55 protein-coding genes (1 of these 55 running past the window's edge) are annotated in these 57,671 nt (G+C 40.9%); 33 read left to right on the forward strand and 22 right to left on the reverse strand.

What is annotated here, in order from left to right:
* A partial coding sequence (locus LC586_RS10915) for a WCX domain-containing protein (RefSeq protein ID WP_229484564.1) occupies positions 1–489 on the forward strand: 489 nt, incomplete at its 5' end.
* A gap of 349 nt (positions 490–838) precedes the next feature.
* Here the strand turns inward: LC586_RS10915 and LC586_RS10920 are convergent.
* From LC586_RS10920 to LC586_RS10975, 13 genes are all read right to left on the reverse strand, one after another.
* Positions 839–1,753 carry a S1/P1 nuclease gene (locus LC586_RS10920; protein ID WP_229484565.1) on the reverse strand — a complete coding sequence of 305 codons (915 nt, stop codon included), beginning with the start codon at positions 1,751–1,753 and terminating at the stop codon, positions 839–841.
* 364 nt (positions 1,754–2,117) lie between these two features.
* Positions 2,118–2,906, reverse strand: a complete 789-nt coding sequence (locus LC586_RS10925) for a hypothetical protein (RefSeq protein WP_229484566.1) — start codon at positions 2,904–2,906, stop codon at positions 2,118–2,120.
* 199 nt (positions 2,907–3,105) lie between these two features.
* Positions 3,106–5,364 (reverse strand): anti-phage 6A-MBL system cap2_3 protein, encoded by a 2,259-nt coding sequence (gene cap2-3 / locus LC586_RS10930; protein ID WP_229484567.1) that lies wholly within the window; start codon positions 5,362–5,364, stop codon positions 3,106–3,108.
* Positions 5,365–6,504 carry an anti-phage 6A-MBL system MBL-fold protein gene (gene mblB, locus LC586_RS10935; protein ID WP_229484568.1) on the reverse strand — a complete coding sequence of 380 codons (1,140 nt, stop codon included), beginning with the start codon at positions 6,502–6,504 and terminating at the stop codon, positions 5,365–5,367.
* A 113-nt stretch (positions 6,505–6,617) separates the two neighbouring features.
* The gene (locus LC586_RS10940) at positions 6,618–7,223 is read right to left on the reverse strand and encodes a hypothetical protein (RefSeq protein ID WP_229484569.1); all 606 of its coding nucleotides are present in this window, start codon (positions 7,221–7,223) and stop codon (positions 6,618–6,620) included.
* A gap of 78 nt (positions 7,224–7,301) precedes the next feature.
* Positions 7,302–8,159: an ATP-binding protein gene (locus LC586_RS10945; protein WP_229484570.1), complete on the reverse strand. Its 858-nt coding sequence runs from the start codon at positions 8,157–8,159 to the stop codon at positions 7,302–7,304.
* Between the two features lie 53 nt (positions 8,160–8,212).
* Positions 8,213–8,857, reverse strand: a complete 645-nt coding sequence (locus LC586_RS10950) for an Eco29kI family restriction endonuclease (protein ID WP_229484571.1) — start codon at positions 8,855–8,857, stop codon at positions 8,213–8,215.
* A 384-nt stretch (positions 8,858–9,241) separates the two neighbouring features.
* Positions 9,242–9,616, reverse strand: coding sequence for a hypothetical protein (locus LC586_RS10955; protein ID WP_229484572.1), 375 nt, complete (start codon positions 9,614–9,616; stop codon positions 9,242–9,244).
* A gap of 290 nt (positions 9,617–9,906) precedes the next feature.
* Positions 9,907–11,097 carry a DNA cytosine methyltransferase gene (locus LC586_RS10960; RefSeq protein ID WP_229484573.1) on the reverse strand — a complete coding sequence of 397 codons (1,191 nt, stop codon included), beginning with the start codon at positions 11,095–11,097 and terminating at the stop codon, positions 9,907–9,909.
* Positions 11,098–11,320: 223 nt separating this feature from the next.
* The gene (locus LC586_RS41855; protein WP_369010519.1) at positions 11,321–11,626 is read right to left on the reverse strand and encodes a DUF3155 domain-containing protein; all 306 of its coding nucleotides are present in this window, start codon (positions 11,624–11,626) and stop codon (positions 11,321–11,323) included.
* Positions 11,595–11,927, reverse strand: coding sequence for a GIY-YIG nuclease family protein (locus tag LC586_RS10965; RefSeq protein ID WP_229484574.1), 333 nt, complete (start codon positions 11,925–11,927; stop codon positions 11,595–11,597). The genes LC586_RS41855 and LC586_RS10965 overlap by 32 nt, the downstream gene beginning before the upstream one ends.
* 54 nt (positions 11,928–11,981) lie before the next feature.
* Entirely contained in the window at positions 11,982–13,097 is a 1,116-nt protein-coding gene (locus tag LC586_RS10970) for an Alr2735 family protein (RefSeq protein WP_229484575.1), read from the reverse strand.
* 72 nt (positions 13,098–13,169) lie between these two features.
* Positions 13,170–13,760: a hypothetical protein gene (locus tag LC586_RS10975; RefSeq protein ID WP_229484666.1), complete on the reverse strand. Its 591-nt coding sequence runs from the start codon at positions 13,758–13,760 to the stop codon at positions 13,170–13,172.
* 233 nt (positions 13,761–13,993) lie between these two features.
* Between LC586_RS10975 and LC586_RS10980 the strand changes: the two genes are divergently transcribed.
* The 5 genes from LC586_RS10980 to LC586_RS11000 all read left to right on the forward strand — a co-directional run bounded on the left by LC586_RS10980 (position 13,994) and on the right by LC586_RS11000 (position 17,464).
* Positions 13,994–14,983: a hypothetical protein gene (locus tag LC586_RS10980; RefSeq protein WP_229484576.1), complete on the forward strand. Its 990-nt coding sequence runs from the start codon at positions 13,994–13,996 to the stop codon at positions 14,981–14,983.
* Between the two features lie 20 nt (positions 14,984–15,003).
* Positions 15,004–15,798, forward strand: a complete 795-nt coding sequence (locus LC586_RS10985) for a hypothetical protein (protein ID WP_229484577.1) — start codon at positions 15,004–15,006, stop codon at positions 15,796–15,798.
* Positions 15,799–15,812: 14 nt separating this feature from the next.
* Entirely contained in the window at positions 15,813–16,664 is an 852-nt protein-coding gene (locus LC586_RS10990) for a hypothetical protein (RefSeq protein WP_229484578.1), read from the forward strand.
* A 102-nt stretch (positions 16,665–16,766) separates the two neighbouring features.
* Complete coding sequence (locus LC586_RS10995) at positions 16,767–17,102, forward strand: DUF5674 family protein (RefSeq protein ID WP_229484579.1); 336 nt, start codon at positions 16,767–16,769, stop codon at positions 17,100–17,102.
* Positions 17,102–17,464, forward strand: a complete 363-nt coding sequence (locus tag LC586_RS11000) for a hypothetical protein (protein WP_229484580.1) — start codon at positions 17,102–17,104, stop codon at positions 17,462–17,464. Before LC586_RS10995 ends, LC586_RS11000 begins: the two co-directional genes overlap by 1 nt.
* 285 nt (positions 17,465–17,749) lie before the next feature.
* On the opposite strand, the gene LC586_RS11005 is transcribed toward LC586_RS11000, so the two are convergent.
* The 3 genes from LC586_RS11005 to LC586_RS11015 all read right to left on the reverse strand — a co-directional run bounded on the left by LC586_RS11005 (position 17,750) and on the right by LC586_RS11015 (position 23,132).
* Positions 17,750–21,424 carry a galactose oxidase early set domain-containing protein gene (locus LC586_RS11005; protein ID WP_229484581.1) on the reverse strand — a complete coding sequence of 1,225 codons (3,675 nt, stop codon included), beginning with the start codon at positions 21,422–21,424 and terminating at the stop codon, positions 17,750–17,752.
* A 337-nt stretch (positions 21,425–21,761) separates the two neighbouring features.
* The gene (locus LC586_RS11010) at positions 21,762–22,157 is read right to left on the reverse strand and encodes a DUF6632 domain-containing protein (RefSeq protein ID WP_306423242.1); all 396 of its coding nucleotides are present in this window, start codon (positions 22,155–22,157) and stop codon (positions 21,762–21,764) included.
* A gap of 369 nt (positions 22,158–22,526) precedes the next feature.
* Positions 22,527–23,132, reverse strand: coding sequence for a DEAD/DEAH box helicase (locus tag LC586_RS11015; protein ID WP_229484583.1), 606 nt, complete (start codon positions 23,130–23,132; stop codon positions 22,527–22,529).
* A gap of 289 nt (positions 23,133–23,421) precedes the next feature.
* Between LC586_RS11015 and LC586_RS11020 the strand changes: the two genes are divergently transcribed.
* The 16 genes from LC586_RS11020 to LC586_RS11095 all read left to right on the forward strand — a co-directional run bounded on the left by LC586_RS11020 (position 23,422) and on the right by LC586_RS11095 (position 35,763).
* Positions 23,422–24,285, forward strand: a complete 864-nt coding sequence (locus LC586_RS11020) for a GIY-YIG nuclease family protein (protein WP_229484584.1) — start codon at positions 23,422–23,424, stop codon at positions 24,283–24,285.
* A 714-nt stretch (positions 24,286–24,999) separates the two neighbouring features.
* Positions 25,000–25,398, forward strand: a complete 399-nt coding sequence (locus LC586_RS11025) for a hypothetical protein (protein WP_229484585.1) — start codon at positions 25,000–25,002, stop codon at positions 25,396–25,398.
* Between the two features lie 22 nt (positions 25,399–25,420).
* On the forward strand, positions 25,421–25,972 hold the full coding sequence (locus LC586_RS11030) for a hypothetical protein (RefSeq protein ID WP_229484667.1): 552 nt from the start codon (positions 25,421–25,423) through the stop codon (positions 25,970–25,972).
* 8 nt (positions 25,973–25,980) lie between these two features.
* Positions 25,981–26,241 (forward strand): hypothetical protein, encoded by a 261-nt coding sequence (locus LC586_RS11035; RefSeq protein WP_229484586.1) that lies wholly within the window; start codon positions 25,981–25,983, stop codon positions 26,239–26,241.
* Positions 26,242–26,301: 60 nt separating this feature from the next.
* A complete protein-coding gene (locus LC586_RS11040) occupies positions 26,302–26,520 on the forward strand; it encodes a hypothetical protein (RefSeq protein WP_229484587.1) in 219 nt (72 codons plus the stop codon).
* Between the two features lie 10 nt (positions 26,521–26,530).
* A complete protein-coding gene (locus LC586_RS11045; protein ID WP_229484668.1) occupies positions 26,531–27,373 on the forward strand; it encodes a phage terminase large subunit family protein in 843 nt (280 codons plus the stop codon).
* A gap of 4 nt (positions 27,374–27,377) precedes the next feature.
* Complete coding sequence (locus LC586_RS11050; RefSeq protein ID WP_229484588.1) at positions 27,378–27,947, forward strand: hypothetical protein; 570 nt, start codon at positions 27,378–27,380, stop codon at positions 27,945–27,947.
* Positions 27,948–27,969: 22 nt separating this feature from the next.
* Positions 27,970–28,458, forward strand: a complete 489-nt coding sequence (locus LC586_RS11055; RefSeq protein WP_229484589.1) for a hypothetical protein — start codon at positions 27,970–27,972, stop codon at positions 28,456–28,458.
* Positions 28,458–28,799, forward strand: coding sequence for a hypothetical protein (locus LC586_RS11060; RefSeq protein ID WP_229484590.1), 342 nt, complete (start codon positions 28,458–28,460; stop codon positions 28,797–28,799). The genes LC586_RS11055 and LC586_RS11060 overlap by 1 nt, the downstream gene beginning before the upstream one ends.
* 4 nt (positions 28,800–28,803) lie before the next feature.
* Positions 28,804–29,454 (forward strand): M23 family metallopeptidase, encoded by a 651-nt coding sequence (locus LC586_RS11065; protein ID WP_229484591.1) that lies wholly within the window; start codon positions 28,804–28,806, stop codon positions 29,452–29,454.
* 26 nt (positions 29,455–29,480) lie between these two features.
* Positions 29,481–30,293 (forward strand): glycoside hydrolase family 24 protein, encoded by an 813-nt coding sequence (locus LC586_RS11070; RefSeq protein ID WP_229484669.1) that lies wholly within the window; start codon positions 29,481–29,483, stop codon positions 30,291–30,293.
* Positions 30,294–30,318: 25 nt separating this feature from the next.
* Entirely contained in the window at positions 30,319–32,487 is a 2,169-nt protein-coding gene (locus tag LC586_RS11075; protein WP_229484592.1) for a DNA translocase FtsK, read from the forward strand.
* A complete protein-coding gene (locus LC586_RS11080) occupies positions 32,477–32,935 on the forward strand; it encodes a RusA family crossover junction endodeoxyribonuclease (RefSeq protein WP_229484593.1) in 459 nt (152 codons plus the stop codon). Before LC586_RS11075 ends, LC586_RS11080 begins: the two co-directional genes overlap by 11 nt.
* Before the next feature lie 34 nt (positions 32,936–32,969).
* Complete coding sequence (locus LC586_RS11085; protein WP_229484594.1) at positions 32,970–33,449, forward strand: ATP-binding protein; 480 nt, start codon at positions 32,970–32,972, stop codon at positions 33,447–33,449.
* A 270-nt stretch (positions 33,450–33,719) separates the two neighbouring features.
* A complete protein-coding gene (locus LC586_RS11090; RefSeq protein WP_229484595.1) occupies positions 33,720–34,985 on the forward strand; it encodes a hypothetical protein in 1,266 nt (421 codons plus the stop codon).
* 271 nt (positions 34,986–35,256) lie between these two features.
* Positions 35,257–35,763: a hypothetical protein gene (locus tag LC586_RS11095; RefSeq protein ID WP_229484596.1), complete on the forward strand. Its 507-nt coding sequence runs from the start codon at positions 35,257–35,259 to the stop codon at positions 35,761–35,763.
* A gap of 82 nt (positions 35,764–35,845) precedes the next feature.
* Here LC586_RS11095 and LC586_RS11100 read toward each other — a convergent pair whose 3' ends face one another.
* Positions 35,846–36,301: a helix-turn-helix domain-containing protein gene (locus tag LC586_RS11100; RefSeq protein WP_229484597.1), complete on the reverse strand. Its 456-nt coding sequence runs from the start codon at positions 36,299–36,301 to the stop codon at positions 35,846–35,848.
* A gap of 519 nt (positions 36,302–36,820) precedes the next feature.
* On the opposite strand from LC586_RS11100, the gene LC586_RS11105 reads away from it, so the two are divergent.
* The 8 genes from LC586_RS11105 to LC586_RS11140 all read left to right on the forward strand — a co-directional run bounded on the left by LC586_RS11105 (position 36,821) and on the right by LC586_RS11140 (position 46,443).
* On the forward strand, positions 36,821–38,005 hold the full coding sequence (locus LC586_RS11105; RefSeq protein WP_229484598.1) for a ParB N-terminal domain-containing protein: 1,185 nt from the start codon (positions 36,821–36,823) through the stop codon (positions 38,003–38,005).
* A gap of 559 nt (positions 38,006–38,564) precedes the next feature.
* Complete coding sequence (locus tag LC586_RS11110; protein WP_229484599.1) at positions 38,565–40,790, forward strand: hypothetical protein; 2,226 nt, start codon at positions 38,565–38,567, stop codon at positions 40,788–40,790.
* Positions 40,791–41,090: 300 nt separating this feature from the next.
* Complete coding sequence (locus LC586_RS11115) at positions 41,091–43,352, forward strand: heavy metal translocating P-type ATPase (protein WP_229484600.1); 2,262 nt, start codon at positions 41,091–41,093, stop codon at positions 43,350–43,352.
* A gap of 11 nt (positions 43,353–43,363) precedes the next feature.
* The gene (locus LC586_RS11120; protein WP_229484601.1) at positions 43,364–44,269 is read left to right on the forward strand and encodes a cupredoxin domain-containing protein; all 906 of its coding nucleotides are present in this window, start codon (positions 43,364–43,366) and stop codon (positions 44,267–44,269) included.
* A 109-nt stretch (positions 44,270–44,378) separates the two neighbouring features.
* On the forward strand, positions 44,379–44,792 hold the full coding sequence (locus LC586_RS11125; RefSeq protein ID WP_229484602.1) for a heavy metal-responsive transcriptional regulator: 414 nt from the start codon (positions 44,379–44,381) through the stop codon (positions 44,790–44,792).
* A gap of 233 nt (positions 44,793–45,025) precedes the next feature.
* Positions 45,026–45,220, forward strand: a complete 195-nt coding sequence (locus LC586_RS11130; protein ID WP_069069475.1) for a heavy-metal-associated domain-containing protein — start codon at positions 45,026–45,028, stop codon at positions 45,218–45,220.
* Between the two features lie 106 nt (positions 45,221–45,326).
* Positions 45,327–45,521 (forward strand): hypothetical protein, encoded by a 195-nt coding sequence (locus LC586_RS11135; protein ID WP_229484603.1) that lies wholly within the window; start codon positions 45,327–45,329, stop codon positions 45,519–45,521.
* Positions 45,522–45,564: 43 nt separating this feature from the next.
* The gene (locus LC586_RS11140; protein ID WP_229484604.1) at positions 45,565–46,443 is read left to right on the forward strand and encodes a DUF8832 domain-containing protein; all 879 of its coding nucleotides are present in this window, start codon (positions 45,565–45,567) and stop codon (positions 46,441–46,443) included.
* Positions 46,444–46,873: 430 nt separating this feature from the next.
* Here LC586_RS11140 and rppB read toward each other — a convergent pair whose 3' ends face one another.
* Positions 46,874–48,307, reverse strand: coding sequence for a two-component system sensor histidine kinase RppB (rppB, locus tag LC586_RS11145; RefSeq protein WP_229484605.1), 1,434 nt, complete (start codon positions 48,305–48,307; stop codon positions 46,874–46,876).
* The gene (gene rppA / locus LC586_RS11150; RefSeq protein WP_229484606.1) at positions 48,294–49,046 is read right to left on the reverse strand and encodes a two-component system response regulator RppA; all 753 of its coding nucleotides are present in this window, start codon (positions 49,044–49,046) and stop codon (positions 48,294–48,296) included. Before rppA ends, rppB begins: the two co-directional genes overlap by 14 nt.
* A 197-nt stretch (positions 49,047–49,243) precedes the next feature.
* Here rppA and LC586_RS11155 point away from each other — a divergent pair, with 197 nt between their 5' ends.
* The 3 genes from LC586_RS11155 to LC586_RS11165 all read left to right on the forward strand — a co-directional run bounded on the left by LC586_RS11155 (position 49,244) and on the right by LC586_RS11165 (position 53,946).
* A complete protein-coding gene (locus tag LC586_RS11155) occupies positions 49,244–50,482 on the forward strand; it encodes an ISAs1 family transposase (RefSeq protein WP_438822887.1) in 1,239 nt (412 codons plus the stop codon).
* A gap of 1,011 nt (positions 50,483–51,493) precedes the next feature.
* Positions 51,494–52,588 (forward strand): cysteine synthase family protein, encoded by a 1,095-nt coding sequence (locus LC586_RS11160; RefSeq protein ID WP_229484607.1) that lies wholly within the window; start codon positions 51,494–51,496, stop codon positions 52,586–52,588.
* Between the two features lie 29 nt (positions 52,589–52,617).
* Entirely contained in the window at positions 52,618–53,946 is a 1,329-nt protein-coding gene (locus LC586_RS11165) for a hypothetical protein (RefSeq protein WP_229484608.1), read from the forward strand.
* 824 nt (positions 53,947–54,770) lie between these two features.
* On the opposite strand, the gene LC586_RS11170 is transcribed toward LC586_RS11165, so the two are convergent.
* From LC586_RS11170 to LC586_RS11180, 3 genes are all read right to left on the reverse strand, one after another.
* Positions 54,771–56,408: an iron uptake porin gene (locus LC586_RS11170; protein ID WP_229484609.1), complete on the reverse strand. Its 1,638-nt coding sequence runs from the start codon at positions 56,406–56,408 to the stop codon at positions 54,771–54,773.
* 255 nt (positions 56,409–56,663) lie between these two features.
* On the reverse strand, positions 56,664–57,149 hold the full coding sequence (locus LC586_RS11175; protein ID WP_229484610.1) for a DUF2808 domain-containing protein: 486 nt from the start codon (positions 57,147–57,149) through the stop codon (positions 56,664–56,666).
* 107 nt (positions 57,150–57,256) lie between these two features.
* On the reverse strand, positions 57,257–57,671 hold the 3' portion of the coding sequence (locus LC586_RS11180) for a DUF2808 domain-containing protein (RefSeq protein WP_229484611.1). The gene runs 71 nt beyond the window's last position; 415 of the gene's 486 nt are visible here — the last part of the coding sequence; its start codon lies off the right edge, out of view — the gene reads right to left on this strand; the stop codon is at positions 57,257–57,259.

Below are 57,671 nucleotides of genomic sequence, written 5' to 3' on the forward strand. Positions count from 1 at the left end.
TATCTATTGCATGAAGATTGTCAGAATGGACATTTAGCTATCTCAAGGTTGGATAGGTTTACCGAACACTTTAAGTTGCTTGACTCTAAAGGACGGGATTCAACAGAACAATGGCAAAGCCTCCAAGCCGCACATCAACTACTGGAGAATGGCTGGGGATTATATTTAGGTAAACAAGAGGAACAAAGTTTAGAGCGACAGGGAAAATTAGATTTTGTTAAAGTAACCGTGCGCTTCTTTCCTGATGTTATGGTGTTTATTCAAGAAGGCGAAAAACGCCATAAAAGCCAGAAAATTTCTTTTGGAGCGAAAACTCCAGATGGAAAACCAAGCTACCTAGATTACAGACTCAAACTTCCATTGCGATCGCTGACGGAATTTAGCCGTTGGGTTTATCGCTTTATGGGTAGCGCCCAATTCCTTACACCGAAGGAATTGGTGGAAAAACACCAGCAACTTGCTCAAGAGTTGCTTGCTCGTTATCTTTGAACTATTGGCATCTCCTTTCTTTTCTAGCCCTAATTCATAAATGCTTGACTAGCACGAACTAAATATTCATGCTCTGGGTTTAAAGATAAATTAGGCATTAAGAACCTTGGATTTTTGAAGGCTTATCCGTATTTGAACCAAATTCAACTTCTGGCTTGGAAAACTAGTCTTCATTAGAATCCATTTCTTCAGCTCCTGTGTCACCTCTTCAGCCAAATAAGTTTGATTTCACGGGTATTGAAGAGCCAGCAACACTAAGCAACAAGCTGGTGCGATTGCGCTTAGGCAGCTTTCTTCATCACACTTTCAACAAATCGCTAGGGGTGTTTTCTAGCAGTTTGAATCAGCTTTAACGCTCTGCGAACAACTTATTAAGCAAATCAGCTAAACGATAGCCCGCTAGACTCATCTGACGTTCTGCAATTGGTTTGTTACTAGCAGCATAATTTGATGGTAAAAGCTTTCCATCATTTTTATCAGTGCTGCCAGACAGTCTTCCATTTAGATACGCTTGTTGCTTAGCCAGATTAAAACTTTCTACTTTTGCCCAGTTATCAAATTGAGTTTCTGCTAATTTTGGTATTTTACGACGTTGATAAGTATTTCTTAGCCTTATTGCTGTGTTGCGAACTGTTTGAAAATTTTCTGATCCAAGAATCAGTCCATCCCAAAACTTGTGCAAACTTATTGTTTGACTGTCTTGATTGACTCGAATGTAGAAAAGGTTTCCACCACTATCACCTTCAGGATACTGACTCGTTATTAATTTAGTCGTATGCAATGGCTGATGCACATCTCCTACTAAATGAAATAGCCAGCATATTGCAACTGCTTTTTCACTGTTACTGGCATTACTTTGAACAATACTAATATTTTTTTTAAAAGCATACAAAATATTTTCTTCACCTGCTTTCTCAGTTGCAGTTAAATTTGAAGAACTACCAGGCTCGTAAGGAAAGTTGATGTAGTGCCACGTCTGGTGATTAAATTTTTGGTTATCACGAGCATCATCAGGCCATCGTGCAGCCCACATAAATAAATACAAATTTTCATTTTGAGAAGGAATACTAGATTTTTTTAGAGAATTCCACTGCTGTTCAAACTTAGAAAATTCAGGATGTTCTCTCAAAATGGCAACAATTCTATCAATCGTCTGCTGATTGCTTTGCTTGAGTTCACTGTAGGCGATCGCTCCTGAAACCATATGTCCAGCCTTATTCCAAGCATAAGCTGGTTGTTGGCACAGAAACATTGCCGATAACATCGTAACGAAAGATAATTTAAGTAAAAAATTTAACCTATGCATGGAATTTTTTTATAAAAGTACAGATAGAGTATAATTTATAATCAGCAGCTTCTAAAAATTTGACTTGACGTTGCCAACAGTACAAGATTAACCAATTCTCACTTTCACGATTTACGCATCAAGTCGAATAATTAAGGGGAAAGTACATAATTTTTAAACATTTTAATACAGTAAAATCACAGTCTTGTTTGAGTTTTAAGTAGGTAGGCGTAATTAAACATAAGATCAAACCTCACCCTCAATCCCTATCTTTAGTAAAGAGAGGGAAGCCGGAGGCAGGGTGAGGTTTGATATTTAATTTGACCCACTTACTTAGGAGAGATTAGGGTAGATTCTCACAAGATTCAAATAGTCTAGCAGCGTATACATCAGCTGCACTCTTTACCCAATTAGAATTTATCCATAAAAGCCAAGCAATAAGTAAAATTATATCTATTGCTAGGTAAGTGAGTGTAGTAGAAGGGCTATTGGATAAATGGAAGCTTTTCTGTATTAAGATTTGTTTATCTGTTTGAAATTCTACAAAAATACTAAATAATCCCATACTAAAGGCGCACTGAACTCCAAGCAAAAGCGCACCCAAGGATGAAGTAATTATTCCAATGATTTTTATTCCTAATAAATTTCGTCGAAAACCATAATTGCAGTTTTCTTCATATAACAAGGAAAACTTGCTGTGATCGCGTGTCTTAGCTATCAAAAACCGAACACAGGTATCATAAACTTGATCTGCTAGTTCCGGCTCTGCTAATTCTTCACTTTGGCTTGGTAAAGTTTGCCCTGTTAAATTATGCAGTTTGCTATGCAAACGAGCTAACTCTACTTTGTTTTGAACATTGCGATGTCGTAGCAAACATGTTGTAGGCTTACCACCCCAAGCATTATACAATTCGTCTTCTTTAGCTTTGCCCATATCACGGGCAAATTGTGCTAATAACCTTAGCACCCCAAACCAAGTTAGCAAACTAATTACTCCTCCCCAAGACCAAACTTGATCTGGAAATACTGCAAGAGCAACTAATGCAATTGGTAATCCCGCAAGCAATGCAGGCGTTAACCGAGCTTTGCGATTATAATCATCAAAATTTTTTTCTATAAAATCTAATACCATGTATTTGTTCCTACGTTATTTTACTCTTGAAACCCAAATATTTTGCTCCAAAAACCTAATTTTTTAAAGCAACTGGCTTAATCTTTATTAAAATTATGAGGCATTAACACTGTTGCTATTTGACTCGACAGGTTCCTATAAAAAGCAATATTCAATTAATTAGGATGTAGGAGAAACTAGCATATTTAGTTTGAATGGTTCAGCAATTATACTCCTTTCCTATTGACCAAGTTTCTTGGTTGTCACCAACAATGAGCATGAGCGCTGGAAGTCCTTCATGTTTGAGTATCTCAACAAGATAGACTAAAAGTTTGATGTCGTCACTGCTTGGCTTTGTCGAAATTTCTGGTGGGTGCGAATGCCATTCACCAATATAAGACACAATATTGGCTGTCCTTGTCTGTGCAGAGTTAATTTGTTCTTCTAATTTTTGAACTCCGCGTGTAAATCCACTTGGATCGGCTATACTGTCTGTGGGAGCAGGAAGAACATCGACAACAAAAATTGTTTGTAACTTTTGGTCTACGTAGCCAAGCAGAACACCACCAGTCTCGTTTGGGAGATTAGCTGACCGAAACTGCCTAACCTTCTCCCGTAAATTAACGTTCCAAATTATTTTCCAGTAATCAACTGAAATAGCTAAAGGTGCTGCAACAGATACTTTGTCGGCACTGATAACTCCTAGTTGTGGCTCAACGTGCCATACCAGAATTACAGCATCAGATTGCCCCTGTCTAAGCCTGATTTGTCTTGCGAGGGTTGCAGCGTGAACCTGAAGTAAATCTGTCGGTATTACTTTCGATACATCACGACATCCTGCACCAACCCAGAGGTGTCCTTGATGCCCATTAAGATGTTGCTCACCCCAAGTATTATTCAAGATTGCTCCGTAATATTGGGCTTCTAGTACATCTACTCGGATATCGCGTTGTGAATCTTCAAGAAGTAAGACAGATCCATATCCGGAAGGAGTTAGGAAAACTGATGCAGCTCGTTTGAGTTGAGCGATCGCCAATTCGCGCGGTACTGCGAGTGTCGTTGTTGCATCGATTACTATGTCTGCTGTCTCAACAGATGTTTTCAACTGAACATTTGACCAGTTAGTTACACTGTCAACAATGGCGAAAGCCTTTGCATAGCCATGAAAATAGATTTCTTCCACCATCTGTTTTACGGCATTTGCTTTGAACTGACCAACCTGAAAATGTTTAGTAGTATGTCGGGCTAAATTGTGTGGTTTGATGTAATCAGGGTCAACAAATCTCCATGTTCCCCATGCCTCGCGATACCATATATCGGCAAGAACACTACCTAATGCCCCAACACCTGCAAGCACACCAGAGAATTCAGCAGTATCTGTAGTAATGCCCGAAGCTTGTCGTGCAGATGCATTAGTTAAAGAAAATGTAACTTCGAGGGGTGCAACATCAATAGAGCGCCAATCGTTAAACGAACTTGCAATCTCAACTAATGAAGGTATTTTGTAATATTTACCATCCCTGCCATCAGTTAATACACCACACGCTTCACCCAATTGCCCAAGATTAACATTAAGGTAAAAGGCCTTGTACTCGTTCCGCTCTACACTAGTGCTGTCATTTCGTTGAATGGGTATTTGAAGAATGAGGAGTGTCTGATTGTTAGCTTTTTTGGAAACTCCTTCTGCACCCACCATGCGCTCAATCTCTGTAGAAAGTGAATCAAATAGAGTTGCTCCCCGTGCTGCAAATTGTGCGTCAAGAGTTCCTAAATCGTATGGAAAGTATTCAATAGCACCATGAGTTACTGGCTGAAGTGCAAGAGTTATACATATTAATTCTAGTTGGTCATTTTTCCGTTGAGAAGTCTGCAAAAAGTATCCCAAAAGAACTCTATCTTCCACTCGTTCTACGGTTAGAAAAAGGTTATTTTGTTGGATTTTTTCATCAAAATCTGGTGGTAAAATAATTTCAAAAGGGCTACGGAAGTAAAACTGTTCAACGGCCTGGTCTTCACGGTGCAGTGTACCTTTAGCAGTTTCGGCAAGCCACCAAAGTACTCGATTCAAATGGCTTTGAGGAGTCCAAGAACGCTCAATTACTTCCCACGGTTCAAAATACAGACAGAGTGAAGCAGGTTCGCCCTTATTTACATAATTCTGGTGCGGCGTTGCAGGAAAATTTTGTCGTAAAGCTCGCACGTCAGGCATTTTAGTCTCTTCAGAATAAAAGATTAACCCTATTCGCTCTCGATAGAGGATACCAATTTCATTTCTAGTTGGAACACCATCATTAGTGCAATCAACAACGAGCATTTCTGCAATTCGTTGTCCTTCTCGAACAATGCATCTTAACTCTATAAGCTCAAAGAATTTGTGTGTAGAACAAGCTCTAAACACACGGCGTGAGATTGGGATTGTCAAAGCAGCTTCGGATATCTGGGCAATAGGCTCACCAAAGTCGATGTATTTATTTGACATCTAGCCTGCCCTCGGTGCTGGAGAAGACACAATGATATTAACTCCATAGCTTGTAGAAGGATTCAAATTTACTCCTCCACTAGTAATTTGGAATTCTAAAGGTTGGGGTTTTTGAAGGTTTGGCTCCTCCATAGTCACTATAAATCTTCGTCCACCAATCTGTTTCAAATAACGCTCGTAGCAATTTTTGGCCTGAATATGAGGTGGTTGTTTCTGTTCATAGGCTTCTCTATTATTTTTTATTGGTTTACTTGAACTCACCAGATAAGCTTCTCGCTGTCCATACAGAAGAAGTTCTTCTACTAAAGGAACGGGAATTGTCTCCTTCTCGCCTTTCTCTGGATTGAGTGCGTGATGACTACAATGATGAGGAATGTTAAATAGATTCCATTTCAATCGATCTTCGTTGTTATGCAGTTTAGTGATATACACAATGTCTTCTAGTACGTTAGAAGTTGAGTCTCCTACAGCCAGATAGTTAGTTTGGACACCTGCAACTTCAAAGCGAACTTGGAAAATAAGTGATGCATCATTGCGTAAGTCGTCACCCTGATCAACGTGTTTAATAAATGGGGAATGGCAAAAGAACTCAACTCCGTCACTCGCAAGTGAAAAGCCCGGAACTGGCTTCCCAGCATCAGTTATGAGGTGGCGACGCGACTCAAGTGTCAGCCCTTTTTTCTCAAGCCAAGTTTTGAGCATTTCTGGCTTAGAAAAGACCCGGATGCCTTTGCCCTCAAGAAGGCGATATTGAGCTTCTTGTCGCCAAATAACAAATTCTGCTTTTGCTGTCCATTGAGCCATTGTAGACGGTTCCAGAACCATCGCAGCTGGAACCCATAACTCATTGATTTTAATTCGTCCGTTGCCTTGGTATTTGGTATTGTGCAACAATTCAAAGAATTCAGTACTGTTTGAGATGTGATCATTATCTCCGTGGGTGAGAGCCAAGACATCGAAATAATCTCGCTTCGCCTTGTCAAGTTCATCTCTCAGTTGACTTTTTAGGTCAATAGCGGGTTCCTCCTCGTCCTCGCCAACTTTTAGGTGACGGTAATCAAACAATAGGCGTTTACCATTGCTCAGAATGATTTGGCTTGTGTCGCCATTTTGTACTGGGTAGAAGAAGATTTTGTGCATTAGCTAACTCAATGAAGAATTAAATTTTAGTTTGCAAGTTCAAAATTTATTGGTACTTCTGCTCTATACTGTTTTTATAGAAAAGCAGCAATTTGGAACAAAGTTTACCTGCACTACACAGGCTGTTCCTCTGTCCATTTCCAGAAGTAGTAAGTGTACTGCAATCCCTTATTTGTTACCTCATAGTCTCGTCGAGCAAGGTGAAGGTCATAGAGACGTTTGAGGCGATTGCTCGCTGAGTTGACAGCTAATTTGAGCAGTTCTGAAAGTTTAGGCGCAGTCAAACTGCCATGTATTGAGAGCAAATTGAGCGTTTCTCGTAAACTTAACTCTAGTTGCCCAACACACTCCCACTGTCCGTTGGGTTCAACTGCGAGAAAAGCTAGCTTGAGATGTCGAAACTCAATAGCTGCTCCTAAGTTGGCAATTGTATCCGGTGTCAATCCTTGAAGTAGAAGAGTGCTACTAGGACACTGCCCTTGACTCATATGTTCCTGTAGTCGAATAATCGTTTCATCTAAAAATGAAACGTCTATCAATTGATTCTCAGGAAAAGATAAAAGGATGGCACTACCTTCTGGTTGTTGTTGAACATAATGCTTTAGCCGCTCAAAAGCTTGGTTTCCTTTCTGCCGTGTTAAAAAAAATCGGCCTGAGAATCCTAAGTCCTTGAACAGATCAGCAACGTCTAAAACCTTAATTACTCCTTTCCTTTCCAAACTTCACCTTTGATAAGTGACCGTTCACTTAAATTTAGTGAACACATATCTAAATGCTAACTACTCCTTACCTTCTTGTCAAGTTGAATACAGTTCTACTGCAATTTGAGTACCTGGAATAAAAGCTAAATTTGGACATCCTTGTATTTTTCCTGAACCAAAGCTTGTAATAGCGGCATCATGAGAACGTAGCCATAAATAGCCTCCAGTCATACCAGCAATACGTTCTACTTGGCGTAATCCAAGGCCTCCACGTCCTGTTGACCTGGTTGTTTTTCCATGCATGGCTTCGATCAAGTAGCTAAGTGTATCCTTAATGTCGCTACTTCTACAGTGGTTAATTAAACTTCCAGGAATGCCACAACCAAGATCCCCCACAGCTAGTCGAACGACGGCTTGTCCCTGAATTTCAACTTTCTGGATTAGAACACAGCCATATCTATCTCCACTATGCTCAAAAACATTCGTGCATAACTCAGACAGTACATTGATCAAGTTGTTTATGTGTGAAATTGATAACCATCTGCTATAAATGTTTTCAGCGCGGGAAACTACAGCACTGACATCTTCAATAGTAGAAACCAAAGTCAATTCCAAAAGATTAGCTGTCCTTGGATCTCGGTTCCACCGCTCTTGTAGTGGACTGTCCACGTCAAACCAGTCGTTCTCTATCTCAAAGAGAGCCATCCGTTCCAAATACTGATGAACTTTTAGCTGTATACGGCTCAGCAATATTTTATTACCCGAAACCTGCCTCAAATAACGTCCGGCAATTACTAAAGCCAAGAGACCGTAAGGACGGATAAAACTCACTTGGCTCATATCAATTTCGTATGCTTGAGCAGGCTTAGTTTCCTGAATACGGTTATAGAAAGCCTCAATGGTTCGCGTATCTGCCCCAAGAACATCAGGAACAGTTATAGTAATAGATTGCAACGTAACTACCCCTCAAAATAATAATTAATAAAGTAGATATTTCTGCAATTCTTTTATTCTGCATCTGACGACACCTCTGTTGGGCATCCCAAACGCGTAGACATATTTTGGCAGTGTTGTGTTACCCGTGGTTGCAAATTGGCTATAGTGACCAAATTAGGTGGTAACTGTTGAGCAAACAACCGTCCTGGATGGATTTCGTCCCACATCGAGCGCATTTGCGCTCCTCGTCCCTTACCAGGGGCATGGATACCAAAACCAGAGATAATACTGCACCAAACAGGTTGGAAATGTCTTATCAGTACTGCTTCTCCCCAAGCAACCAAGTCCACTGCCATTGCTACAACCGTAAATTGAAATTCGGCAACATCAAGATTTGGTGCTTGGCGAATGGAGTTCCTATGTTCTCTTAACCGACCAACCAGACCGCCAGCAATAGTTCCCTTTCCAGTACGCTTGCCAGGATTCTCGGCTTTGCCGATATAGATTGGCATACAGCATTTTGCTTGGTTAGCATAAGTAATATCTGCGTACAAAGGAAACTGTCCTCGATAGTAAAGCAAGTAAACACCAACATAGCCAGCTAACTCTTCTTTGTGCTGTTCTAGTTCAGTGAGTGGGTGGCATTGCTGTCTAGCCTGAAATTCGATTAACTGGTCGCGTAAGGTAGCAGGAGCCTGGAAAACTTCTAATGGCATGAATGATAGTTACTGTCTAGTAACTATCATTTTCCCACTAGTGGTATGACCATGTAACTTATTAACTAAAGTTTAGTACTTGCGTATTCTTCCACATTTTTTATATCTGCTTATCTTGCTTGTATTTCTGTTAAATATGCAAGGTAGTTAGTAGCGTACCTTAGCTTGTTAAAGCAAGTTTTCCCATTTATTGCTCAAAATATTAAAACAATACTCATTCCAATTTAATCTCCACAACTTTGTTAAGTTGTTAATCTATATTTGTTAATAAAGTAGCTCATGTGTTAAATAACTCTGTTGTACCATTGAAAAGCTTTGCGATATATATGCTCTTTTAGCTTGAAAGTCATTAGGCGTTGAACCAGCGATCGCTCTTAATTGTTTCTAAAGCACAGGATAAGGTTTTGATAGAGGAGTATCTAAAAACTCGAACCCATTTTGTTCGAGCCATTCGCGGGAAATTTTATCTGGTCGAGAACTGATAAAAATACAAGCATCATCCAACGACTCAAAGAGTTTTGTGCAGACAGTTGGATGCTTGAAATCGCCGACTCCGATTAAATGTCTGTCATAGTCATCCAGAGCAAACTTTATCAGATAAATTCGCACAACATTCTCTGGAAAGCACGTCCAGTTGTGTGAGTCAGAAACTACAGATATCGCATCTGTAGGCATGGGCAATTCATGATGTATTCTACTGTCAGGAAATTCTGCTTTATATTTAGCTAAGTATTCCTGAATGTTGAGCCGATTAGACATTTCTTAACCTATTAAGTAGTTACATAAAATTAAATTTATTCGTGAGACAGGGAACAGGGAACGGGGAACAGAGAAACAAGATGTGTAATTAATTTTGTTTAGTTAATTAACAGGAATATAACTTGGTTACTCTTGTATTTTATTGCCTTGAGGGAAGACGATCGCCCTACAGCCCTTCGGGCATCCTACGGCAGGCGTTGGCATACCCCTAGACTTAAGCAAGCTAGCAAGAGCATGTCGTACACAAGTCATTGCTCCTGCTAAAATCACAGAAAGCTTGAATTGCTTGGTTAGCGGTCTAGATGACTGCGGATACTCTTCGCAATCAGATGGGCAAGAGTAACAGGTACAGCATTACCAATCTGACGCATCGACTCGCCCCAATTACAGGGAAAGTAATAATCATCAGGAAACGTCTGTAACCTCGCAGCTTCACGCACTGTCAAGTAGCGAACTTGTCCATTAGGCAAGGCAAGCATATTCTCCCCACCGGGGACACCATGCACCCCAGCTTTTAAGGTTTTAGCTGGTTCATCCAAAGGACTGCCAGTATGTCCTGGATAACTTCTAGCTCCTGGAACATAAACGTGATTTGGAATTTCTATTGCCACATTGGTATTTTCAGGCGATGGTAAATCAGCGATCGCATCCCTGACAGTACACCAGGGGGCAGTCACGCTACCTAACAAATTTGCGCCAGTACGTTGCAAGCGACTACGAAGTAAGGATGGTATTTCTGGGCGTTCTTTGCTAGCTATGGTGTGGCGTTCCCAATATTCACCAGTAATCCACTTATGCCAAATAAGCGCTTCTTCAGTATGTGTTGGTTCAGGGAAAGACCAGTTTGCTTTCAAATCAGAGCGAAAACCAACAATAAAAACCCGCTCCCGCTTTTGTGCTACTCCATAATCCGCCGCATTCAACAGCCTGAAGGTAACGCGATAGCCAAGGTCATCACTCTTCCCACTATTATGATGACGCTCCAGGCGTGCCAAGTGGTCAACCCAAGGCTCATCCGGCTTGGGCAATAGCTGGGGATGGGTTAGCTGTAAAATAATATACTCAAAATAATTAATAAAATTACGACGTAGTAATCCCCGCACATTCTCAATCAGGAACGCTTTCGGGCGTAATGCACGTACTGCACGAAAAAACTGTGGGAACATATCTCGCTTGTCGAGAAAAGCACCATGCCTGCCACCAATTGAAAAGGGCTGACAAGGTGGCCCACCAGCTAAGAGGTCGATTTCTTCCTCAATCGTAGAATAGTCAAAATCCGTTACATCCATCTGGTGAATATGCCAGTCGCTAACAAGGGCAATCCCTCGCTGTTGATTTTCACGGATGGTGTAACAACTGTGCTTATCCTGTTCCACAAGTGCCAGATGATGAAAGCCCGCCTTGGCACAGCCCATCGCTAAGCCTCCAGCACCTGTACATAACTCTATCGATTTCACTGGTTCCAATTTAAAAATAGTCACTGTAAAACATCTTCATGATATATCTAACACAACACAACATAGTGCTGTAAAGCGTTTGCAGATTGCAAAGATGTTAAGATGCATCTCTACTCTGTTGTGTGGTGGTTTCAAAATGTCTTGTACAGATTAAATCTTTGTACTTATACTACTCTTGATTTTGGTTGCTAAGTTTTTAGCCTGCCATATTTGACAGGCTATAGTGATGTAAATTATACCCCTTATTTTAACTAGCAAGGGGCGTTATTTCTGGTGAGAATAATTTGTGATTTTCGACAGCATATTTATAACTAAACAGTCCATTGTTTGACAAGAAAAATTTATCTTCACTACCCGATATCTTGAGTACGGTGATAACACATGGGGATTGAATATTGTTATTGCGAATGAATTTCCTTGCAGTTGTACAGGTTTTCTCTTGATGGTTCTGTTGATAGCAACTAAAGCTTGTAACCTTTGATAGCAAAACTTTTCCACGTAATCTGCGTCTGAAATGGTATCTACCTAGTTTTTGTCGAATTCGTTTTGACATTTTGTACTCTCCTTAATAATTGTGCGTGGTTTTTATATCGCTTAAGTTGAATTTCAAGCTGACGGGCTTCTTGTTTACTTGAGGTCTTCCATACGTAGACAATTTTGAATTCGATGCCGCGTTCTATCGCAGCACGAGTAAATGCTGCTCCAGACCCTTGTAGATGCTGCTGAAATCTTTTCTTGAGGTTCGCGCATGAACCTAAGTAATAACGAGCTTGATGTTTCTCATTTCCGAGCGGACGAGATAGCTCAATCAGGTAGCAGCAAGGAATTGAGGGAATTTCTCCTGACAATTCCATATATGCTTTTTTGGGATTATTTTTAAGACTGAGGCGTTAGCTGATTGTGGTGGTTTATGTCGTTACACAGTTGAGCTTTTGTTGCTCTTGTACCCAAGTAATTACATTTGATTTACTAACGCTTACAGGCTTATTTTCACCCACGGTAAATACTTGAAACCAGCCAGTTTTTAACTCATAGTAGTCAATGATTAAACCTGATTCTCTGGCTGTTTTTAGAGCTGATACTTCCTGGGGTAACAATCTTTCAATTCTTAACTGTTCTTCTGAAGAAAGCTGCTTCCAAACTTCATCTTTAACAGCCAAATGCCTGTATATAGCACTTCTTATTTGATAGTAACTGGTGGCTGATTTGAGTTTTTCTACAAGCATTGATACTTCTTCCCCAACTGGCTGCCGTTCTGTAGCGTTACTGGTGCTGGTTTGTTCGTTTTGTTTTAGTGTGGAGTTAACTTCTATAACTTTTTCTCTCTCTGTTGGGGATATTTCCTCTTGTGGTAACATTCCTGACTCAACCACAACCACTTCAGATTCAGCAGTCTCTTCTTGGGGCTGCTCTTTTTCTTGAGATTTGATTCTGGCGTGATAGTCTGCGATCGCTTCACGAAGAATTTGCTGGGGGAGTAGCCCATAACCGTCAATTAATTCCTGTGTGAGTACCCCTGTTTGGTGGTCTTCCTCCCACTGAGGAGGAAACTGACAGTAGCGATCGCCCTTTGGAGTTCTACGCCAGATTGATATCTGTTTTTGTTGTTCCTGTTTTTGGACTTTAAGAAGGGCTTTCCTCTCTTCAATTAACTCCAGCACCAGTTCACAGGTTAATCCCCCAATTGGGTAATCCTGTAGCTGACTGATAATTGACTTGTATTGAAGAGAACACAGCCTGAGAAGTATTGTTACTGGAATTGGTGCTAGGTGTTGGGGACAGGTTAAAAATTCTTGGAAGTTTTCGGCTATTTTGAGCGCTCGTTTTTCCTCACAGCTTCCTTTATCCCAACCGTATGTATCGAGCAGAGTTCGGTATTCTTTTTTGCTATAGGTGGTTCTGTATTCGTAGAGTAGGAAAGCAACGTGCAAATATTCCAGACTGCTGGTTTCGATATGTGCGGTTGGATTTGGGTTTAGTTGATGCTTTTGGGAGTAAGGGATTGATGCAATAGTTGCTGGCATGATAAGATTCACCTTGCATTAATTTCGTTGGTCTTAAAAGACCACTTACCTATTTAATTCACTGCAAATAATTCAGGCTGCTTGTTTGTCCCAAGCTTTTGATGACGATTTGGAGATAGCAGCCAAGGCATAGCCCAAGGTGTGCTTGTGAATTTTGGGCATTTTGTGAAACGACATATCCTGACCCCAATCTTGGACTGACTTGGTGCCAATATGTAATACTTGCGTGAGGGTTTTGACACAAGTTGTGCGAAAGTTAGCGTGGGAGACAGTTTGCAGTATTTGCTGTTCAGTTAATTCTTCGAGGAGTATTTTTTCTAGAAAGGCTTGAGCATCTACTTCCGGTGCGTTGTATTCTCCTCTCAAGATGCTCTTTAGCTGGTTCGGTACAATTTCGGCAGCCTGAATGTAAGCAAGTGAAACTTTGGAGTAATTGGGTATTCCGTCAAAGTTGAGATCGCTTCCCCACTTGCGAACTGTTGGTCTTTGTACACCTAAGACTGCACATAGTACAGTGATACATTTTTTGCGGTATTGCGAGTCGGTTTCTTCTTCCAGCAGTTCTCCAGGACTAAGTTCAGCTATCCCAAAGCAGTAACGTAAGAATTGTCTGGGTTCTAAACCTTCTTTGGGTAAGTTTTTGAAGATTTCGCAGTATTTCATATTAAACTCGTGCAGAAATTTTGATTGAAATAGGTGTTTTTCTGCCATCTCAACTTTTTTGTGCTTTTGGTTGAAGAATACCAAATCCACTAATTATGTATGTGGTTTATTTACATTTTTTAACTTAATAGCAGTGTAAAAAATTTTTTACACTGCTATTAAGTTACGTTTATTAACCTTTTTGCATACAAGGGCTTCAAATATGCTTTGTGGTTCCGATAGACTGAAGTAACATGAGTAAACAACAGCCCGAACAAAACCCGAAGCTACCTCCGAAGCGTGGTCGTCCTGTAGACGCAGAAAAAGACCGCGTGACAGTTCATATTAGTGTTGATATGCGGGGTCAAATTGAGAAGCTAATACCTGACATGGGTAAAAGTTTATCAATGGTAGTTAGGAACTTGGTGAATTTGGGTTTAGAGCTTGTTGGTTTATCTCAAAAGGGACTTACTGCTCCTCGGTCAGGTAATTTGGAGGAGTGGCTTGCAAGTTATACGTCTTTGGGAACTGAGCTGCTTATTGCCTGTGAAACTCTAAATTTGTCAGCTCCAAAACCAGGACAAATAGCTATTTGGCTTTTAGACAAAATGGCTTTTGGGTCTAATGATCCTCAAATTATTAATGATGAAGAAGATACTAGTACAACGCTTTTAGAAAGAATTCGTTTAGGAAAGAAACTGCAAACTTTTAGCTTTGAACAAGGGATAGAATTACCTCAAAATGAGGAATTTGCTACTTGGTTGGGGCAATTATATGCTAATGCTGTTATTGGACAAGAATTTGTAGCTGCTTGTCGGACGCTGGATTTGCAGCTACCAGAGACAGGAGAACTACAAGAGTGGTTGCAGGATTTGGTGGTGCGATCGCGCAGCCTCTCCGCATCCGCAGTAGAATCGCAATTATCAAACGAGTTAGTCGAAGAATGCGAACGACTGGGGATAGACCCGCCAAAAGCTGGTGAAGTTGCAGCGTGGCTACAAAATACCCGCCCTGCGGTATTTGAGCAGCCGATGCACGAACATAGATTACCTTTTACGGATGATGGTTTACCTTTAGGGGGGTCGCAACCTTTTTTGGAGCATTTACTAACACTAAATGCACCGCCAACTGAAGATGAGGAGTATGACATTGCTCATAGGTTTGGTGTAGACCCAGCACATCTTAAGGAGCTGATATCCCGCATGAGGTTTGACAGGAACGGACAGACAAATAATTGTCATTAATAAGCTTGGGGCATAAATGCATGGATGCCATTGAAGATTCTTCTGCGTTATGGACTTTACTATGCAAGCCTGGATGGGAAATTAAACCCAACCCAGTAAAGCATCTACTCAAAATTAAAGCTCCTAACTACCAGGAAGCATTAATGCTTTATACCAATTATCGAAAATTTCTAGCAATGTGGACGGCATCCCTCAACTGTACCTGTACTTTGATTGGAATTCAGGGGATGCGTGGAGCTGCATTCAAAATTCTTGCAGCAACGCCAGCATCGCAGCAGAAGTTATACGAAGACTTGATTTTTGCAAGCTTACGAAAGTCGGTTAGTTGTGACTTTGAAAGACTAGTTGCTTGGGAATTTGAGAATAATATCAGCAAGTATTCAGGATTTTACATTGCCGAAACTTGTTTGCATCCTGATCTGAGACCAATTGTTGATGAAATATTCTCAAACCCAGACAAGAAACTCGCTCTAACACGAATGTCTGACAATTTGCAATTGATCGTGTCCGCATCAGCAGCGCGGGCGATGAGTTCTGACTCACAAGATGTTGTGCGTCGCCGAACGACTGATTTTTGGCACGCTAGAGACTACGAATGTTTTTTGCGGATGTTCAAGCAAGATGGGGGAACGGGGTTTGAAATTACTTACCAAGCAACAACCAATCTCCCAAAAATTAATCCTTTGGCACCGTGGGCGCAGTTTACTACAAGCTATCGGTTTTTTGAAATTGATGTTGGCGGGCGCACAGAAGTGTACCGTTTGGGCGAAGGTAAAGATATCACTCCAATCAGTCGTCCCAAGGTTGTTTCATAATATAGCGAGGTTTTATGGCAGTAAGATTCCTAGAAAACAAGGGCAGTGGCAATATTCTAGAGATTAGTCGAGCTAGACTTTTAGAGCTTACCCCGAATGTTTATCCCCTCACCTGGGAAGCGATTCTTTCAGGTAAGGGTGATAATGTAGCTATCTTGGGTGCAGGTTTTGCCGAACGTGAAGTTTTTTTTGGTTTTGAGGGAGTTGACTTAACGCGCTACCAACTTCCGACAATCGATTGTTATGACATTGCTACTAATCCACCAGAAAAGTTTTTAACTTTACGCAGCCAATACCCAAATCTACAGTTAAATTATTTTTGCGATCGCAATCTAGCAGAACTAGAACTGACAAAACTTTACGCTCCTAATAGCCTACGGCTAGTCTCAGTTCATGGAGTGTTAGATTACTTACAACCACATATAGTTACAAGAACATTACTTGATATTGTGAAAGTACAGCCAGAGGCAATATCGATACGGCTATTTTTAATGGGCAACCCGTGGTCGCGGAATTTTGCGAGTATAGAGCAACTGACGATGGAATTAAATTCAATTGAAATTACTACAAGTGGCTTAGTTGAGCCGATTGATTTTGAGATATTTTGTCGTACAGGCATTATGCAATTAAATATTTTAGATAATGATAAAATTGAACATAATTTGTTACCAAGTTACGGTGCATCTCATATAATGCCTGATAAATTAGTTGGTTATCTAATTAGTCAAGGATATCAGCTTGTTGTAACTGACGTTTACTCACTTTCTAGTCAAGATTTACAAAGTGATGAATTGCAGAATCACAATAGCAATAAAGATGTACCTTTAGATAATCCACATGGAATGTTGTTATTTTTTAAACGATAAAACACTTATTTGAATCGAGCTAATCAATGAATGTGAGCCTGTCTAAAAACACAGTTCATGAAATAATGTTGGTAATTAATATTGGCAACTGAGGTCAAATAATTGATTCTGCTGATACGCGAGCGTGCGACAAAAGAGCAACTTGACGAAATGCTCAAAGCCTGGGGAGTGTTTATAAAATTAGCAGTCGATATAGAGAGAGAAATTCTTGCTGGAGGCAGTCAACTTCATTATGAGTGTGAAGAAGTTTTGTTGAAAGATGGTAGCAGGCAAAAAGACATTTGGGGTGCTGATTGGTTTCCCTACACTCAAGAAGTAGGTTTTGAATCGATTATCAACATCCGTCCCAGCCAAAATAATCGTACAATGGAAATTCAATCCGCTGAAATTAGAGAACGAGTAGCTCTAATTACCCGGCGATTGCTAGGAGGACTATAATGCCTGATTGGAGAGCAATTGAAGCGAGTTTTTTACGCCAACCTCAAGCAAACCGCTTAGGAGAATTGGCAGCTAGTTTGGCACGTATCAAATCTCGATGCCAAAATCCAGCTAACCAAAGCTTAGTTGCTGCTTTTATTGAGGAAAGTCTATTTTTTGTTGGGTTGATTATTCCAGATACAGATACCGAGAAGGCAGGGGAATTAAACCAACTACAAAGCCAGTTAAGGGAATGGCAGCAAGACTGGTCAAATATTTGGGCAAGCCCAACAGAACGTGCAAATATCGCTGCTATAGCCAGTACTTGGTCAGAGCAAGTGTTAGGTATGTCAGGTTTGTTATCTGAATCAATTACTGCTTAAAAAGAGGGCGTTGCTACTAGGTGTTCTGCGCTGCTTGGCTGATCGCATCCAACAAAAACAAACCCAAATCTTTATACAGTGCTTCATTATGCTGCGGACACCCGGTTGAGTGTAGACATCTTGGACAACCTGCTTCACAATCACATTCAGCGGCTAGGGCATAGGCTGTAGCTGGGTGTTTAACGACCCCGTTCACCCGCCGCTAGTAACCTTTCGGACTCACCAACCAACTTGATTCGGTCGGTGTGCAACGGGATTGTTAGGCTGTGGTCGCCAGATTAGAAACTACTTCTGTAGAATTAACACGATCAGGAGTAGCGTCACCGCCAGCCAAAGAGCTGACATAACCCATAGCCACTGAATAGCTGGTTTGCAACAGCTATTTACCATGTCGGTAACCTCCTTTTGCTCTGGGCAAGGATCGTCTTGAGTTGAAGGATCGTAGGGTTGACCCGATCCATCAGGGTTGGGGTAAACAGTCTTTGCATCTCCACCTAGTGCATCTACTTTGAGGCCCAAGTGATGCACATATCGTTTCATCAAAGGATACCACCGATTGTCGGTGGGGATAGTCGTTACGATGTGCTTAAGCACGGATAGGCTTCGGACTTCTTCATCCAAAATCAATTCAGCTTTTGAAACGGGAATACGAAATTCGCAGGAGCCAATAATTTGACCTATTCTTCCTGCTACCTGGTGAATGCTTACGCGGTATTCCTCTCCGTACACCACTGAGTCAGGAAGCTTAATGCTTAACAGTGCAGGGATATTTAGTTCCCGTCCACCTGGAATCGGAATCCATGTTGCACCTGCAACCTTGAACTTTAGGGTATGCTTATCGACGATTTCACACGCCAATGGACTACGCCGCAGTGCGGAAAGCGCTTGAATCTCTATGGTGTCGATGTCTGAGAAGTAAACCGTCACCTCGCTAGAAGGTGGTAGATTATGCCACTGGAAGATCAGTTCATCAAGCCGCGCTTGCCTTCCAACTACAGCCAAGTTGTCCCCTACAAGTGGGTTTGCGTTGCCTTGCAGGATTGCTTTGGTAGAAATTTCTACTGATGGCTTGATTTCAAACGTATGCATCACCGTATGCGAATCTGGCTCGCCTGGATTGTCCGAATGTAGAATCGCCAGATTTCGTTGCGACAGGTTATCACTTGAACCGGGTGTCTCGCCATTCTGAGTTGGATCTGGTTCAAAAAATAGTTCGGAGACAATGCACGTGTGACGCCCGCGTGTTAGTTCTTGAATTGAGCGGCACGAAGCTGCTGCCCAAGGTCCATCCGATCCACCTGGGTTAATTGGTATCCGCTTCTGGGTTTGGTTGATATCGAGCCAGCAACCGAAATATACAGTTACCTCTGCACCAGAGGGATTTGGTGCAATATCACGAATTTCATAGGTTGAGTCGAGTATCTGTGATGTCATTGAGGTTGCCCCAGGTCTACCCTGCACAGTCTCCACTCGATTTGAGGCGAAGAATGGTATCGACACAATCTCTCCACCTGCTGTACCAATTAGCGGCACTGTATTTGCTCCTACTGCCGTCCGTCTGTATGTAGTATTGGGATTAAATTCAAGACCTGTTGCTGCAACATTAAACATTCTAAAGAAGCACTTCACACGTTGCGCGGTCGTTGTCGTTGCACGGTATCTTACGCGCGCGATCGCATAATTAAATAATGGGAAGCCCAGTGGCCCCACCTGAAAACGTGTGGCTAAGTCGAGGGTTGCAGATGTCGATAAACTTTCAAAAAGGGCATTCCCATTGTTTGCCGGATTGTTGAGCCTGTCGAGACACTGACGAATAAACTGGATCGGCTCTGTTCCCTGAAAAATGTCTCCAAACTTTGTCTGTCCCTCCAGAATCGAAAATACCCGAACATCAGTTGATAACCAGGCAGGGTTGTTTTCCGCTGCATTGATATCGATCGTGTAGGGGTTAGGGGCATAAGTTAGATCGAGTGTTTGACTGCAAGTATGATGTCCCAAAGTGAACGTTACACGTAGCTGACGAGTATCCGTAAAAGTCGCATAGGTATTAAGGTTCCGAAACCGAATGTGAAAAGGAAATGTAATCCGTTGCGGGACATCTGGGAACCCTGGGTTCACTTCCTGTAGACGCCCTGCGGGAATTAATGTTAAGTCGGTATCTGGAACTACGGCATTAGTATCTGCCCATCTCACTGTAAATGAAGGACTGCCTGTGAGTTCAGTGTGAATGAACCCATCGAACTGTACGTAAATCGCGTTGTTAAAAGTTGCTTGACCGCCACCGCCTAATGCTTCAACTTCTTCTTTCGAGAAGGTTGAACGATCGGTGATGACCGTACAACCTAAATAGGCTAACCGTGCGAACTTCGCGAGTTGACAAGGCTGATTGCTGTTATCAACTACCCAAATCATGTAGTAGCCGGGAGGTGCAACATTGCCATTTGGCGGAGCACTCACATTGAGTGTGTTGCCATCACGCGAATTGATAGTCAGTGCCACAAACCGTTGATCGTTGTCAGTAGAGTGGGTCACAGATCCGGCACGGATCATCGCAACATACTTTACGTTTGCTGCCGGACGATCAATTTCAATCACAAACGGCTCATCAAATGTCAGTACCCTTGGGGAATCTGTAATCTGGATACGGTTAGGTATCGCAAAATAATCAGGTTCGTAAAGCTCAATCTTTTTGATTCCCACTTTTTTGGTTACACCATTGACTGTTCGATCTGAATCCGGATCTCCTGGGTCACCGTTTGTATTTCCACCCGCTACCCACACCTTGCCATTAGGCAATAACAGTGCCGTTGAATGGTAGTTCCGTGCATGGACACCTGCTTGCTTAACGGCCCAAGAATCTGCGTTCGAGTATGATCCGATATCCCAATTGATGCCTGGGCTATAGATCTCTGCCTCAAGTACAGGATCTTCAGGCTTCACTACATTTACTCCACCCACCACACATACATCACCTGTTGGTAGTAGAACGGCATTTGAATAAGTGCGATCGCGACCCGAGATCGATGATACCCGTGCTGCCGTCGGTAGCCACGCTGGTGATGCTGCCCCCAAGTCCAATTTTCGTGGTGTCACACCACCAACATGCAGCACCCGAACTCGATAATCCTCAGTCGGTAACAGTGGTAACAATACCGCTGGTCGGTTCCAATCAAAATAAGCACCATCCGAAAGACCAATTTTTGGATCTTGATAGTTCCCCGTGAATGGATTGTAAGCAGTCGAGAAGTGATCTCCCTCTGTGCTGCCGCTGAAGTTAGCAGGCATTGGGGTTGCAAAGAACAACTGCCCATTAGGGATCTGGTACACACGAGGGAAGAACAAGAATCTTCGACCACCACTCTGCGGTTCGCCAGAAGTACCCATCACCTTTGGCATATTTACCCAGAAGTTTCCCGCCTGGTTATAGCGCTCTGGCAACGTATTGCGATGCCGAAAGTCCTGCTGATCCAGGTGTCCGAAGAAAGCAGCTACTTCCCCGTTAGCCAGGGTCACCAGACCAGGATACCAACGACCTCCTGAATGTGGCTCATCAGGTTGATCCGGGTTGGTATTAAGCCTAGTCACTTCCGACCATGTTCGCTGTTTGTGGTTGTACAGCCAGCATCTTCTGTGACCGAGAAAATCCAAACCGTGAACGTGTGCGTCACCACTTTCAGGCCATTGCTGGGTGCCGCCCGCAATAAGCAAACGTCCATCTGTAGCAAATGCGTGATGCGCGCAAAATACGTCGCTGTCTGGAGAAGGGATTGGTACAGGAACTAGCGAATGCGAACGTACATCGTAGACTCGCGTTTTCCGGAAATTCCCATCTGGTTCCTGTTGGGCAGACCAATGCTCGTCACCGCCAAACAGGACAACTTCGCCTTCGTCACCATTTGGAACTAAAGCCGCGTGTACGGCTAAAATTTGAGAATCAATAACGGTAGAGTTCCAGGGCATAGCCAATCCTCTTGCTGTAAAACACTAAAGGAACTTGATTTGCTAATATTGTTGTTTATCCAGCGAGTATTTTCACGACTTCTAGTATGTGAAACGAAAATTAGTTTTGATATTACCCTTAAGGGTACTTTTAAAGACTCAGCTCTTATTCTCTACAGGCAACTCCATAATAGTAATTCCAATCAAGTACTCATAGTTGCTCAATAACTTCGTATCACAGATAGCTCTTCGGATTATCCAATCAGCAACTTAAGCAGCCTAACGGCATAGTTGAGCGGCGACAGATAGCCCTGCGTCCTCACCCACATCTATCTATTCCGTCCGCTCCAACGCCGTGTTATGCCGCGCCTGAATGGGTACTGAGTCCCACTTGCTGACGGGACGTTAGGAAACCAAGGACAATTGCCACCAAAATCAATGCTGGAACGTCGCCGAAGAGGTGTCCACGTTCCGCAGGATCAATCACTGCCTGTACTGCCATGATCAGCCCATGCACAACACTTGACCAGACAGTGAACCAGATCAAACTAAGATGCGCTTCTGGTTGTCGAGAAGCCCATAGTAAAAAGACACCAAGCGTTGCATAAATGCCGACAATCATCTGTTCGTATTCATATTGCCCTGGAGACCATGACCAACCCGACGGCCAGATCTTCATCAACGGATAGATAAGGAGAAAAGCAATTCCAACAACAACAAGAGCGATTCGCAAGTATCGATGCTGCTCGTTCATAACTCTAATTTCCCTTTATATTCAGTGTGTTTATTAAGACTAATTCAGTATGAAGCTGCACATTATGAAAACTCAAATTCATGTGCTGTATGAATTTGAGGGATTACGCGACTATGTGCTTCATAAAGGATTGCTATAAGATAGTTTTTATCAATCAAATGTCTATTCACAATAGTATTCTTAATAGTGACATTTCAATTATTAAGGTTAGAAATCTTTATGCTCCTCGTGGTTTAAAACTTATTCGCCTGTGAATTGTCTTATCAAAAATTCCAAAGCATCATTTCACTGATGGCCTCACAGCACCTTAACACTGAGTGTCAATAGATAGCTTTACAACTGCGCCTTTACTTAGAACTGAAGGCATAACTATTTATCTCCCGTCATTAATGCGAGTTTGAGGCGGTTGTTGGGCATTGCTTTGACGAGCGATCGCAATTTTCGCATTTGGTCGAGGGCCAATGCCTTCAGCGGGAAAATATATAATGCCGTTGTTTGCGGTTGCTTGAGACACGATTCTAAAATAGCGAGGTTGTAACACAGTGTCTTCCCGCTTGCTGTGGGTGTAGTAATACTCAAGTCAAACCCAGCACGTAACTTTGTCAGTGCTTCTCGTTGATGAGAAAAAATACTGACGATACCGTTATTCTGCAACGCCAAACGCAAAGCGGGGGGTAAATCGTTGGGTATGGGATGAACCATCCCTTGGTTAGCATTTTTGATATCTACTGCCGCGATCGTTGCTATCAGTTCTTGAGCAACAGACTGAAACGCTAGGTGAGGAATTTGTTGAATGCGTTCAGAAATTGTTGCAGCTGCGGTGTTGGTTTCTTCTACAACATTGCTTGAAGAAACCAAGTTGGTGTTACTTGATTGAATTGAGCCAAGGGCGATCGCTTCTTCCCAATCGACAAATTGAGTCGGGTTAACTTCTTCAACAAACTTAACAATCAACCGCCTGCCTAATAACGCCATGACTTCGCCTACTCCGTATTCTGGGGAGTAAACGTGTTTACCCGCACTTAACTATTCGGGAGGTTCCGGAATGGTTTGGTTGGCGGCGCGGATAAGGGCAGCGTAGTCGGTTGGTTTATCGTTGGTCACAAATCTAGATTTTGCTACCAAAAGATATTTGTCATTGTTAAGTATAAATCTAATTATTTAATCAATGTCGTCGTCACAGGATTTGCCGTAGTATGGTTTTACTTTATTGCTTCGCAGTGGGAATTTTAGGTAAGTAGGGTGTACTTACCGCAATATTGTGATGAATTGGAAGGATTGGTCTAACGTTACTTTTAGCGAACGCCATCACTTACCTGAACGTTCGGGAATTTATGTCATTGCCGATATTAATGACTGTGTGTGGTATGTCGGACAAGCTGCTAATCTAAAAAATCGTTGGGTTAGTAGAACTCACCACAGATACCCACAATTAATTCGCTCCAACCGCAAACTTATGCACCGTATTTATTGGCAGGAGGTTCCAATCAACTGCTTGGACGAACGAGAAAGGTATTATATTAACTTATTTCAACCCGAACTCAACGGGTGTAAAGTGAAGAAATATTTGCCGAAACAACCACAAATAGAGCGAGAAATTAAGCGGTTATTGAGAGTTTTAAATAAACCAACAATGCTTTTTCCCGTGATTCGTTCTGTGGTAGCTGGCGAGTATAAAGACGAAGAGGGAACAAAGTGCATTTTAGTTATTATTAATATTAATGATGAGCAAATAATAAGTAATTCAACACGGAAGCGGTATGCAAATGAGGTCAGAAAAGCTTGGGAATATTATAAAACTTATTGTGGCAAAGACGAGCAGCAATACAGCCAACTATGGGTGAAAACTTACAATTTAAATGTTTGTAAGTTTGAATTTGTTATTGCTGATTGGGAGTTTTTTCAATATCTTGAAGATAATGCTGATGCTCGCACACAGTATCTTGAAGAAGTAGAAATTTTTAGTGAAAAAGTGAAATCGTTAAAAAATCTAAGTATTTTTGAAAAAATATCCTTACAAGAGGAATACAGTTACATCAACTATGAGGGAAAGAAAAGCCTAACAAGCGCTGCTTATATCAGGTATCGTAGACCAATACTCAACTCCATTACAACAATTATCTCGTAATACCTATTCTTGTCGCTTTAAATTAACAGCAGAAATTAAAAAAGATTTTCTAAGAATCGATTTTCAAGGTTATTTTACCGAAAATTTCGCTCCTAAGAATCGCTGCTATTCCAATCCCATAAATGACTTTTGCCGCAACAAGAGCGTTGATTACTGCCTATTTTGGTATAAGAGAGAACTAGCATTATCGGGCTGGCCTCGGACTGAAATTCTATCACTTGAGTATACTCCCTTCATGCAGAAGTGGTTAAGCGAAGAAGGGGAGGAAATTTCTAATCCCTATCCAGATGGTGATAAGTTTGAGGCGATCGCTGCTTCTTTATACCCGATTTTACAGCAGTATTTTCAAGTTTGAATTGGTGCTTGCGCTCTCCAACCCCAAATAAACAAGCAGAAGCCATTTCTCTTATCTAGCCATTTCAACTCTATTGAGTATATGTTTCTATTACAGTGCTTTTTACTCTATTAGTTATTTTTCAATATTATTGAACTCATATATGCGAACGTGCTTGCATTGCCCATAGGCAATATGTAACAAATGCAAGTGTGAAGTTTCGCAGGAGATTAACTGTACTTTAGTTGTACTCTAGTTGAACTGTACTTGTACTAAATCTAAATAGGTTGTGAATTATTTTTTAATTCACAAGTAATTTGGTAAGTTGCTAGTTTAATTTGCTTTCAATTGATGTTGTCTTTCAGTTGGAATTGAGTTTGATGATATGTGAGAACGTTATCTACACCCAGAAAACACTTGCCGAAAGATACGGGATTTCGATTGCTGCTTTACAACGGTGGTATCCCTATGCCGGTATAGTCAAACCACGAAAGCGGGGCGGCTATTTTGATGCAACAACAGTTGAGATTGCAGATATTTTCTACGTTTCTATCAAGATTCGGCGGTTGACATGTGAGGAATATTTACAGCAAGTAATCCCTGCTGGTGGCTTAGATGCTTATTTACAAAAAGTCAATGATGTAAGCCTTTATGACTTTTTAACTAAGCATATATCTGATGAAGAAAAAGATAATCTGATTGTGCAGGCAGTTATTAGGAGAATTGAGCGGAATGAAGCATATCAACAAAGTGGCAGAGACTTTGCAGGTGTCGCCTGATATAGTACGTACTTGCTGTCGGTTGTTAGATTTAGCTTTGCAGTCAAATGATACGCTTGACGAAATAATTGAACAGCAATTAGTTCAACTTAAAGAGATAGCGTCTCGTGAGGGTATGTCCCTAGAAGAAGCTGCCCAGCACTTGATTGCAATGCGCGATCGCAAATCAGAAGTTGGCGAACATAAGTTCGACAAACGCGAGTATATCAAACAGCGATTTGGCGTAGACCCAGAACAAGCCTCCTCCGATAGCTTTGTAGGAATACTTTACCGGGATGCTGATAGGGGTATTCAGTTAGGAGAATTAAGGCATAAAGTAGTGCTTGAATCTTCGACACTTGCTCTCGAAGAACTTGTTTTTCATGGCAGCAGTTCGCCTGCTGAAGCTAATACTTCCATTACAGCTGGTTACGATGAAGCGCAAGAGCGAATTAACTCACGCATTAATAACGATTTTTTCGGCAAGGTGAACTGGGGGGAAGAGATTCATCCACTGTTGGTCGGTACATCGACACCGCAGCCGAGACAGTTGAAGTCCTCGCAGCCGAAAACCGGGCAATCTCAGAAGAAATAGTTAGCCAAATGCTACCCATCTGCTATCAAATACGGGATGAGAGTTTACTCAACTTGAGAAAGACATCTACCCAAGCAGTTGGTATAAATCTGCTTTCGGTAATAACTGGGACTGTGATTGGGACGTGGGTGGCAGTTCCCCCAACCCAAGAAAGACAGGAAATTTACAGTATTCAGCCAATTTTGATTGGTGTGGGTATAGGTGAATTAGTTGGTTTAATTTTGGCACTAGTAATAATTTGGTTTACCAGGGACGAACAAAAAACCTAATCAACTTTTCTAAATCAAAGCGATTACTGATTTAAGTCGCATTATTGACAGGGAGCAAGTATGAGTGCAGCATTTGACTTTTTGGTTAACACAGCGGGTGGTTTGTTGATGAACCTGGGTGTTTCCGGGATGGTGGGACAACTGTTGGGAGTGGGGGCAACCCTTGCCTTGCATCCTCTGTTGCTACTCACTGGGATAGTTGTGGGTGGTGCGGGAATTGCGATCGCACGCCAATTAAACAAGCGCCCTAAGTTGCAGTTGGTTGTTGATAATACGTAAGGGGTAGATGATGTTTACTCCTACACCTGTGCGAAATAAACAGCCAAGTCGCAGAAAGAAAAAGGTAAATGTTACCCTGTGGACGGTTTGTTCGACTGTTAGTGCGCTGTCTGTTATTGGGGCGGTTGCATTGATGGTTGGATGGAAGCAACAAGTTCCAGGTAATCAAATATCGGAGGTACAGCAGGTAAAGGCGCAAGTTGCCCAAATTCGGGAAGTGTACTTAGAAAAGCTTTCTCGTACTGACTACAATATAGACCATCTTTCCAGTTACTCCTCAGTCGAGGGTGCGCCTACTCTTACGGGTTGGCGACAGTTGGGGGCGGCATTGTGGGGACAGCAATTGCGGGGTGAAATATCTAGAATGCAGGCTAATGATAAATCTGGGTTTTACCGCCTTCACTATATGCCGGCACTGGAGATAGTTAAATTCAATTCGCTGGATGTTTTACTAGAAGCGGCTTCTGGAAATAATACCTTTTACTGGGGATACCGCAAAACCGATGGTACGAAAGTTGAGGAGAAGATACCAACCGGGGCGGCTGCTGTTTTGATCTTGGGTAAATTAGAGGCGATTGATTACGCTCAAAACTTAGAATCTCAACCATCAGTTGATCTGAATCAAATGCTAATTCAGATTAGGAATGCTCAAGAACCATATTCTCTTGCACAGGCGCAGCTGTTACGAGCGCGGGGGTATTTAGACCCAGTAGAGCAGATGGCACAGGTGGCAGACATCCGCGAGAGAATACGCCAACGGGAGGAGCAAAGGCGGATGTATATCCAACAAATGAAGAAGCAATTACCTCAGCCAGTTCCTAATAAACAGCCTGTTAATAAATCGAGGGGATGATGTCATGTATGTCAAGTTTGCTGCTGCGATAATTTGCATAGCTTTGTGTTCGCTCAATGTTGTAGCGGCAGTCAAACGTACCCCTATTCGTACTACCCTTGAAGGTTCAACTCGCACAACAGTTGAGATGATGCCATCTCCCAATTCAGGAGTGCATTGGATGAGTGCAGTTATATTTCTGGCTGGGTTTGCTTGTTTTTTGGGCTGGGGAATTTCTGACTACAACAATGCAGTTGAAGAAAGAGATGAATTGTCTGATAACTTGCCTAATCCCGGCAATCAACAACTTCATCTTGGTGCTTCTGATACTGATATTCAGCCTTCTTTAATGCCCCCGGTATCACCTTCTTCTGAAATGAGATTCAATAACGAGTTTTCTGCCAAGAATGTAGTCCAATTTTCTCCTCGTTCTAGTGTTTCTGGATTAGGGCGAGTACATAGTAGTCAGTTTGTTGAAGATGGAGCGCAAAACCAACCTGGAATGTTATCTCCAGAAGAGTTTTACGCCCAACTTCAGGATGAAGATTTCTGGGAAGATACTAACTCCCAGATAAATGATAAACCCGCCAGCTAGTTAGTTAATTTGAGGTCATATTATGAATAGGAATCAACGCCGTAATTTTGATGTTGATTATTCTGAAGGTGGAGCAATTGTGCCTGCAAACCGTTTGCAAAATATGTTGCAACAGGTACAGCAAGGAGGAATTGTAAATCAGCAACCTAACATTTCTCCTATGACCACTTATGATACTCAACCCGTAGAAGTTAGGTATATTAATGCGCCTACTGCCTATAAGCCGAGGGTTCCTCAGATAGAGATTCCCTACATCGAGACTTGGAAAGCACATCGGCTGCATCCGCAAAACCCCTGGAGGTTTGGTTGGTATCCAGTATATTTTTTATCAGATGTAATTAAATCTCCTGTGGGTGTGGCTGCTGTCGGAGTTTGGTTGTTGATAATGCTGTTGAATTTTGTCCTTAATGGCAGTTACACCGGGCCGGGGTATGCGTCTGGGAAGAAGATTGAAGTTGTACCCAAGGAAGTTCCCTCTTTTGCCCTGCCTGTGGTTAAGCAATTGGAATAATGACGGTAAAGGCAATTTTTTGGTTCGTACTGCTGGTATGGATTGCAGATATCTTGCAACCGGGATATTTGCAGTTTTATAACTGGCGTAATGCTGTGGCGTTGGCACAAAAGCTTCAGTTTTCATCGTCGGCTGTTGTCCCTACTGCTGCACCTGGCGTGAATATATCTTCTACTCCTGTCTCTACGCGCTATTACCCTAAAGTTAAGGAACCTGCAACATCCGGAGATGACCTAAATTCTCCTAATTGCCGTGTGGCTAGGAATGATTTTGAGGAAGTATTGAGTACTGCAAAGATTGGTTGTTGGCAGGTTTCTCCTGCTAATGCAAAAAGGCGTTGAGGGAATGCGAATAATCTTTGAAACTGACGGTGACAAGGAGGTTAGTAATTCGACTGTAACTAGTTTAAATGAGACGGTCGATACTAGCTCGAGTGTAAGTTGGAGATATGCGATCGCAACCTCAGTTTTAATTGCAGCTATGGTCATTCCCCAGGTTTCTGGGTGGATTGAATCTCAAGTGTTAGTCAAATCTCTCCAAAGTCTAATATTACCAAAAACTATTGGTAGTAATCAGGTTTTAAATAATGGTCGAATTGCCTTTCCTACTGCGGCTGGTATTCCTATTACCTCAGAGTTTGGTTGGCGGACACACCCCATTACAGGCGATCGCAAGTTTCACGCGGGGATTGATTTTGGTGCAGCAAAGGGCACGCCAATTTATGCGGTTGATGCTGGCCGAGTGGTTTTTGCGGGCGACAAGGGTGGTTATGGCAAAGCAGTTATTATTCAGCATCAGGGAAGTTTATCTACTCTGTACGGCCATGCCAGTCAGCTGTATGTACAGCAAGGACAACAAGTTGTGCGTGGGCAGATGATTGCAGCAGTAGGTAGTACGGGCTTTTCAACGGGGCCGCATTTGCATTTTGAAATTCGCTCTTATGGTGTAGCGCAGAACCCCCGTCCTTATTTACACGAGTATTTAACTAACCGTTAAAGATTATTTAGCTATTGGCAAAAGAAATGCAAATTGTACCGATTTTTATATTAGGTGTAGTTGGTGCAGCCTGCTCTGTTGCATTTTCTTATGGAGTAGCTTCACTACCATGTGGATTGGTATCAAAGGGTGCGGATACTGTTTGTCAGGTGCGTAGTTTTGGTAAGGCACTTGATAGTTGGAAATTTGGGTTTATTGTTGGTGGTTTGGCTGGGTTGATTTTGAGTCCTCGCCATCAATTTATATCCCGTTGTCAACCTATTCATCTGTCAACTGCTTCCTTAATTACTTTGGGTATTTATTTCTCAATTTCTCAAAGTACTGGTATTTCTTCAGCGTCGTCAAATAGTTTAAGAGGAAGAGTTAGTACAAGTGCTTACTCACCACATCCTTATTCACCACGGTTGAGTGCTTTTTTAGCAACAATTCGTTGGGCAGAAACAGGAACCAGTGAGCCAGAAAGTTATCGCACGTTAGTATTTAACGGAACTTTTAATAATTTTTATACACACCCGTTAAAGAAACAGTGCGCTCCTATTAATGGTAAAAATATTTGTTCAACTGCGGCTGGTGCTTATCAAATGTTGGATAAAAGTTGGTATGACATTCAGCCAAAGTTAAACTTGAAAGATTTTAGTCCAGCTTCTCAGGACAAGATGGCAATTGAATATATTCGTCGTAATAATGCCTTAAGTGATATTGAAGCAGGAAGGTTTGATACTGCTGTGTGTAAAGTAGGTAGAATTTGGGCTTCATTTCCTTGTAATAATTACAACCAAAATGCTAAAACAATTGCTCAACTAAGAACTTACTATCAGCAACAATTACAGAAGTTTTAAATTTCTAGGAGATGAAAAATTAGTAATGTTATTACCCAATGGTAATATTGAATTTCAAAAACAACAGCTTTGGACTGCAATTGTGCAGGCCAAACAAGATGGTTTGGGCAATGAAGAGATTATAGAGAATGTACGGGAGGCTTTACCTTCCTCAATGGTTGCTTATGCTGAAACTGTTTTAAAACAGATTGATTTTAGAGCAAAATTATCCCGTTCAGTTGTTGAATTTGATTTAGATTTTTTATTTCAGGTAATATACGAATCAGTAATTGCAGGTACAAGTGATGAAGAAATATTATCGATATGTGCAGAACACTGTACTTTAAACCAGTACGAATTTGTACGTTATGCACTTGAATATATTCATTTCAATCGGATGCCATCGCAGTGGGAGCAAAATAACGTATATCAAGAAATGATTGAGATAGTTAATATATCACCCATTGAATCTTTATTTAAATATATTGAATCAATCAAGAATATTTATCTCAAGCAAATTGGCTATGAAGTAGTTCAAAAGTACCTTTACAATTTATTCCTAAGTAATAAACAAATCAGTTACTTTACTGATTTAGCTAATAAATCTAGAGATAATTTCATTAAAAACTATTGCTACCGAACGGCAGTGCTTGTTGCGCGTGTCACGGGTAACCCAGTAGATTTAAAGCTAGCAGGAGATGGATCAATTATTTTAAGAGAGCCTAAATATTTAGATAGTGACATTGCTACTAATGAGATTGTTAGTTCAAATATTCTAACAATGGAACAAGCAGGAAAACTATTAGTTGATACTTTAGAAGATTTTAATATTAATGCTAAGTATGTTGATGCCAAAAATGGCCCTACTTTTAACCGTATTAGAGTAAAACTGGGACGGGGTGTTAGTTACAAGAAAGTAGAAGACATTGGTAATGACTTAGTGCAGCAGCTTGGTGAAGAGTTAGGCTTGAAAGTTGCACCAATGGTGAGTGTTGTGCCTGGAGGAGTTGTATTTGACATACCCAGGTTAGACAGACAATTTGCTTATTTCCGCGATTACTTTACTTTTGACGGCGAACCTGACATTTATTCGGTGTCTATCCCCGGTGGTGTTGATGTTGATGGCACTTATGTCGAAATTCCCCTTTATAGCGATAACGTGACTCATATCCTCGGTGGTGGGCGGACGCGGGGTGGAAAGTCGCAGTTTGAAAAAGCAGCAATCTTATACTTAGTGCGACGATATCCCCCTTCTGTTGTTCGATTGGCACTTTCAGATGTTAAACGAGTGACCTTTGGTAAATTTGATGGGCTACCTCATCTTGTAGCCCCAGTTGCGCGTGATGCAGAGTCTACCGCTAACTTACTCGATTACTTGGTCGAAGAAATGGAATTGCGGTATCAGGAATTTGAGTGCCACAGCAGTATTGAAACGATCGCACAGTACAATCTGCGGTTTGCACCTGATTTTGTTATGCCGCGAGTGATTTGTCTGATTGACGAGTGTTTTGATCTACTTTCCGATGATAACTACTGCGATCGCATTGAGACTGCGCTAATGAAGTTGCTTGCAAAAGCTGGTGGTGCAGGGATTCATGTACTGTTGTACACCCAGCGACCTGATAAGAACGTGATAGACCCGTTAATTCGCTCAAACTTTCCAGCCAAGACAGCCTTTGTTACGACTCGCCCTGAAGACAGTTGTATTATCCTTGGGGACGATAAAGACAAACGTGCGGTTTACTTACTGGGATACGGAGATTTCTTGTATAAGACAACTGAAGTGTTGCGACTCCAGGCGCTTTATGTAGCTGACGATGAAGACCCTGAATACTTCCAGCAATTACTTCTAGAAGCTAAAAATCAAAACGACCCCTACACAGCTTGGCAGTCTGGGTTAGACTTTGATGAATTTGTTGCTAATTTGTACGGCGAGCGCAATAGTAAGGACATAGGTAAATCTAAAGCTACTGCTGTTACTAAAACTAAACAGCATAAAACTGATTTTGAGGGCAGTTTTAACTTTAAGGTACAGCTTGACGAGGAAGCAAGAAACTCAATTTTGAATTTGCATCAAAAAGGCTATCAACTTGATGAAATTGTCAAAGCGGTATTCAATTTATCCCGTCAAGATGGTAGATCGTACAAGAAATTTAGAAATGTTGTTGAGGAATTCTTAAATAGCTTGAAAGGGGGTGAGGAAGATGATATTTGAATTAACGATGCCTTTACCTCCTAGTATGAACGAAATTATTAACCAGGCACGGTCAGGTTGGCAAGCCAGCGCTGGACTTAAGAAGTACTGGACAAACTTAATTGGTGAATTTGTTCGAGAATGTGAATTTTGTTTAGATGGTGCAGTTTGGATTGAATTTCATTGGTATCTCAAAAATTTTGGACGAGATAGCGATAACGTAGCTGCTGCCGCCAAATTTATCATGGATGGTCTGGTTACAGGACAAGCAATCCGTAACGATAACTTGACAGTTATCCAATCACCTGTAGTTCATTATTATCATCGCAGTAGTGGTGATGATGGTGTGCTGTTGAGACTTTCACAATCACCTGACTTTCTGTTAGATAATTTTATTGTATCTAACCAATTTTCCCGAAACAGCTTAGAGAAGCATAGTCAAAAAATCACATATTTAGTGTCAATTTAATTTATGGATATATTGGATTTAAAGGATGAAGATAATGTTACGTTATAAAGACTACCGTCAGTTAATCGATCAGGTAAATGCAGGCAAGAATATTAACCTATGGGGCAAGCCAAATATTGGTAAGACTCTTACTGTTAAAAACTGTTTACTCAAGGATATTAACTTAGAGTCTGTTTACCTCAATCTTGAATATCCTTTTAGTGTGGATCATCTATTCAAAGTTATTCCTATTAGCTTCAGCTTTTACTACCAGCAGGATTGGCAAAATATCATAAGCAAATTATCTGATGGTTTAAACAGGCTATTGGTGATAGATAATTTTGACAGATTGCACTTTGTTAGCGATACTTTTAGCGACGATTTATTTAAATTACAACAGTTAGCGAAGCTAGAAAATTTTTCTTTACTATTAATATCTCGGATGTCGCTAAGATATTTTTACTTTCCAGGTTTTACTAACTATTTTGAAGAATTGGAATTAAACGAAACTAATACTTGGACTTTTGGACAGTAGATATATGGTTTAGAGATAGCGTTTTTTGGTGATATTTTACTTCGGGTGGAGTGTTGTTTTAAGCAATAAAGTAAGTTCGACTCTTGCTATCACCATTGGGAATGAAACTACTGCCGATACTGAAAATTAACGAGTACCGATCTATTAATAGTTTTGGGATTGTTAATAGAGTAAGGGGTAGGTTAGTAGTGTAGTTCTCAGCAAATCCCAATTCATGCCGGGGCAAGAGTAATTAAAAATCTTGTAACCTGCATTTTGGAGGGATGAATTATGTTGAAGAAGTTTGCGTTTAATTACTTGAGAAACATTAATGCTGCTTTTGGAATGGTGTCTTTGACTGCTATTGGTTTGGGCGCTATAGCAACTTTTTCTGGACTGGGCTTATTGTACTTAGCTAGAGGTGGATTTCCAATCGTTGAGGAAGAACGCTCTGAACAAATTGCCTCTATCGGCACTGGTGCTATTGTATTGGGCTTTACCGGAATTATTGTTGCTTCCTTGGGCGGTGCTTTCTTAAGTGTTGTTGAAGAATCGGAGGAAACTAATTCGAGTAGAAAACCCGCAAAAATAGCTGACACAAAACCGCTTGTATTAACAAAACCTAAGAGCTTTGAAAAATCTAACAGTGTGCCTTTTATTTACACTTACACGGTGATTAATTTTGAGGGACATTCTGATTCAAAGGGCTTGGTTGTTTGTAGATTTGAGGAAGAACCGTATCAGAAATTGGTACTTTACGAGGAATTACGTTCTCACCACATTGACGACTTGGCAGTAATCTGTGATGAAATTGATCCAGACAGATTAATTGGGCAAACTTTTTCCTCATATAAACCTTTACCTTGTGAAGCTTTAGAGGAACATTTAGAGATACACCGACGCTATGTTAATGCAGTTAATAGCGAAGAATTCACTTCTTGCTATTTGCAAGTGTGTGCTGGGTGTAAGTTACTGCATGGTGCCAATAATATTGTTTGTGGCATTCATCCGCATGGATGGTTTGAAGATGGTTGCTGTCCGGATAAGCAATGGGATGAACGTAAGGCGTTGTTTCCATTTGAAGATGATGCTGTTGTCGAAAGCTTAAATAGAGAAATATCGTCCAATCAGGCGAATATTTGCAAGTTTTACGGCGACCTTCTTTTGTGGGATGAATACGCTAATCGTAGGTTTTCTTTTTCTTATTCCGGTATCTTGCTGAAACATTCTGATAGACTGCTTGAGCTTGGTACGGAAGCGAGACTTCTTTCTTACATCCAGTATTTCCGCACTCGAAATGTAGTGGTCTTTGACTACGTAGCATCAGGGCAAGTTTCGGAGTTTGCGAAGGAACTCAAGGGCATAGCCCAAATCGAGGTTGATGGTGATGAGATATCTATCTTTTTTGATATATATGCGCCATGTCACCGCTTTCGCCGTGATGGTGTAGCGCTGCATCCTTACTCAACTTTTATTCCCCAAAAACTCAAATATAACTACAACTTGGTTAGTTACGTCAACTACCTTAAGAGTAAAAAATTTGGAGTGCTGGGATGAATAAAGAAGTTTCTAAAAGCTGCGGGTGCAAGTCGGAAAAATCGCATTTTTGCAATTTCTGTATCTTGGATTGGTAATTTATAAAATTCAACATCTGCAAATTTTGGAAAACTTGGTTCGTCTAATTGCTTAAAGGCAATTTACCCTCCTTCCTCCTACTGGTGGATGGGATACGTGTAAAAGCTTTCACTCAGTACGGGGGGAAACCCCCGCTACTGGGTGGCAAGCCGCTACAACGCCGCCCATCAGTAATTCATGGAGGAATCACATTATGTCTGCTTTTGCAATATCACCTTTTGTGCAATCTGTTAACGATGTTTTGTTTCCAATCGAGTTGTTTTTGACTATCTTCCCAATCTTGTACGTGATTTTTGTCCCTGCTCAATCAGCATCACTTCAAGTTAGTAATAGCGCTGCGGTGATTTCTGAAGAGTCGTCAGTTTTGGAAACTCAGAGGGATTTGACTGTTGTTGGTGCTGTTTCTGATGAGAAAGAATTTTCTGAACCAGAATCTTCGATTATTGAAACTGCACCGCTAGTTGTTGAAACTAAGATTGCCGATCAAGCTAGACAACTTGTGCTAGTAGACGTTACGGAAGAGAGGAAGAAGCTTTTGGATTTAGGTGCGCGGAAGCTGCGACAGTTCTGCAAGGAACGCCAGATTCAAGGCTATTCTACCGTCTACAACCGTAAAAAACTCGATGGACTCGTTGACTTTCTGATCGCACAACAAGTGACTTCTGCTCAAGTAGTCGAGTTTGTGGAAATGCTTGCTTAGAGTTTGATGAAAAGCCTCGGTAAAAACTGGGATTTCAAAACTACTTCCTTGAGATAGGATGGTACTTGCTTGATAATTCTTTTTATTGAGGTTGAGCTTCCAAAATGCGTCCTATACTTCTTGGCGATAGTGTCGGTAACCCCCTCCGAGTAGCTTCCTCAGCTACCTGCATATGGTAATGGTGCTTTGAACGGCAGGGTTTTCGGTTCTTGCTCCATTCACTGATTTCGATGATTTTGCTCGCCTCTGTACTTTTGCACTTCTTAGGTCTGCCTACGTTGACACCTAATACCTCATTAGCTTTTGCGATCGCTGACTCTTGGGTTTCTGACAAGATGGTACTTGATGTCCATCTTTTCTTCCACTTTGCTATTGATTTTTCGGTTACACCAATCTCTTGGGCTAAAACTAAGTATTTTTTGCCCTCATCTAGTCCTAGCAGAATCTTGGCTCTTTTACTAACTTCATCGCTGCTGGTTGCCGCTATGTATTCTAGTGCTTGTTTTTCAATAGAATTTAATATCTGAAGATGAGGCATCTAAAAATTTACCCCTCTTTACTGTACAATTTTGCCAAATGGAATCAAGACTGATATACTCTTTCTGTAGCGTCCATTTGCCTAAAAACTCGCTCAAAGCCCTGGTGCAAACAGGGCTTTGAGGAAAAAACAAGCCCACCTGTTATTAGAACAGGGCGGAACATTGTTTTGTCAATTTAACTAACTAGAGCAATCATATCATGAGTTTACTCAGTTTTACAAATCTTTCCTTAGATAGATGTATTTTTCCCAGATACCAATTTATTAGATGTCTCTTCAATCGAATTGGTTTTCAATGGATTAATAATAATAGTTTCCTGCCTAAAAAATTCTCTTCGATAGTTTGTCTAATAGGTAATCATCTGCTCTTTACAAAATTTAATTATTTTTAATAATATCACTTTCTCCAGTGGATGAAAGTGCTACAAGTCTTGTTGCTTGAGTTTTTCCTGCTTTACGCTCAGGCTTTTCAAGATTGAACTTATCTTTTTTGAACAATTTGTGACCCGGAGTATAAATATGTCTGAGGTGCAGAATCCGGCAATTGTATATATTTCTCCTGCGGAGTTAGTTGTCCATCCGAAGCTGATAGAAATATATGGTGAGAATGAGGATCGTCCGGCTTTAGAAAAAAGTATCTCGGAAAAAGGGATTCTTGAATCTTTAAAGGTATCTGCACGTACTGGTGTAAATGTTGTCTTGGCGGGTAAGTGTCGCTTGCAGATAGCCCGCCAGTTAGGGATTTCCGCCGTGAAAGTGGAATTTGTTGAGTCTGGTTCGTTTGAAGAAGATTTGAAACTAGTGCTTGACTTTAATCTCCACCGGGAAGGCGGGAAGACTCATTACCAGAAATTTCACGAGGGGCAGTACTGGGAGAGCGTACTTCGTCCCCAAGCGAAAGAAAGACAGCGCCAAAGCGCTCGTCGTTTGAATCAATCGAATGATTCAAATTTGAATCATTCGTTAACTGAGAGTAACTCTCAATTATGGAAGGGTAAGCGAGTGATTCAGGAGGTCTCGGAGAATCTAAATATAAGTGTTGGCAGTTATCACAAGGGTAAGAAAGTTTTTGATTTGATTTCTCAATTACGAGAAATGAAAAAATTTAAGGCAGTTGTTGCACTGGAGATGGAATTTAACCGGAGTATTGATGCAGCGTACAAGTTTGTTTGTAATCAAGATATCTGTTACCAGGTGATAGACCTGATTGAGGCAGATGAGATAGGTAGTATAGGCGATGGTATTGCTTGGATACGGAATGGCGATCGCAACCCGTTTCGACGTTTCCAGCTTGACCAAGTATATCAATTCAAGAAGAGACTGCGGCCCGAGTTGGAAATTGTAGGACGGGTTATTGGTATAACTAATGAGTTTGTTGTGTTTGGATTGAGGAATTTAGTAAATATGAGTCTAGAAATTGTGAATCTACGTCCGCAACAGATTGATGCAGAGTTACAAGATGAACCATCTGGGGAACAGAGGAAAAGAATATTTCACTTAATGCAAAAGTTTAGTGATGTTTTCCCAGTTCAGGTGTCTTTAACGGAGTTGTTGAAACTTTCAAATTTAACTGATAAAGAGGAGGTTTTATTGCGGATGTATGAGTCTGACGTATTTGAAAAAACGTGGGAGGATTATAAGGCCCAAATGAAAGCAATGGAAGTATCTACAAAGAGAAAAAAGGATAATATTCGTGCTGCATAGGTAGCTGTAAGCAGTTAATCTAGCACAGAATTTATCCCACAATTTAACATTACTTACTAGATTAGCATCTCAATACTGATTACAGTACGAGTTCACTTTTTTGGGTGCAGAACTCGTATCAAGATATTTGACTGTTTTTTGTTTTTTAACTCGATGGTGGAGTATGAGTAATTTCATCTTCGCCAGTTGTACTAACAAGAGCCAATGTGGGGTGACACTTGTGGGTGTTACTAGCTTTGCATTGTTATCCCAAAACTAAGAATGTCGATTTAGTGACAACTTCGCTTGAACTGCCTCATTTAAATAATTACCAAAAAAAAGTTGGGTAGTCGCATTGTTGTTGGTGAAGCGTGTTGGACTAAATCTTAGCCTAAGCCTACGTATGTCTAAGCCTAAACAAGTATAAACCTTTGTTTGCTTTCAACCACGAGACGATTACCAGTCGCCTCCAACAAGCGGATAACCAACCGCTTAAATATAAAAATTTCAAATTTAGGCTAACACATTTTGACCAACAGCGAGACTACCTGATGCACGAAAAACATCAGGACAGTCACTCATGTTCCAAGAAAATTTCGGGGCTTATGTTGATAACAAGCCCCAATTAAGCCTTTCACAGCCTTCAAAAAAGAAAATCAAACCCCACCTGCCCGCAGAATCTGTGGGCAAACGCTACGTAGAACGTTTTTGGCATCCATTCGGGGCGATAATTGCCCCTTCTTCAGTAGAAGGTGCAAAACCAGCATGGCGCACCATCGATTATTACCTCCAACCTTCTCAACTGTGGAAGCTGCACCAAGACAAGTTAAAACTAGTAGGTCTGCGTTTTGACGACACAACCAGTTACGCGACAATCGATTTAGACTTTTTTGGGGACTACCACAACATTGAATCTATAAATCGCATCAAAGCGGCGCTAGAGGACATCGGCATAGTTGATATCATCATCCTCCAGTCCAGCTTCAGTGGTGGCTATCACCTGATCCTAACCTTTGCATCCCCCCTGCCTACCTTTGCCCTAGCCTGCGCCTTAGAAATTACCTTAAGAAATGCAGGCTTAAGAGTGCGCCAAGGACACCTAGAAATCTTCCCCAATACCAAACCCTATGGTGAAAAACAAATAACCAACTACAAAGCCATCCGTTGCCCCATGCAACCAGGTAGCGGGTCATTTTTACTTGATGATGACCTACAACCAATTAGCGACTCAGTTTCTATCTTCCTCGATCATTGCGATCGCGCAGCAAGTCGGCAAGATTTAACCAAACTAAAACGGGTAGCGAAAAAAGCTAAAAAACAAATTACACAAGAGAGATATCGCAAGCAAGATTCTGCTGACGTTGCACAGTGGCGTGCTAACTGGGAAGAAATAATTGCGATCGGTTGGACGGGACAAGGACAAACAAACACTCTTCTACAAATCTTTGTAGGCTACGGAATCGTCTTTTTAGACTTAACGGGTGAGGAATTAGTCGAATTTTGCCTCACTACCGCAATTAACGCCCCTGGCTATAGCCAATATTGCCGACATCAACATGAAATCAAAGCTAGAGTGCAGCATTGGGTAGAATGCACAATTTGCAACAAATGGTACAGCGCCTACGTTAGTTATCCCGAACGGCTGTTGGGTACATTCGCCAACACATTTGCAGAAGCCATAGCAGGCATTAGGAGCATCCATAAACCCAAAGATAACGTAATCCCATTTGACCGTCGCCAGCAACAGAACTGGGAACGCAGCCAACAAGCCCAAAGACGCATCCAGATAGTTGTAAGAGCAATAGAGTGGGATAGTGCGTTACCAGCAGGGGCTACTGAACGAGCGAAAGTAATACGTGTCGAGTACAAGCGGCGTTTTAACAAAACTATCTCACAAGAGACACTACAAAAGCACTTACATTTGTGGCATCCCACGCGCTACATTTTAGACCCTTGGACAGAAAATAGCTTAAACCCTTATCAACCAAGCGAGAACGGGCAATTTTATGAGTTTCAAAACTCTTTTGTAAAACAAAACACTCAAAACCCTTATCAAATGGATAATGACGCTCATTATTCTTATATGAAGGTTTTTTGTAACTGCTTACCTTCTGCTGCCGATGCCCTTACAGGGCAGTTGGCAGCAGCTAGTTTTGAAGAAGTTACCGAGTTTGAAGGAGAATTTTTTGTCCCACAGGTACAAGATAAATTTGAGGGAATTAATATCAGTTCTGAAGAATTGAATTTATTACAACCAGAAGATTTGTCTTTAACTTCAGGTATCAATAATTCTGATAATTTATTAGTTTCTTCAAATATTATACAACTAGCTGAAAATGTTAATGAAAGTAATTCAGATAAGGATTTTAAATACCTTTCTAACCACAGCGCCTCTGAAAATTACAATAACAAAAACTTATTAATTAATTCTGTCAGTATTCCGCTTACTACGCCTACAGCTGCAATTGTGCCGCCTGAAACGTCACCAAAAGCCGAAATTAGCGAGCAAAGTACACCTTCAGGCGACCTAGCTGAAACTCTCGCTTTGTCAGAACTGAAGAAACTGACTAAGTTGCGACTCCAGGCAGCATCTCACGCCAAGCGTTTAGCTAGAGAGTACTGCCTAATTGCGCGACGCTTAATTGTAGGCAAGGAACGCGAACGTTTGGAACAAAGTGCCAAAATGCAATTCTATCTTGATTCGGGTAACAAAACTCTAATTGCAGAAGCCAACGAGTGGGCAGCTGCCAATCCTGGGTGTCTACCGTTTTCGTTGGAGTTGGCGTTTCAAGAAAGTGAGACGTGATGGCTGAATTTCACAGGTGTTCCACCTCAGATTGAAACTTTCCAAGATAAGCAAAAACGCATTATTACTAGTGCGGGAGTACCAATTGTTACTCTAACTACAACAGACGCTCAAGACAATTTAACAACTCTTGACGCTATTTATCAAACCTAGAAAATTGCCTCGCCAAGACTAAGAATAAAGCTTATATGCGCTTAAAAAAATTCTTCAGCTGGCCTCTTGACTCTCCAGTTCACTGGAGCATTCAAGATGAAATTAGTTAGTTGTTAGTTAACACCACTTAGTAACTGGAGCAGCCAGATGGAGAATACCACACTCAAACTGCGCGGCATGAGTTGTGCCTCTTGTGCCAGCAGCATTGAAGACGCGATTAATTCTGTCCCCGGTGTCGATGAATGTATTGTGAATTTTGGAGCAGAACAGGCAACAGTTAAATATGACCCTAAAAGAACTGATTTAGAAGCTATTCAAGAAGCAGTAGATGCAGCAGGTTACTCTGCTTACCCACTCCAAGAACAAAACCTGATGGCGGGAGAAGACGATGTGGAGAAAAGACACCGCTTAAGAGAATCCCGCGATTTAATGCGAAAGGTGGCGGTAGGAGGCATCATTAGCACTGTGTTGGTTATAGGTTCACTGCCTATGATGACAGGGTTGCACTTACCCTTTATCCCAGTATGGCTGCATAATCCTTGGGTACAGTTGATACTTACTACCCCAGTACAGTTCTGGTGTGGTTACTCCTTCTACATTAATGGATGGAAAGCTTTAAAACGTCATGCTGCCACAATGGATACCCTAATTGCTTTGGGTACAAGTGCAGCGTATTTTTATTCGCTATTTCCAACTTTATTCCCCAGCTTTTTCATTAACCAAGGGTTAACACCAGATGTATATTATGAAACTGCTGCTGTTGTCATTACCCTGATTTTGCTAGGAAGATTATTTGAGAATCGTGCTAGAGGGCAAACTTCAGAAGCTATCCGCAAGCTGATTGGTTTACAAGCTAAAACAGCGCGTTTGATTCGTAATGGACGAGAAGTAGATGTCCCAATTGAAGAAGTGCAGATTGGAGATGTGATACTGGTTCGTCCTGGCGAGAAGATTCCTGTTGATGGGGAAGTGATTGAGGGAGCATCCACAATTGATGAAGCGATGGTGACAGGGGAAAGTTTGCCCGTTAAAAAGCAACCAGGCGATGAAGTGATTGGAGCTACCATTAACAAAACTGGGAGTTTCAAGTTTCGGGCAACACGAGTCGGAAGTGATACTGTGTTGGCGCAGATCGTCCAATTAGTACAGCAGGCACAGGGTTCCAAAGCTCCAATTCAAAGATTAGCAGACCAAGTAACTGGATGGTTTGTACCTGCGGTGATTGCGATCGCACTGCTCACTTTCATCATTTGGTTTAATTTTACAGGCAATGTGACTTTAGCGCTAATCACCACTGTTGGGGTACTAATTATCGCCTGTCCTTGTGCGTTGGGTTTAGCCACACCAACTTCTGTAGTGGTAGGAACGGGTAAAGGTGCAGAAAATGGCATTTTGATTAAAGGTGCCGAAAGCTTGGAACTAGCGCATAAAATCCAAACGATCGTGCTAGATAAAACTGGAACCATCACTCAAGGTAAACCAACAGTCACCGATTTTGTCACCATCAATGGTACTGCTAATGGCAATGAGATGAGGTTGGTGCAACTTACGGCATCTGTGGAACGCAATTCTGAACATCCATTGGCAGAAGCGGTTGTGAGATACGCCCAATCTCAAGAAGTGACGTTAGCAGATGTCAAGGAGTTTGAAGCTGTAGCAGGTAGTGGTGTACAAGGTATAGTTTCTGGTCATCTTGTGCAAATTGGTACACAACGCTGGATGTCAGAATTAGGCATTGACACCCAAGCCTTACAACAAGATAAAGAGCGTTTGGAATATCTGGGCAAAACTGCGATTTGGATTGCAGTTGACGGACAAATTCAGGGATTAATGGGGATTTCTGATGCCATCAAACCTACCTCCATACAGGCAGTTCGCGCTTTGCAAAAACTAGGTTTAGAGGTGGTGATGCTCACAGGAGATAATCGGCGCACCGCAGAAACCATTGCCCGTGAAGTTGGGATCAAGCGTGTTTTGGCAGAAGTCCGCCCCGACCAAAAAGCCGCTACAGTGCAGAAATTGCAATCAGAGGGAAAGATTGTGGCAATGGTTGGTGATGGTATTAATGATGCACCAGCGTTAGCCCAAGCCGATGTGGGGATGGCAATTGGCACTGGGACAGATGTAGCGATCGCTGCTAGTGACATTACGCTCATCTCTGGTGACTTGCGAAGCATTGTCACAGCCATTCAACTCAGCCGCGCCACAATTCGTAACATTCGTCAAAACCTATTCTTCGCCTTCATCTACAACGTTGCTGGCATTCCGATTGCTGCGGGTATTCTCTTCCCCATCTTCGGTTGGTTGCTTAACCCCATCATTGCAGGTGCAGCAATGGCATTTAGTTCGGTTTCAGTAGTTACAAATGCTCTACGTCTGCGTAAATTTCAAGCTAAACCAGTAGCATAAGGAGGTAGCAAATGTTGAGTAAAGTAATTCTTAGCAGTATAGCAAGCTTGGGATTGGCATTCAGTGTTGCCTCGGATAAAGTAGTTGCACAGATGAATCATCAAATGCCAGCTACCGAGCAATCGCAGACAACTCAGTTCCGCCGCATTGAGCAACCATTATGGGTAAAAGGTGCAGTTACAACAGCCGGCTTAGGGTTAATCGGACTAGAAATTTGGTGGTTTCTCCTAAGTAAACCAAAGTCCCAAAAAGCCGAAGCCCATGATGGTATTCAAGAAATTGATATTACTGTAGATGGAGGCTACGAACCCAGTCGAATTCTAGTCAATGCAGGTCAAAGAGTCCGCCTTAATTTCCTACGCCGTGACCCTAGTAGTTGTCTTGAAGAAATACGCCTACCTGATTTCCATATCGCCAAAAACTTACCACTCAACGAAGTCACACCCATTGAGTTCACACCAGACAAAGCAGGTACTTATACCTTCAACTGCGGTATGAATATGTTCCGAGGAGTTATAGAAGTTCAATCTACTGACTCGACTGCAAAAGCAACCCCAGTAACTACTTCTCAATCTACTTACCAGATCCAACCAGAGCTTTCTTTGCCTACAGAGTCAGCAACAAAAGCAGTGAAAACACCAGAAGGTACTCAAGAAGCGACTGTTATGGTTGAAAAGGGTTACAAACCAGAACGAGTAATTGTGGAGGTGGGACAACCAGTAAGATTGGACTTCCAACGTCACAATCTGAGCAAGTGTTTTGATAAATTGCTAATACCAGACTTTGACTTAGCCGTTGACCTTGCTCCTAACCAAACCACTTCAGTGGAATTTACTCCTAAATATCCTGGTGAATATGAATTCACCTGCGGTATGAAAATGTATCGTGGTGTCGTGGAAGTAAAACCTGCCACATAATCTAGTAGCAAATAATTAGCAAGATGATCCTGTTCTTACTTGACTCTCCAGCTAACTGGAGAGTTTAAGATAAGGTAAATAAACTTATTTAACATGAGAGCAGCTAAATATGCTAGTTCAAGAAGAGCCAAAACTCATTGGTAATGTAGCCAAGTCTAGCGGTGTACCAATTAAAACTATTCGCTACTATGAGGAGCTAGGTCTACTCAGGTCATTAGGGAGAACCGAGGGTGGATTTAGATTATTTAACTCTGATGTTTTGGAGCGACTGCACTTTATTAAACGCGCTCAAAGCTTAGGATTAAGCTTGTCAGAGATTAAGGAATTTTTAAATGTTCATGATGGAGGGGAATTACCTTGTGAGCATATAAAAATTAAACTAGAAGAAAAGGTAAAAGCTATTGATGAACAAATTCAGCAATTACTTATTTTGAGACAAGAATTATCAGGATTAGTTTCTGGTTGGGAAACAATACCTGAAAATCCTGAAAAAACAATTTGTCCTATTATTGAAAGAAATTAAACAATCAAGCTGTTCATTTAATTTTTTATCAGTATATCAACGCATTAAGCTAAGTTGATATGCTGATTTTTTATTGAGAGAAATCAATTGATAAAGAAATTATTTTTTTAATTTTACCTATTGACTCTCCCGTAAGCTGGAGAAATTAAACTAATTTTAGTCGAGTAGATTAAGCGTATATCTATTCAACGATTTTCAAAAAATTAATTATCTTCAGTCAGGAATTTAATACTATGACACTGCAACTAACAGTTCCCAAACTCGCTTGTTCTGCTTGTGCGAATACTATCACCAAAGCAATTCAATCAATTGATTCTACAGCAACAGTGCAAGCTGATACAAAAACAAAAATTGTCAGTATAGAAACTCAAGCACCTGAAACTAAAATTAAAGAAGTAATAGCTGCCATAGGCTATCCATCTGTTTAGGTTTTTGAGTTTATTCTATTATCAGTAGTCAGCATTGAATGAACTGCTGATAGTCAAATATTCATTTCAGAAAAGTCCTTCTGCTTTTAGAAGAGAGGTGACTTATATGAGTTTACTTTTTCTGATTCCACTGACGATTGGTTTAGCAGTTAGTTATTTGTTTAAAAATTCTACTGACGACATGGCAGAATTAACAAGTTTATCTACAGTTGCTTGCCTAATTGTCAGTTTAACATTAGCACCTTGGCAACTAAAAGTTGTGGTTCTAATGCTTGCCATATTAACTCCCCAGACGAATTGAGACTTTTGAATAACTTCAATCATTAAAAAATAGAGCAAAATCAATGAATAGATTTCTGAATACAATTGCTATAACTACTACTTTGATACTAATTCAAAGTTGCTCCTTATTAATTAGAGACAAAGGAAAACCAATATCTGCTGCTACAAATCAGCATGAAGAACATTCTATAGGTGAGATTAATCACAGAGAACATTCAACAAGTGGCACAGGTGATGGGAAAAAAGCATTTACTCAGACAAAACTCAAAGTCCCAAGCATTATTACCCCTAATAAAAATATTCCGATATTGATTGATGTTCAAGATTCGGATGGGAAAGCAATAGCAAAGTTTGACACTTTCCAAGAAAAGCTCATGCACCTCATTCTTGTCAGTGATGATCTTCAGTTTTTTAGTCATCTTCATCCCACATATAAAGAAAATGGGCAGTTTAAAGTTGCAGCCCGTTTTCCGCAAGCAGGCAATTACACATTTTTTAGTGACTACAAACCTGCTGGTCAAACAGAACAAGTCTCAGTGTTGAAAACACAAGTTCCTGGAAACAGTATTACTGCCCCAGGAATTAACCTAAATCGCAGTAAAACGTTCAATGATACTAAAGTTAATCTTGCTGTTTCTGAACCTACTGTGAAAGCTGGTAAAGAAGTTACTTTAATGTTTAAATTACAAGATGCTTCTAACAATCAACCGCTTACAGACTTGCAGCCATACTTAGGAGAAAAAGGACATTTAGTTATTCTGCGACAGTCAACCTCATTAACAGCAGCAGATTACATTCATGCTCACGCGCTAAAAGATACTCCTGCTGGACAGGTTCATTTTATAACTAGCTTTCCTCAAGCAGGAAAGTATAAGCTCTGGGGTCAGTTTAATCGCAATGGCAAAATCGTCACAGCTGATTTTTGGATCAATGCTGTTTAATTTTTAATTTATACGAAGTTGCGATAGATAGTATTATTTAAGGTAAGTAAAATCGGTGTACAGCAATGCCTCGTACTCGGATTAAGATCATTCCTCACCTGGATTATGCAGAATTAACCCAACGCTACCGACGTTGTAGAGAAGTAAAAGAATGCAGGTGAGACATCATTATGTACCCCATTCCTCCATACACTCCTCAACTTAATCCCACTGAGTGTATTTGGCCTTTACGAAGAAGAGCGATTAGCAAACAAGGGTTTGATAACCTTGATGCTCTATAGGCTGTCTTGATTGAATGATGTCAGTGGCTGATGAATAATCCAATGACTGTTAAGGGAGAAGTCGGATTTTCTTGGCTCTGTTCAATATAACAGAATGTAACAATATTATCTTTGGCAACTTCGTATTAGGTAAAAAATTTTATTTATAACTAACTACGTAAATTGCGGTACATCAATTTCAATAGAGAGATAGAGCGATGCCTACGGCGGGCTGCGCCTACGCTCCTTAGTGGAGCAACATCCAAAGGTAATTGAACTGTAAAAGTACTACCTTGACCCAATTCGCTTTGTACATTTAATTTACCTTGATGTGCTTGAACAATAGCTTGAGCGATCGCTAATCCTAATCCAGAACCACCGCTGCTACGGGAGCGATCGCTACTTACTCGATAAAAGCGATCAAAAATTCGAGTCAGTTCGTGTTTTGGGATACCAATGCCTGTATCTTGAACTTTGATTACAGCATAATGGTCGTTACGGTCTAATAAAACCGTTACTTCCCCTTCTCTAGGTGTGTATTGAATTGCATTGACAATTAAATTAGAAAACAAGCGATAAAGCTGGTCAGCATTACCTATGATATTCAGAGGTTGATGCACTTGTATTAAAGATGTTAGCTTTACCTCTGCGGCATTTGCCATCGCTTCAAATTCCTCAACTAAATCGCTAACAATATCATTTATGCAACAATTTTCACGTTGTAACTTTTGGGCTTGTTTATCTAAACGTGCTAACATCAATAAATCAACAACCAAAGCCGTTAGTCGTTGATTCTGACGCTGTATAGTTTGCAAAATATCCCGTGTCTCTTCAGGGTCTATTTGCGGCATTAAAAGTGCTGATTCCACTGTTGCACCTGTTGCAGCTAAAGGTGTTCGTAATTCATGTGCGGCATCTGCTGTAAACTGTTGAATTTGTCGATAAGATTGATAAATTGGCTGCATAGCTAATCCTGATAGCCACCAGCTAGCACCAGCAATCATAGCCATTGCAACTAGCAGCCCTAATACCAAAACTAATTTCACACTATCCAAGTAATGATTAAACTCTTGTAGACTTCGCCCTACTTGCATATATCCCCAATCTTGATAATTTTGGGTATGCAACCCTAGAGTAATTTGATGGTAATCTTTGCCTTTGCTGTCTTTGAGAAATTGCCAAGTTTTTTGATTAAAAACGTCAGGTAATCCTTCTGGATAATAACCAGCAGTAGCAATTAATTTTCCAGAAGTATCAAAAAAACGTATATAATAGCTGGTTTTAGTAACGATACCAAGTAGATGACGTTTAGAATGTGGCTGTTGTTGAATACAATTACTAGCTCCAGTTCCACATTTATCTATATTTGGGAATAACTGATGTGCCAATGGTTCCAAACGTCCAGGTGACTGTAGTTTTAGTTCGATACTGTCGTGTAATGTTCCCGCTACAGACTCGATTTCACTGTCTAAAGCCACCACATGGGCATGGAACACTGCTCGATAAAAACCGAAAGCACATAGGCTTAAAATTAAACCCATAACGATGGCATAATACAAAGCCAACCGAATACGAGTAAGTCGAAACAGCTTATTCTGATTCATTGGTGAAATTAAGACGATATCCCATACCGTGCAAAGTTTCAATTGAGTTAGTACAGTCGCTATTGGTGAGTTTGCGACGTAACAAACGTATTTGCGCCGCCACTACATTGCTACTAGATTCCGCATTAACTTCCCAAATCTGGTTACGAATTTGTTCGGTAGTAACAATTTGGTTGGGATGCTTCATAAAATACTCTAGCAGTTGGAACTCTTTATTAGTTAAAGGAATCCTTTGCTGTTCACCCGTAGTATGTTGTCTTACAACTGTGCTGTTGCCATAATCTAGAGTCAAGTTACCAACAGTCAATTGTTGAGGTTGGAAATGCGGAGAGCGACGCTGCAAAGCCCGCAATCGTGCCAGTAGTTCTACCATGCTAAAGGGCTTTACTAGGTAATCGTCAGCACCAGCATCTAGTCCGGCAACTTTATCTTCCATTCTATCTTTAGCAGTTAGCATCAAGATAGGAAGAGGATTACCTTTGTAACGTAGTCTTTTACACAATTCTAAACCAGTAATTCCAGGAAGCATCCAATCGAGAATCGCTACTGTATATTGTGCCGAGCTATTTTCTAAGTAAGCCCATGCTTCAGTACCATCCATTACCCAATCAACTAAGTACTTTTGTTGATTTAAGGTGCGCTTAATAGCAGCCCCCAAATCCGGCTCATCTTCGACTAGCAGCACCCTCATATCAAATTGAATAGTTAAAGGTTCGTTGTAGATTTGTGACTTAAGCATAGTTTGCAATAGGGATACCCCTATAAATAGGTGCATAGTTTGCAATAGGGATACCCAGGGTAAGCGCATCTAATTTTGTAGTGAAGAATACAGATTATTTTGCACAATTGTAAGTGGGCAGAGGCAATTTAAGTATTAAAGACGTTAAGTAGTAGGCTAATAAACAAAGTGTCTATCTTACCTGACGGGGCAATCTTATGGCATCTGGTTTCAAGTCTCTAAATCTGACAACTAAAACCTCAAAAGCTTTAAGTATAGGGAATGCGACTGCACTTACAGAAAAAATGGAATTAGTTTTTAGTGATATAAAAGACCCCCGTGTAGAAAGAACTCGTGTCCATTTGTTAACGAATATTTTAATTATTGGAATATTGTCAGTCATTGCAGGAGGTAAAGGGTGGGAAGATATGGAAAATTATGGATTGAGCAAATATGATTGGCTGAAGGAATTTTTAGATTTATCCTGGGGTATCCCCAGCGCAGATACATTTCGACGACTATTTGAGCGTATTAACCCAAAAGTATTTGAGCAATGCTTTCAAAGATGGGTACAGTCAATAGTTGAAACAGTTGGCGCACAAGTAATTCCGATTGATGGTAAGACTCTTAAAGGTTCTTATGATAGAGAACAAGGAAAATCTGCTTTACATTTAGTTAGTGCGTGGTCAAGCCAGTATCGCCTTGTTTTAGGACAAGTGAAAGTCGCCGATAAATCGAATGAAATTATAGCAATTCCTGCATTATTAGAATTGCTAGACCTAGCAGGATGTATTATTACGATTGATGCAATGGGTACGCAAACTGCAATTGCATCTCAGATTTTTAATGCAAAAGCTGACTATGTTTTATCGCTTAAGGGAAACCATCCTACACTTCACGAGCAAGTTAAAGATTGGTTTGAGCAAAACTTCCACTCTGGGTTTGAAGGTATTACAAATAGTTATGATGAACGCATAGAAAAAGGTCATCATCGTACCGAAAAACGGCAAGTTTGGTGTGTTCCTATCTCTCAACTGCCACCTTTACATAATTATTCGGATTGGCTAGGGCTTAAATGTATTGTCATGGTTGTTCGGGTACGACATCTATGGAACAAAACTACCCGTGAAGTTCAGTTTTATCTAACTAGTTTGGACTGCGATGCTCGTAAACTGGGGCAAGCTATCCGTTTGCATTGGGGTATTGAAAATAGTCTACATTGGACTTTGGACATCACATTCAATGAAGATGCTTGTCGCGTCCGTACTGGTCATGCTCCACAAAACCTTTCATTGCTGCGACGAATTGCACTTAACGCGTTAAATTTGGAGCAATCGTTCAAGCGTAGTAACCGTCAAAAATCGAATCGAGCTGCTATGGACAATAATTATATGTTGACGATTCTTGCTGCTTGTTTATCCCAATATAATGATGCCCCTAAACCCGCTTGTCAATAGCATTTGAGATGCGCTTACCCTGTAGGGATACCCCTATAAATAGGTTGACACTTAGATATGAAATTAGGATGAAATTCTTAAGAATTAGAATTAAGCTATACAAAACCTAACAATAACTAGTATCTTAGCGATACATAATCAAAGAGAAAAGACTCAGTAGACCAACTTGCCAAAATAGGGTGTGAACTTAGTTTGAGGAGTTATAGAAACTAAGTTTTGCAAGATATCTATTGAGTCAATAATAATTTTGACACGGAAATATGAAATTAAGATGAAATTTCAATTATCTCAAGAACATTTAGAAAATTTGTTGTCATTAATTAGTTGATATACAAGCGAAGTTAGCATTCTACCTCTAACTTTAGTTAGAATTTATAAAAATAAATATTGCAACTAATTCTAATTTATACATATATATGCATTGGACATCAAGTTGTTATGTTTATCAAGAAAAACTTCAGACTTCAAAAGTCAGAATTCGTATATAAATTCTGTACGAATTGCGAGTGAATCAATGGTTAAATGCCACATAATTTTTTCAATTTCGTAGTCTTAAATTAGTGGAAAATTCAGACATATCATTAATTATGACTTCTATTTTGAATCTTTCTTCAAATTATACAACAATGAGAAGTCAATTAGATAACAATAACACATTATGAATACTGAACTTGGGAAATTATTAAAGACAAAATAGAAAATTTCATCTTGATTTCATATTTCTCCTTCAAGATAAAAAATAGGTTGATTCCATAATGGATATCAATATTTTTGTGGACATGACTTAAAGGCTTGCTCAGGTAGTTATCGCTCAGACCTAATTGATATTTACTTTTGGTCAACTTGAAACAGTTTTAAGTGGTGATTAGCTATACAAGCAATAATCACTACAATTCGTATCGTCAATAAAAGAATGTAGTAACGATATTGCAAATAAAAATCCGCTCCAATGAGCAAGTTCATTCAGCCTTGATAATTCCTACTAGTTTTTGAATTTTTTGGATGTTAAATATGAATCAGCTTGCAAAATCTTCATCATTCGAGAACGTTTCTAACTGTCAATGGAACAATCATAGTAAATGGAAAAAGATTACTGCCGCTGATGTTACCGAGGCAATAGGAAATGTACCGATTGTAAAACTCAAGAATATTTCTCCTGTATGTGTTGTCTCAGAATGTTTCTTGAAGTTAGAGAGCTGTAATCCAGGAGGGTCTATTAAGGAGAAAAATGCAGTCTATCTCGTGACACGTGCAGAGGAGGAAGGGCTTCTTATACCTGGTGGTACGATTATCGAGTCAAGTTCAGGAAATTTCGGCGTTGGTCTGGCTATGGTAGGAGCAGTCCGAGGGTATCGAGTCATTATTGTTGTCGATGCAAAAACTGCTCCACCGTTTAGACGAATGCTGAAAGCATATGGTGCAGAACTTGTGGATGTACCGCTACATGAGGCAGACGAATCAGGCTCGATGCAGAAGGCAAGAATGAAACGAGCGCGTGAGCTTGCCGCGACCATTCCTCATGCTTGGTATCCATGCCAGCACTTGAATCCTCTGAATACGGAGGCACATTCATACTACACTGCGCGTGAGATTGAAGCTCATTTTTCCTCCGATCTTGATGCTGTCGTTGTTGGTGTTAGCACTGCGGGACAAATAATGGGAATTGCTCGTTATCTTCGACCGCGATTTCCAGAAATACGTATTGTTGGCGTTGATGTTGAGGGTTCAGTCATTATGGGAACCCCAGCAAAACCATACAAGATGACGGGTGTTGGATTATCGTTCTTTCCACCTAATCTAGAGCTTTCGCTGCTTAATCGTGCTTACGTGGTACCAGAGGCGCTTGCTTACTCAGTATGTCATGCACTCGCACGTCGTGAAGGATTGCTTCTTGGTGCATCAACAGGGGCAATTGTAGCTGGTGGCTTGCATCTGGCGCGCTCTCTTGGTGCGGGTGCGCGGATTCTGATGATCAATCCAGACGGAGGGGATAGATACCTTGAAACAGTCTACGACGACCATTGGCTTGACCATCATGGGTTTATTCTCAAACAAGGGGAGCATCTTGATGATGCGATCGCCTCATTGACTCCTCTGTATTTTTAGTGACTCATCATATAGTGCTGAAAAATTTCATGAACATCTCACCCCAGCAGGAACAGGAAGGTAATAAAATAGCTTCCCAGCGATCGCTATTGATGTTACTCGCCCAGTTCATACCTCTTTCCTTGACTGATGTAGCAATGACTCTGGGCGATCCGCTTCAGACTGCTGCACTCAGTCGCCTGGCCTTCCCACAAGAGACATTAGCCGGAGTTGGGGTAGTCAAAGGGGTTGCCGTATTTCTAGAAAGCCCCATTATCATGATTCTTCATGCCTCAACCGCTCTTGGAGGGCAAGTCAAATCTCGGCGCGCACTTTGGCAATTTACAGTAATTGCAGGACTTTCTCTCAGTGGCATTTTTCTTTTACTCACTTGGGAGCCTTTGTATAACTGGCTTCTTTTAGAGGTATTTGGTGTTAGCCCATTTATTGCAGCGCAAGGGAGAACTGCTTTTTTATTGATGTTCCTGTGGCCTTTCGTTATTGCTTGGCGACGATTCTTTCAAGGGCTGCTTATTCGCGCTCAAAAGAGTGTGGCTGTAGGATGGGCAGGTGTGGCGCGATTGACTTGGGTAATTGTGGCACTGGCAGTAGGGGTTAGTCTTAGAAGTGATGGGGCATTTCTTGCAGGTATCACCATGATGGGAGGCATACTTATTGAAGCAGTATTGGTCACATGGTTTTGTTTGCGTCTTGGCGCTATTTCTATTCTCAACCAGCAAGTAAATTCTGAAACTAAGAAACTGCCTAAAACTTTTCCAGGAGTCACATTTTACTATCTTCCTTTAGCCTCAACAATGCTTATTGTCTGGGGTGCAAGGGCAATACTCTTAAGTCTCATTGCTCGCTCATTCGACGGTAGTCTTGCACTCGCTGTGTGGCCCGCTGCTTGGGGGCTACTTCTTTCGATAGCCAACGGTACACGCATGATTCAACAAGTAGTAATTTCTACTTATGAAGAAACTTCTAGGCGAACACTTGTTGCTTTTGTAGTTCTTGTCGGTTTGGGTTTTACTGTAGTACCAATTTTTCTTGGCTTTACGGACAAAGGATTGTTATTACTTAGCCAGTTTTTGGGAAATAATCCATCTCTTGTGGAAGCAGCTCGTCCGGTTGTACAAATACTGTCATTTTTACCCTTGCTCCTAGCACTGCAAAATACGTTTCAAGGGCTGCTGATTCACCGAGCAAAGAACTGGTTCATTAATCTTGCAACATTAGTTGCCGCAGCTTTGACCCTGATAGTGTGTGGCAGTCTGATTTTTACTAGACATAGTGGAGCTACTTCAGCAGCGTATGGAATGCTTGCGGGTACTGTCAGTGAAATTATAGTGCTTTTTTTCGCACTGCAACGTAAATAAGAGAGTCAAAATACAGGCAGTACTTTTTCCTTGCAGAAGGATAGGAAATTGAAAAATTTCGATTTTTCTGCATTTTTGGTGAAAAGAGATATACTTTGCGATCGCAAAGTATATCGTTTCCTAAGCAACTGAGGTACACCCAAATTTTGTTTACCAAGGTTAATAGCTTTAAAAACGTACCTCACCCGATCTGGAACTATTATATAAACTACTGTGACGTTGAATAATTTATAGAAGAAAAGGAGTGCGATTGCCTACGGCACTGGCAATCGCACTCCTTTTCTTGCTACTGGATTTGGTAATTTTAAACAGCATTACGTATAATAAAGTAAACAGGATATACGCTACTACTATCAGCTAAATAAAGAGCATTAGCGCCATATAACTCCTAAAAATATAGTAAATGTACTTAAAACTATACAAGTTTTATCTTTAGTGAATTTTAATATATAATTTTTTATTATTTTATCTAAAATAAAACTAGTAAAAAATTAACAGTTAGAAAAAACTCAATAGACCTCATTGCCATAAATGATTGTAATTTGGTGTGAGCAAAAGTCAGTTAGAGAAATTATGGGAACTAACTAACTACTAGCAATAAATCTATTGAGTTATCTTTATTGTGACAAATCAGTATGAAATTAAGATGAAATATAAAGCTGTCTCAGAAAATTTAAAATTTATACTTGCTTAAATAATACAACATTCTAATCTTTCGATTAGAATGTTGTACTTCATACATACTACTAGACAGAATTAGAACTTAAAAACAGTTCTATGTATTGATGACAATACTATTAATGAAATGATGATGATTAGTAGTTTTAGAAAGTGAAAGTAGTACGCAGTGTACCAACGTAAACGGTATCGTTTGTATCATTATGCTCAGGATTGAAGATGACTAACAAACCGGGGGTAACGGCAATATTGTCAGTGAGTTGCAGTTTGTACAGCCCCTCCAGGTGATAGGATGTGCCGTCATCTTCACGACGAACACCGTTTGCTTGGATAAAATCGTTTTCAGTCGCTTTAGGTGGTTGACCAAAAATAAAACCAAGCACGTTACCTTTTTTGCCAAAGTCTCTGAAAGCAAGGGTAGTAGCCCAGTAGTTAAAGTCTGCTTCATCACCCTCTCGAGCGCCATTTTTAGCTTCTGCGTTGCTAAAACCATACCAACCACCAATAGTAATATTAGTGCTTAGTCTAAAGCTAGCTTCTACACCGTAGTGGTTAGCAGTCAAAGCAGCACCTTGAAAGGGGTTATTTGCATAGACGCTGCCTGTGGAGCTAAATAGGTTAATCTGTCCTCCATTTTGGTAGGTACGAGCGTAGGTCAAACCAACATTTAATGCCTGAGTGGGCTGGAAGGATATCTGACCAAAAGCTGCATAGGAACCATCGAAAAGACCGGAACCATCGCTAGGATCGTTAGCTGTGCCAGCTAGATAAGCTACAGATGCAGTGAAAGCTCCTTTGGGATTGAAGATTAAGGTAGCACCTGCACCGCCCTCTCCTTGACGATAAATAGGGCTGAACCGACCATAACGGGAAATAGAACCCCTTCCACTGCTTTGAAGGTCAGGGTTGAAGGTGTTGATGTTGTTTTCGTACAACAAACCACCAGTAGCATCAAACTGGACGCGTACTGCATCGCTCAGGTTGAAAGCGTAGTTAACTTTATCGATTAAAGCATTGTTATTTTCATTCCCGTCAAACGCCAGGCGGGTCATGTTTGTACCCGTTACACTCGTACCGTATGGGGTAATATTCCGGCTTTGGATACGAATTTCCAAATTGTCTTCTCCAGTGAAGCTAGAGTTCAATCTCAGACGAACCCGGTTAGCAAAAATAGTATTGGTGTCTAAGTCGGGAGCCGTAGTCTGATCAACACCAGAAGGAACCGCCCTCTGATCGCTGCCAAAAACATCAGAGACGTTAAAAATTGCTTCCCCAGTTAGTTTGGTAGTAGTGGAAAATTGATTAGCTTCTAGTTCAGAAGTGCGGGCTTCTAAGGAATCCACACGACCGCGCAGAGTTGCCAGTTCAGCGGAAAATTCTTCTTGTAATCGCTGTAAGGTAGCCAAATCTTGCTTGGTTACCAGGTCAGATGTAGCGGTGGCAATCAATTCGTTAACTCGGTCTAAACAGGCGTTCAAACCAGCGGCAAATTCATAGCGGGTCAAAGCACGGTTGCCACGATAGGTACTATTGGGATAGCCTGCAATACAGCCGTAGCGCTCAACTAGGGACTGTAAGGCTTGGAATGCCCAGTCTGTGGGTTGCACGTCAGAAAACTGAGAAACTGATGTGACTTGACCAAAGTTGTCTGATTGTGGAGTCAACTGGTCTACAGTTATTACCTGTTCATTAGCTTCAACTGCTAAGGCACTGTTAGCAGCAAAAAATGTAGCGGCAACAACAACTGGACTGAGCCTTAGAACATTCCAGAATGGTTTGGTCATGATTCTTTTTTCACTCACACCTAAATTTGATTCCGACATGATTTCTTGTCTCTTCAAACCTGAAAATCTATTTACAGGATTCACTCCTATAACTAGATTCTCAGAGCATGATGAAATTAGGATGAAATCACAGGTTAATGATAGGTTAATGAATCAAAAAACCACCAAACATGCATCTATCACAATTTGCATCCCTACTTCTGTCAACATGACATCCCTAGACACCAGCTCCTTACACTCTAAGAATTGCTCTGCCTAGGGGTAGGTCTGAATCAGAGCTAGACCAAGTGGAATTTCTTGCGTGAATCCAACTTGATTGGCATAGACTTGGTACTGCCAAGTTGCACCATAGCCTGGTTCATAGGTTTGAGTATTGACTCCTCTCATTAAAATTGAGAGCTTTGTCTCAGGGTCTATTGGTTGTGAAAAAGCTACTGTAGCCTTTTGTCCATTAATAGAAACTGTCGTGGGAATTTTTTGTCCTGATTGATTGTTGACCTCAATTCCTCTATCAATTTTCACTCCTTCAGGCAAATTAATTGTGAGTCCTGCCAGAGGTTTACCCTGTACATGGACTTCAAATTTGTGAGTAGCATCTGTGGCATAAGTAGTATTAGGATTAGCAGCACTTTTCATTAAATGGGAAGCGCTAAAATCACCTGTTTTTCCGCTTGCAAAAACAGCATCAACTGAAGATGTAAATGCCAGTGTGAATGCAACAGCATAAATCAAATTTTTCATTTTGATTCTCCTCAAAAACTAGTTCAATTGACTTTCTATTATCAGTTTGACATTCACAGATGAAATCTAAATGAAATCCCATAGTTTTTTAGTGAAAAAAGGTTGTATTAGTAAGTACGAAACCAAGCAACACCTATGGGAATTTCTGCATCGATACCAACCTCTCTAGCTGAGAAGCTGTAGACAGAACCATTACCAAGATTTCGCCTTTTTATTTTATTAAGGTCAATCTCCAACTTAGTGTTAGGAGCAACTGGTTCGGCGAAAGCTAGTAGTATTGTTTTACCGTTGACAGATACATTAGTGTTAATTTTCTGCCCCTTTTCATCCACGATATCGATATCCTGAATGTTATTACTTATAGTTACATTGTCTGGAACTTTGACAAGTAGTTGGGTAACAGCTTTGCTATTTTGTGGAACATGTAAACGGAAAGTATGTCTAAAAATTCCCCAGCGTGTGGGAGGGAATTGTGAATTTCCATCAATATGGGGAACCCTACCATCATCTGTTCCAGCACTT

Source organism: Nostoc favosum CHAB5714, from assembly GCF_020829495.1.
Taxonomy (GTDB): domain Bacteria; phylum Cyanobacteriota; class Cyanobacteriia; order Cyanobacteriales; family Nostocaceae; genus Nostoc; species Nostoc favosum.

What these genes read in the sequence shown, in the direction of transcription:
- LC586_RS10920 (WP_229484565.1), bottom strand. Translation starts at nt 1,753, where the DNA reads ATGTTATCGGCAATGTTTCTGTGCCAACAACCAGCTTATGCTTGGAAT.
- LC586_RS10925 (WP_229484566.1), bottom strand. Translation starts at nt 2,906, where the DNA reads ATGGTATTAGATTTTATAGAAAAAAATTTTGATGATTATAATCGCAAA.
- cap2-3 (WP_229484567.1), bottom strand. Translation starts at nt 5,364, where the DNA reads ATGTCAAATAAATACATCGACTTTGGTGAGCCTATTGCCCAGATATCC.
- mblB (WP_229484568.1), bottom strand. Translation starts at nt 6,504, where the DNA reads ATGCACAAAATCTTCTTCTACCCAGTACAAAATGGCGACACAAGCCAA.
- LC586_RS10950 (WP_229484571.1), bottom strand. Translation starts at nt 8,857, where the DNA reads ATGCCATTAGAAGTTTTCCAGGCTCCTGCTACCTTACGCGACCAGTTA.
- LC586_RS10955 (WP_229484572.1), bottom strand. Translation starts at nt 9,616, where the DNA reads ATGTCTAATCGGCTCAACATTCAGGAATACTTAGCTAAATATAAAGCA.
- LC586_RS41855 (WP_369010519.1), bottom strand. Translation starts at nt 11,626, where the DNA reads ATGTCAAAACGAATTCGACAAAAACTAGGTAGATACCATTTCAGACGC.
- LC586_RS10965 (WP_229484574.1), bottom strand. Translation starts at nt 11,927, where the DNA reads ATGGAATTGTCAGGAGAAATTCCCTCAATTCCTTGCTGCTACCTGATT.
- LC586_RS10970 (WP_229484575.1), bottom strand. Translation starts at nt 13,097, where the DNA reads ATGCCAGCAACTATTGCATCAATCCCTTACTCCCAAAAGCATCAACTA.
- LC586_RS10975 (WP_229484666.1), bottom strand. Translation starts at nt 13,760, where the DNA reads ATGAAATACTGCGAAATCTTCAAAAACTTACCCAAAGAAGGTTTAGAA.
- LC586_RS10980 (WP_229484576.1), top strand. Translation starts at nt 13,994, where the DNA reads ATGAGTAAACAACAGCCCGAACAAAACCCGAAGCTACCTCCGAAGCGT.
- LC586_RS10985 (WP_229484577.1), top strand. Translation starts at nt 15,004, where the DNA reads ATGGATGCCATTGAAGATTCTTCTGCGTTATGGACTTTACTATGCAAG.
- LC586_RS10990 (WP_229484578.1), top strand. Translation starts at nt 15,813, where the DNA reads ATGGCAGTAAGATTCCTAGAAAACAAGGGCAGTGGCAATATTCTAGAG.
- LC586_RS11000 (WP_229484580.1), top strand. Translation starts at nt 17,102, where the DNA reads ATGCCTGATTGGAGAGCAATTGAAGCGAGTTTTTTACGCCAACCTCAA.
- LC586_RS11005 (WP_229484581.1), bottom strand. Translation starts at nt 21,424, where the DNA reads ATGCCCTGGAACTCTACCGTTATTGATTCTCAAATTTTAGCCGTACAC.
- LC586_RS11010 (WP_306423242.1), bottom strand. Translation starts at nt 22,157, where the DNA reads ATGAACGAGCAGCATCGATACTTGCGAATCGCTCTTGTTGTTGTTGGA.
- LC586_RS11015 (WP_229484583.1), bottom strand. Translation starts at nt 23,132, where the DNA reads ATGGCGTTATTAGGCAGGCGGTTGATTGTTAAGTTTGTTGAAGAAGTT.
- LC586_RS11020 (WP_229484584.1), top strand. Translation starts at nt 23,422, where the DNA reads ATGAATTGGAAGGATTGGTCTAACGTTACTTTTAGCGAACGCCATCAC.
- LC586_RS11025 (WP_229484585.1), top strand. Translation starts at nt 25,000, where the DNA reads ATGATATGTGAGAACGTTATCTACACCCAGAAAACACTTGCCGAAAGA.
- LC586_RS11035 (WP_229484586.1), top strand. Translation starts at nt 25,981, where the DNA reads ATGCTACCCATCTGCTATCAAATACGGGATGAGAGTTTACTCAACTTG.
- LC586_RS11040 (WP_229484587.1), top strand. Translation starts at nt 26,302, where the DNA reads ATGAGTGCAGCATTTGACTTTTTGGTTAACACAGCGGGTGGTTTGTTG.
- LC586_RS11045 (WP_229484668.1), top strand. Translation starts at nt 26,531, where the DNA reads ATGTTTACTCCTACACCTGTGCGAAATAAACAGCCAAGTCGCAGAAAG.
- LC586_RS11050 (WP_229484588.1), top strand. Translation starts at nt 27,378, where the DNA reads ATGTATGTCAAGTTTGCTGCTGCGATAATTTGCATAGCTTTGTGTTCG.
- LC586_RS11055 (WP_229484589.1), top strand. Translation starts at nt 27,970, where the DNA reads ATGAATAGGAATCAACGCCGTAATTTTGATGTTGATTATTCTGAAGGT.
- LC586_RS11060 (WP_229484590.1), top strand. Translation starts at nt 28,458, where the DNA reads ATGACGGTAAAGGCAATTTTTTGGTTCGTACTGCTGGTATGGATTGCA.
- LC586_RS11065 (WP_229484591.1), top strand. Translation starts at nt 28,804, where the DNA reads ATGCGAATAATCTTTGAAACTGACGGTGACAAGGAGGTTAGTAATTCG.
- LC586_RS11070 (WP_229484669.1), top strand. Translation starts at nt 29,481, where the DNA reads ATGCAAATTGTACCGATTTTTATATTAGGTGTAGTTGGTGCAGCCTGC.
- LC586_RS11075 (WP_229484592.1), top strand. Translation starts at nt 30,319, where the DNA reads ATGTTATTACCCAATGGTAATATTGAATTTCAAAAACAACAGCTTTGG.
- LC586_RS11080 (WP_229484593.1), top strand. Translation starts at nt 32,477, where the DNA reads ATGATATTTGAATTAACGATGCCTTTACCTCCTAGTATGAACGAAATT.
- LC586_RS11085 (WP_229484594.1), top strand. Translation starts at nt 32,970, where the DNA reads ATGTTACGTTATAAAGACTACCGTCAGTTAATCGATCAGGTAAATGCA.
- LC586_RS11090 (WP_229484595.1), top strand. Translation starts at nt 33,720, where the DNA reads ATGTTGAAGAAGTTTGCGTTTAATTACTTGAGAAACATTAATGCTGCT.
- LC586_RS11095 (WP_229484596.1), top strand. Translation starts at nt 35,257, where the DNA reads ATGTCTGCTTTTGCAATATCACCTTTTGTGCAATCTGTTAACGATGTT.
- LC586_RS11100 (WP_229484597.1), bottom strand. Translation starts at nt 36,301, where the DNA reads ATGCCTCATCTTCAGATATTAAATTCTATTGAAAAACAAGCACTAGAA.
- LC586_RS11105 (WP_229484598.1), top strand. Translation starts at nt 36,821, where the DNA reads ATGTCTGAGGTGCAGAATCCGGCAATTGTATATATTTCTCCTGCGGAG.
- LC586_RS11110 (WP_229484599.1), top strand. Translation starts at nt 38,565, where the DNA reads ATGTTCCAAGAAAATTTCGGGGCTTATGTTGATAACAAGCCCCAATTA.
- LC586_RS11115 (WP_229484600.1), top strand. Translation starts at nt 41,091, where the DNA reads ATGGAGAATACCACACTCAAACTGCGCGGCATGAGTTGTGCCTCTTGT.
- LC586_RS11120 (WP_229484601.1), top strand. Translation starts at nt 43,364, where the DNA reads ATGTTGAGTAAAGTAATTCTTAGCAGTATAGCAAGCTTGGGATTGGCA.
- LC586_RS11125 (WP_229484602.1), top strand. Translation starts at nt 44,379, where the DNA reads ATGCTAGTTCAAGAAGAGCCAAAACTCATTGGTAATGTAGCCAAGTCT.
- LC586_RS11130 (WP_069069475.1), top strand. Translation starts at nt 45,026, where the DNA reads ATGACACTGCAACTAACAGTTCCCAAACTCGCTTGTTCTGCTTGTGCG.
- LC586_RS11135 (WP_229484603.1), top strand. Translation starts at nt 45,327, where the DNA reads ATGAGTTTACTTTTTCTGATTCCACTGACGATTGGTTTAGCAGTTAGT.
- LC586_RS11140 (WP_229484604.1), top strand. Translation starts at nt 45,565, where the DNA reads ATGAATAGATTTCTGAATACAATTGCTATAACTACTACTTTGATACTA.
- rppB (WP_229484605.1), bottom strand. Translation starts at nt 48,307, where the DNA reads ATGAATCAGAATAAGCTGTTTCGACTTACTCGTATTCGGTTGGCTTTG.
- rppA (WP_229484606.1), bottom strand. Translation starts at nt 49,046, where the DNA reads ATGCTTAAGTCACAAATCTACAACGAACCTTTAACTATTCAATTTGAT.
- LC586_RS11155 (WP_438822887.1), top strand. Translation starts at nt 49,244, where the DNA reads ATGGCATCTGGTTTCAAGTCTCTAAATCTGACAACTAAAACCTCAAAA.
- LC586_RS11160 (WP_229484607.1), top strand. Translation starts at nt 51,494, where the DNA reads ATGAATCAGCTTGCAAAATCTTCATCATTCGAGAACGTTTCTAACTGT.
- LC586_RS11165 (WP_229484608.1), top strand. Translation starts at nt 52,618, where the DNA reads ATGAACATCTCACCCCAGCAGGAACAGGAAGGTAATAAAATAGCTTCC.
- LC586_RS11170 (WP_229484609.1), bottom strand. Translation starts at nt 56,408, where the DNA reads ATGACCAAACCATTCTGGAATGTTCTAAGGCTCAGTCCAGTTGTTGTT.
- LC586_RS11175 (WP_229484610.1), bottom strand. Translation starts at nt 57,149, where the DNA reads ATGAAAAATTTGATTTATGCTGTTGCATTCACACTGGCATTTACATCT.